We start from the raw sequence: 57,671 nt of genomic DNA, 5'->3' as shown, positions 1-57,671 counted from the left end.
TCTTGCGGCGCATGCTCGGTTGGCATTCTCGCATCCGCATCGCCGCACAAAAGGATATCAGATCATGAAAAACGCCAAAAAATTTGCGTCAGGCATAGCGAGGACTGCGGTGGCGCTGTTCATCGCCATAGCGCCTGCCATGGCCAATGCGGATACATTGTCAGAAGTGGCGGGTCGTTACCAGATAGATGCCACTTCCCGTATCGGGTTTATCGTCGCGCAAATCGGCGGCGGCGGCATATCAGGTAACTTCAAAAAGTTCTCCGGAGTGTTTGCCCTTAACAACAGCGATATCAGCCGGTCGACCATCGAATTCACGCTTTTCCCCGATAGCGTCAGCACGGGTCAGGCCCGCATTGAGAATTTCCTGCGCTCCGATGCGGTTTTTGATTCGCAGAATTTTCCAAAAGTGACGTTCAAGTCGACACAGATCACCCAGACCGGCCCCAGCACGGCCAATGTGGATGGCATACTGACCGCACGCGGTAAAAGCAGCCCTGCCAGTTTCCAGGCAAGCCTTTCCACCCACGACAAGAATGCGATTGTTTTTCATGTTGAAGGTAAGGTCATGCGCTCGCGCTATGGAATGGATGTCGGCACACCGATATATTCCAATGTTGTACAGTTCGATATGACAATCCATGGGCAGAGAAGTTAGTACAAATTACGACAAATAAAGACGATTTACGATTTTTACTTGCTAACGCGTTAATCATCAAATCGCGAATAGACAAAATTGGCAGAATACACTGAAGGTAACAAGGGTTATCCATTGTCATATACTTTAGTATGAATTAGCGTGACCGTGTGTTGGAGGAAGATTCATGTCGCATCCGTACCGTGATTTACCTGACCACCAATATTGGCGCCGCGCGATAAGCTCGCACACCTGGGACGAAATCGATCCAATTGTTGATACACCCGTCAAACTGCAGCGAACCACACGGGTCGCCACAGCCGGCAGCTGTTTCGCTCAGCGGATTGCAGCCTCGTTAATGGATCAGGGCTATTCCTATCTCAAAACAGAAGACCCTCCGAGGGGACAGGAAGAGAACCCGCTCTATGGGCAGTTCTCCGCCGCCTATGGCAATGTGTACACCGTCTTGCAGCTCCACCAGCTGATGGGGCGAGCCTATGGCACCTTCAAACCGGAAATCAATTACTGGGTCAATTCACAGGGCCGGTATATGGACCCGTTCCGGCCTGCGGTACGAGAAGAAGGTTTTGAAACTCTGGACGAGTTGCTCGAACTGCAAAAATCACATCTTCGCGCCGTTCGCAGGGTTTTTGAAGAATGCGAAGTTTTCCTTTTCACCTTCGGTCTGACCGAAGGTTGGCTGGCAAAAGGCGACAAAGCCGCTATCCCGGTTGTTCCCGGGGCCGTAGACTGCCCGGACTGGAATGATCGCTACGAGTTCCACAACGCCCGTGTCCATGAAATGAACGAGCTGCTGAAGGCTTTCCTGAAGGATTTGCGGCTCGTCAATCCGACGGTCGAGGTTATCCTGACGGTTTCCCCGGTATCGATGATCGCTACCTACGAAAAGCAGCACGTCCTTCTTTCAAACACCTATACCAAGTCTGCCCTCAGGGTTGTCGCTGAAGAAACGGCGAGAGACCATGATTTCGTCTCGTATTTTCCATCATTTGAAATGGTTCATGCCCACCCCTCGCAAGCCCAATACTACGAAGATGATTTTCGGCTTGTTCGTTCTGAAGGCGTGGCACGCGTCATGGCAATGTTCGCAAAACATTATCTTGGTAACGACGATTCCCGGAAACCTCGGTCCAAGCCTGCTCCGCGCAGTGTCAACAAGGAACTGGCCGAAGAAACGGCAAGAGAATACGCAAATGTTGCGGGCGTTCTTTGCGATGAGGAAAGACTGGCATTTTAGGAGCTGAAGTCGAATGACCGTACGCGTAGCTGTCGTTGGAAACTGTGCTGCACTTGGTATTGCGAATGCTGTTCAGGCATTATCACCCGATACTTATGTTCAACATTTCAGCGTTGCTGATATTTATGCCCTTGATCCGACGCAGATCAAGGAGATGTTTGACGGTTTTGATCTAAGTTTGTCCTTCTCCGAAATTGGCAGTTATCAGGCAATTCACCAACAGGTCCTAAAGATTAACCGCTCAGTCATGTGGCCAAGCATTGTGTTTGCCGGATATCATCCGGATATCGCTTATTTTGGCATTGACGGTCGCGTCGCCAGCTCCTGCCTTGGTGCATATAACTCACGCATAGTCGCACTGGGTTATGCCCATGAAATGTCGGTGGAAGACACAGCCGAACGTTTCAACGCTTTGACTTACGGCCGCCTCGGCTATTTTGACGCCTATGATCTGGGCCGCGAAGAGTTCTTGCGCACGGCTCGTAATCACAACCTTGATCTTGATGCAGATTTTACAAAATGGGAGAAAACCGGCCCATTCATGTACACATCCAATCACCCCAAAATACAGGTGATTAATGATGTGGCTCGTAAACTGATCGAGGCATCCGGGCTGGAGATTACCGGGGATATGGACACGGACGCCACCGTGCCCGATTATTTTGCCAACAACATCGTTTGGCCCCTTTACCCGGAACTGGCAAAACGCATTGATAATCCGAATGGCTCATACGAGTTCAAACCGGCTGGCCATCTCCACAATCCGTCAACCATATTGAATTTGGAAGAGTTCGTTGATGGATGTTTCAAGAAATACACGACTGACGGATTTACACCCGCACAGTTCAGAAACACTGGCCTTTACACCGTACTGGGTCCGCGAATGGGCCTCGAGCTGCGTCACTGACGCCTGCCCCCTGTTGCGACTGCATCAATCCTTGTCACCGACCGACATCTCTGCCGTGGCAGGTTGAGCGCTTGTCTCTTCACTCTTTCGCGGAGCATAGCCAAGGATTTGCCGGACGCCCTTTGCTGAAAAGGGTTGAGCAAGCTGGCCAAGGAAACTCTTGGCGACACGACCGCTGATGCCGATGTCCACTGGCGAGGGGCGTGGCGGGTTAAAGTAAGTTCCGAGTATCTGGTCCCAAAGCACGAGATTCTCACCATAATTGGTGTTTCCCTCAGAGAGTTCCTTCGAGTGGTGCCAGCGATGCAGACGCGGCGTGCTCAAGAACCAGTCGAGTGGTCCCGTTCGTACATCCACATTGCAATGGGTCAGAAGACCGGTGAACGCAGTAACGGCGCTGATCCAGAGGAACACTGGCAATGGCGCACCAAGCAGATAGAGCGGTAGCTGGCTCAGCGCGATCTTGAACAGTGAATCGATTACGTGGAACCGGCCCGTATTGACAACCCACAGACGCTCGACACTGTGGTGCAATGCGTGAAACCGCCATAGTGCAAGCTTCTCGTGAGCCAATCGATGCGCAATATAGAGCCCGAATTCTGCAATGATCAGCCCGAGAACGACCTGAATCGCCAGCGGCCAGTCGCTGGGCCATATATGCACGGATGTCGCCAGAACCGGCTGCGCAATGATTGCCACCACCATGGGGAACGATGCTCCAATGGCAGCAGCGATCTGCACAGCGCCCTTTGTCAGCATCGTATGGGCGATATCATTGAAGGTTTCGCCATCCCGTTTCAGCCATGTCTCCTCATAGGGCATGATCCGTTCGAATATGGCGATCAACGCCACCACGGAAAAATAAACCACATTGAACCACAGCAGCGGCGATTGCGTCTGAAAGGCTATATAAGTGCCGATGAGACCGACAATGTAGAATAACGGCCACAGCGAATAGGAAAGCGCCGCATAGAGCCATGAATTTCTGGGGATTGTCATTTGAACATCCCCCTTTTGTGGGTCATCAATCTGTATTCCATTTTCGTCGCAGTCATCATTGCTTCACGCGGTGTTCATTCAATTGGCTTGCTTCGCGCGCCCCACAAGCACCAGAAAAAGCAGGAGGTAGGGCAAACGTCAAATTCTGGCGCGTATAGCAAGTTGGGTTTTCACTCGTTTAGATTGCAAGAACATTGCATGAAATCCTGATTATGACATTCCCAACCGGAACTTTTATTTGATTCCGCCGTTCAGTCATCGCTGGATTTCCAGCAGAGGCTTGACACTATTGCCTGCTCTCCAAGTTGGTTGGTGGTCAAGCCTCTCCTATTTGGGACGTACAATGCCTCAACTCAAGGCCTTGGCGATAAACGGCAGACTTATGTCCATGCGATAATCCACAGCCGAATGATTATCATCGAACTCCTCATAGCGATGACTGATGCCAAGTCGATCAAGCGTGCGATGAATGCGGCGTGAGCCGTAAAGGATGTTGTATTGGTCCTTGGTGCCACAATCAAAATAGAACGCTTTCAATTTCTTGAGATTATGGCCATGCGTTTCCGCCAACTGTGCCGGGTCCCAGGCCAGCCAGTTGGCCCACCGCTCCTCGATAAGTTCACAGGTTTCCAGATCGATAGGTAGACGCAATCCAAGAAACGCAGCCGGATCAGGATCAAAGGTTGCAGCCTGAGCCAGTGTCATGATCACCAATGTGTCATTGTCGCTTTTCTTCGGCTTCGCCTCGAAAGCCTTTATCCATGCTTCGATGGACAGGTCGTGTTCGGCCAAAGCCCGCAACACACCGGGGAACTCCGCGAGATAAAGCTGTTCAAACCCTGCATCGCCGGAATGGCTGGCCGCCGCCGACCAGATGTCAGACCGGCGCATTGCATGCACATGCGTGCCATAGCCACCGGAGCTTTTACCGAAAACCCCACGCTTGCCGAAACCACCGCAATGAAACTGGCCTTCGACCTTGGGCAACATCTCATCAATAAGGAAATCTTCCCAATTACCCATTGCTGCGCTGTTAATGTACTGATTGCCGCCAAGACGGGTAAAACAGTCCGGGAATGCAACGACCACAGGCGGCATCTCACCGGAACCAATCAACCGGTCGAGCCGCTCCGGCACGTTCTCGCCAAACCCCTTCCAATTGGTATGCGCAGGACCACCAGCCGTAAAGCCAACCAGATCGACAAGCAGCGGCAGGCCCGCGCCATCATGGCCGGCAGGCACATAGACATCGACAATTCGATCGGTCGGATCGCCCAGAACATTATTGCGAAGATGCACGCTGTTGATATCAAGGCGATGCACAGTTCCGGCTGGATGATTGGTGACACGCATGGGAAAGCCTTCGGATAATTGACAAGCGAGCCTCCGCCACAAGGACAGATTCGCATGATCAAACGTGCTACCGGCGAAGCGCGAAGGCAAGCCTGTTTGTCACCTCTGCCCGTCGTACCACGCCGCTTTGCTGGCGGATCAATAAATTATCACATCAAATTTGATCGAAGCCGGTGGTCCTCACAACCCATTTGGTAAGATTCCGTTAGGATTTGAGGACTAGGTGATTGGGGAAGACAAAGGACTTGCCCATGCGCCGCGTGATGATGATTGCTTTGTTGTTGCTGACAGGCTGCGCCTCAGCGCCCACTCAGACCAACAATGTTTGTGCCGTGTTCGATCAAAAGGACGGCTTTTTCAACAATTGGTATTCCTACGCCAAGGGAGCGGAAGCTCAGTTTGGCGTGCCGGTTCCTATTCTCATGGCAACAATCAATACGGAATCCGGCTTTCAGGCGCGCGCAAGACCACCGCGGACCAAACTGCTCGGCTTCATTCCATGGACACGCCCATCCAGCGCATACGGCTATTCCCAGGCGCTCGACGGAACATGGGCTGAATTCCAGCGCAGCACCGGCCGTTACGGCAGTGGGCGTACCAGTTTTGCCGACGCCGTCTATTTTGTCGGCTGGTACCATGCACAAAGCCACCAGAAGAATGGCATTGCGCTCAACGACCCTTACAACCTCTATGTGGCCTATTATGCCGGTCCGAAGGACTACGCACGCGGCACATGGAGAAACAAGCCTGGTATCGACCGGGTCGCGCGCCGTACCGCTGCTATGGCAAGCAAATATGCGGCGCAGATGCAAAGCTGCGGCATGTAGATTTACAGCGTGGGGTCGCGGGCACCCCGCCTCAATCATCAATCAAACGAAAACGGGCGCCATGAGCGCCCGTTCTGTTTATCGAAACAATGATGTTACGAATGGCTTATGGCTTCATCGCCGTGTACGCGCCATCATGCCAGACATTGATGTCATATTTGGCATCCTTGATGTCGCCCTTCTCATCAAAAACAACAGCACCAACAACAGTGTTAACCGGCTTTCCATCCTTGAGTGCGGCGGCAACCTTCACTGCATCGTCGCTGCCGGCGCGTTCCACGCCCTGAGCGATAGCTTCAACGACAGCATAGGAGAAAAGCGTGAAACCATCAGGCGTGAAGCCACTGGCCTTGATTTTCTCGACTGCTGCCTTTGCCTCAGGACGTGCCTGCGGATTTGCCGGGAACGTGAACATCACGCCTTCGCCAGTCTTTCCTGCCACCGCCCAGAATTCTGGTGAAGCGATGGAGTCACCCATCATCAGCTGGAACTTGACGTTCTGGTCCGCTGCCTGACGCAGGATCAGACCGGCTTCCGGATGATAACCGCCGAAATAAACAAAATCTGCCTTTGCGTCCTTCAGCTTGGTAATCAGCGCCGAATAGTCCTTGTCACCGGCATTGATGCCTTCATAGAGGACTTCCTTCAGCCCGCTCTCGTTCATCTTGCCCTTCACCGCATCGGCAAGGCCTTTGCCATAGGCACCCTTGTCATGCAGGATAACGACGCGCTTGCCCTTGTACTTTTCGGCAATCCACGGCCCGACAAATTCGCCCTGACCATCGTCACGCGTATAAAGGCGCATGATTGTTGACCAGCCCTTTTTCGTCGCTGCTTCGGTCAGATCAGGATTGGATGACGCTGGCGTCATCATCAGCACACCGGCTTCCGCATATACAGCCGAAGCGGGAATGCTGGAGCCCGAGCAGGCATGACCGTCAACAAACTTGATGCCTTCCGCAACAATGCGATTGGCAATCGATACAGCCTGTTTGGGATCGCAGACGTCATCTTCGATCACAAGTTTGATCTGGCGGCCTTTGATACCGCCCTTTTCATTGATTGCAGCCGCTGCGGCCTGCGCACCCTGTTTGAATTGATCCCCGATATTGGCAAGCTGTCCGGTCATCGGACCGGCGACTGCGATTTTCAGATCGTCAGCCAAAGCTGCCGGTGCGCCCAAAGTAACACCCAGTAACGCAGCTTGCATTATTCTTTTTAACAGCATGTTTTTTCCCCTCATTTTTCTTCAATTGTCCCCAAGGACGAGCGAACCGTACTATAAGTAAAATTGAAATACCACGGCTCCCATATGATCATTTAGTAGGAAAAACGCTGCGTTGGTTAGTGAAATATTAGAATGATTTTCCGCTGTTTCGCTCATTACCGATTTTACGGATTTTTTGTCGAAAGCTTATAATCAGCAAGTACTTCTTCGAGAACCTTACGGGAATTCTCTGCTTCGAGCGGATTGGTACCAGCAAGTCCGGCATAGACAATCAATGCCTTCCACAATGTCCAGCCACGCCCCCGCGCCCATGTTGCCTCGTCAAGTGGCAAAGCAGCGCGAAATGCCCCTCGGCTCTCGCCGTGAAAGAGCGTCCAGGCGATAGCCAGATCGCAGGACGGATCACCCACACCTGATGTGCCAAAATCGATGACTGCACTCAGCGCGCCATTCCGCACCAGAAGATTACCAAAGCTGATATCGCCATGGAGCCATACGGGCGAACCATGCCATGTTGCATCAAGCGCAGCGTCCCAGACTGCTGTGGCCGTTTCGGTGTCGATCTTGCCCCGCAAGGCCACAATAGCTTGCCGGGTCTGCCCGTCATAAATGGTCAAAGGCCCACCACGATAAAAATTGTGCGCGGCGGGTGCTGGACCATGCGTTGCATCAGCTCTTTGCAAGGCGGCTAGAAACGCCGCCAGATCGAGAGCAAACTGTTTGAGATCGCCAATACGTTCCGGTTTGGCAACCTCTCCTTCAAGCCATCGATAAATAGACCAGTGCCATGGATAATTCTCGTCAGGGATTCCCATCGCGACGGGCGCCGGGATCGGCAGTGGCAAATGCGCCGCCAGCTTTGGCAGCCAGAACTGTTCCTTGTGGACCTGTTCCGCATAATCCCTGCTGCTCGGCAGCCGCACCGTCATTCCTTCGCCAAGATGGAACGTGCGGTTGTCCCATCCGCCATGCTCGACAGGTTTAACCGGAAGAGCAGCCCATTGCGGAAACTGCGTAGCAACCAGCCTTCTCACCAGCGTAATATCGATCACCGGCGCGCGGTCCTGCGGCTCCTCTTCCGACATTGATGACCGCTCCTAATCCGATTTGGTTTGCTTTGCTGGTTTCAAGAGCCGTCGTTTGTCCGTCAGTCCGTCATGTTCACCCATTATCCGTTCTGGCGGATTCTCCCACCAGTCGGAACGAAGCGGCTTTCGTTCCGGATTACGCGGATAGTAGATGAGATTTTCCGGCTTTGGTGTTTCACCTACAACCAGCAAACGCACCTCTTCCTCGGTATTATTGAGAAAGCTGTGGCAAATCCCCGTTCCAGCCGGAAAGCCGACACCATCGCCGGGCTTTAACCGATGCAGTACCCCATCAATCCACACGTCAGGCGTACCGTGGATCACATAGACAAACTCTTCTTCTGCGCTTTCTGCATGCGGGAATGATGTGCGCCGTCCGGGCAGCAATCGCTGATGATGAATACCAATTCTGCCAAGCCCGAACTGCTGTCCGAATGATGCATCCACGGCGAGCAGTTCATCGTCGCCCTTGTAGTGATCTTCATCCGGCCTCTCGATTTCAGACCAGTGCGCGATGAAGGGCGGGCGCCCTGTTGATGTCATGTCTTGCCTCCCGATGAAATAAACAGCGCGACGATAGATCGTGCAATTGATGCCAGCAACATTGATCGCGGTCTTTCCGCCGGCATTTGCGTGTTTACATGGTGATTAAATAGGGATATTTATTGTCCTTAATAAATGCCGATCATGTTCGGCTATGGAATGAATTCATGATCCTGAAAAGCCAAGTCGAATGGGCGTTGCATTGTTGTGCCATCCTCGCAGGTCTGCCTGACGGCCGCTATCTGTCAACCAAAGCGCTCGCCGAGTTCCATGGGCTACCGAAAGAATATCTCTCAAAAGCGCTACAGAGCCTGTCGCAGGCAGGTCTCGTCCACACGACACTCGGTCCCTCAGGCGGATACAGATTGGCGAAGTCTCCCGCTGAACTCAGCTTTCTCGACATTGTTGAGGCGGTGGAGGGCAAGACGCGAACCTTTGTCTGCAACAATATTCGCGCCAACAACCCGTGCCGCCCGCAAGGCTATTGCGAAAGCAGCCCATGCGCCGTCGCCCGCATCATGTGGGAGGCTGACGAAGCATGGCGCGAGCGGCTGCGCAGTGTCACGCTGGCTCAATTGACGGAAACCCTGTCTAAGGAAATCCCGCCCACACTCTGGAAGAGTAGCTTCGAATGGGTGTTAGACCGCGCGGGGTGAAGCGGCGGCGGCAGGCAACGCATGCTGCGCAACAGGCATCTGAAAGAGATAGCTCTGCGGCGGCATCGCCAGAGAAAGCCCGCTCGCCTCACATTGGCGATAGACCATATCAATCACCTCATTTTTCGCAGGCGTTCTATTGCCCGGGCCAGGCACACGAAAGAACAGCTCCGCTTCGATTGCAATCGCATCGATTGTTTTGAGGGCGACGATTGGCGGCGGGTCCTTGTTGATCTGCGTGCAGCTTTGCAAGGCAGCTTGCATGACGGTTTCAATAACTTGCGGCCTATCTGTTGCCGAAATACGCACGGTCAATACCATCTGATAGGCCTCGTCGGGGCGGCTGAGATTGGTCAGTCCGACCTTGGCCAACACGCTGTTTGGCAGAATGATGACGTTATGGGCGCTGGTTAAAAGATTGGTGGAGCGCCAGTTGTTTTCGGTGACACGTCCTTCCGTGCCATCACCCAGCAAAATCCAGTCACCGATGACGAAGGGCCGTCCCAGCGTTAGCGCAATGCCGGAAAACACATCACCAAGCGTGTTCTGCAGTGCAAGACCAAAAATAATGGCAACCACACCTGATGTAGCGACGAGCGTACCGATAGGCACATCAAAGACGAAAGCCAAAATGGATAGGAACACCCCGAGATAGACCGCAGCGACAATCAGATCCTGTAACAGGCGGGCTTCCTGTGGCCTTCGCTCCAAAACGATGTAAATACGAACAAATCCAATCAACGCCCAGGCAAGGTGTGTCCACCAGAGAATCTGCGCAGACATGGCCAGAAATGCCGCCACGCCTTGCAGGTGTTTTTCCGTGAACCGATGCGGCAGAATCCCATTGAAGCCAAGTATGGCAGTCATGACGACGAAGAAAACAATCTGGACGACAAGCCGCGCTGTCGGGCGACCGCGCCCCTGCAGAAGCCAAACGACGACCCCCGCAACGCCGAAAAGGTCGATCAGGATAAGCGGCAAGGGAAGATGATCATTGAACATGGCATGTCTCATTGGCAACGCATGGCAAAACCGGGTGCAATGAACGGCACCCGGTTTTCATTTCTGACTTACTTCTTGATCGGGAAGGTCAGGCCCTTTTCCTTCGTATCGACAACGAAGACCGCCAGAAGCTTCGCAGGTTTTGTCTTACTGCCATTGGCGCTGACACCATGGCGATCACCCGGCATTTCCGAAAAATTCTCGCCTGCATGGTAGACTTTCACCGGACCATCATTGACCTGACTGCGGATGGAGCCTTCCAGAACCGTGGCATAGATGAAAGCTGAGGTCGGATGTGTATGGGCTTCGGACGAGCCGCCGGGCCCGTATTCGACCAGTATGCCCTTGATGCTCTTGCCGGGAACGTTCGGCAGTTCATGTTCATAGACGAGCGTGACTTTGGCGGTGTTTTCACTTGCAGTGGCTGACATAACCGGCGCGCCCAAAACCACGGTCGCAACAGCAAAGCCTGTGATGATTGATCTTAACATTTCAAAATCCTTTGTTTGGGTGGGATAAATGTCTTTTACGGTTTCCGGCTGGTGGGAAACCACTGCTCGAACGTAATCCGGCCAAGGCGGGGATTATTGTCGGAGACAAGCGAACCTTCCTCCAGACGCGCACCAAAATAGCGAGCCTCCGGATCAGGCTGGATTTTGCGTGAATCGCCCATCGCCTTGAGGTATCGTTCGACCAGATCGCTGAGCCGCGAACGCTCCGGGCCAGCAATCTCAAGCGTCCCGTTGAGCGGTTGGGCGAGTGCGATATCGGCCATAACATCGGCAACGTCATCGGAAGCAATCGGCTGCACATAGGCTGGAGACAGATGCACCTCGTCACCCACCGTCCCGGACTGAGCGATGCCACTGAGGAATTCCATGAACTGTGTCGAATGAACAATCGTATAGGGAATGCCCGCGGCCTTGATCAGATTTTCCTGAGCAAGCTTTGCACGGAAGTAGCCGCTTTCCTGCAGACGTTCCGTGCCAACGACAGAGAGCGCGATATGGTGTCTGACCGCAGCGGATTTTTCCGCCGCAATCAGGTTACGCCCTGAAGTTTCGAAAAACTCCAGCACCGCCTTGTCTTCGAAGGATGGCGAATTGGCCAGATCGACGACGACCTGCGCACCGGAAAGCGCTTCGTCCAGCCCCTCGCCCGTGATGGTATTGACGCCTGTGTTTGGAGATGCGGCAATCACCTCATGTCCCTGCTCGCGCAGGCGTTCAACTGTCTTGGAACCGATAAGGCCGGTTCCACCAATAATAACGATTTTCATATGACTTCTCCGTTCAAAGGGCTCTGTGCCCGCATGTATCTGTGACTGTTTGAACGAGGCTTTAGTTCAAACCGGCTTTGTCGAGGCCGTAAGCTTTGTCCGCCGAACCCGGGACAGTCTTGAACGCGACGTTGACACGGTTCCATGCATTGATAACCATGATCGAGAAGGTCAGATCGGACACTTCCTTTTCAGATAGCTGTCCACGTACCCGCTCATAAAGCTCATCGGGAATACCGCCCTCCGGCAGGCTCGTAAGCGCTTCGGTCCAGGCAAGAGCAGCACGTTCACGCGGGACGAAAAGGGTCGACTCTCGCCAGATTGCAACGTGATGGAGGCGCAGCTCGCTCTCTCCGTGAATCTTTGCTTCCTTGACATGCATATCGAGGCAAAACCCACAGCCATTGATCTGTGACGCCCGGATCTGAATGAGATCGTGGATCGTCTGCTCGATGACACTGTCTTTCAGGGCCATACTGAGGTCCAAAAGCTTTTTGAACAGTTCCGGCGATTGTTGAGCGTAGTTCAGGCGCGACGTCATTGCTTTCTCCATAATTAAGGACATTTAATATCCTTATGGATAATTTATATCCTTAATTTCTGGACTGTAAAGCCGTTCACGTATAAGTTGCAGACATATGGCTTATGTCGAAAAGTATGAGGGTTACGATGGACATCGTATCTGCGTTGAGAACATTCCTTCGGGTAACTGAGACTGGCTCGTTTTCAGCCGCCGCGGTAAACCTTGGTTTGACGCAGCCCGCCGTGTCCCGCCAGATATCGGCGCTGGAAGCGCATCTGAACACACGCCTTCTGCATCGAACCACAACGGCAATGACGCTGACGGTTGAAGGTGAGCAGATGATCCCGATGGCATTAAGGGTTGTCGAAGCCGTTGACGCTCTCGGCGAGGCTAGCTGCACGGAAAAGTCAGCCGTATCCGGGAAAGTCCGCCTTTCCGTCCCAACTCCACTCGGGCTTTATGCAAGTGACAGACTGGCCGGGTTGATCGAACGTCATCCGAATCTTTCCGTGGAACTGATCTTGCGCGAGGAACCATCAGATTTGGTCGGCGAAGGAATTGATCTTGAAGTTCGCCTTGGCCCGGTGGCAGACGATAACCTGATCTGTCGCAGGATCGGATGGACAACCGCCTTTCTTGTCGCAGCACCGCACTATCTGAAAGGTCGAGCGGCGCCGGAAACGCCGGGAGATATCGAGGCCCATGATTGCATCTCCTATAGCCGCAGCGGGGATGGACGCGTCTGGTCTTTCTCCAGCGGGGCCAATGACATTGCCGTGCCAATTGCGCCCCGCATAATCGCAAACAACTCTGTCGCGGTTCATCGCGCGGTTCTGGCTGGAGGTGGGCTGGCGGTGCTTTCCCACATCCTTGTCTCCCGTGATCTGGAGGATGGCAGGCTTGTCAACATCATGCCCGATTTTCCACCGAGCCGCCTGCCGATCTGCATTGTCTATTCAACCCGCCGAAACATGCCCCAGCGCGTCCGGATCGCTCTTGATTTTCTCATTGAGGCTGTGCGGGAAGACCCGATGATGGCATCTTCGACCTCAGCAAAAGGCGTGGACGAGAATTAAGATTATCATGTCCTTTTATCTACAGATGCAATTGATTTCATTGACATTTCATGCAGAACTCGCACAGATTTAGTTTTGTTCAGTACGACTTGCTCTTTGAACCCGAGGACAGCGGAGCCAGCGGAATGATGCGAAGGCAATGATGGAAGATAACCCTGCACTTCATAGCCGTCATTTAGGCATGACAGCACTATTGAAATCGTATTGGATTTTCGTGTTTCTGGTTGGGCTATTCAACGTCTTTGAGTATCGGGGTTACGCGGTATTGGTAATGCTTGGCACTATCGTTTTTTCGCTGCCTGCGATGGCCGTCGTAATAGCGCTCTATTTCCTGTTCCCAAAGCATTTCAATCGCCATTATCTGTACTACTGCCTAGGCATACCAATCCTCTGCATTTCGATACCCCTTTGGGGGCTTGGCAAATCAGATACAACCGTGACATGCGCTGCCGTTATCGGTCTCATCTCTCTGCCGACCTGCGCGATCTATTTCATGCGGCAAGAAATCAGGCGCGCGCAGTGCAAATGAGTGCAATGCCACCCAATCTCTGCCAGCCAGCCGCCGTTGCTGCAAATGATCCCTCAACATTGTCACAATCGTTCAAGACTCCTTCATTCTGATTGTCCATATCAACGACATTGCATCCTATCGATTTGCCCCCTGACTATAGAGAAGTGGTGCAGGCAAATAAGCCACAAGAGGACGACGACGATCGAAAGCCATGAACAAACACCCATGCGCTCGCGCATAATACGGCTGGTGCTGGTAACGCCGGATGGTACCGTGGTTGGTTGCCTGCCGCCGATTCCCGTCAATGTTCCATGGTGGCAGGAAGTTGAGTCAGTCGTGCGTGCCACCCGCGAGCATCATGGCCTCGAAGTGACCATCCTGCGCCTGCTTCAAGTGGCTGATGATCAATCTGACCAAGTGGAGGTCACCTATCTGGCTGAGATTGGCGAACCTGTGCAGGCAGAGGTTTGGGCGGGGAAGATCGAACCCCATCCACTGCGTCAAAGTTACGCCCAGCCCGGCGGTCCTACCGCCGATCTCGCTTGGGCTGCTGGGATACTTGCCAGGCACGGCTTGGCACCCACCGCCAAACCCGTCCAGATTCGCACATGGAATCTCTCCAGCGTCTGGCGCATTCCCATCGGTGATCAATCGGCATGGCTGAAAGTCGTGCCTTCATTTCTGGGGCATGAGCCCCACATTATTACGGCTTTGGCTGGTCTGCCTGTTCCAACACTGCTTGGTTATGATGAATGCGGGCGCATTCTGCTCGCGGAGATTGCGGGCGATGACATGTATGAGGCTACGCTGCCGCAGTTGCTCAGTATGGTGACATTGCTTGTCGACATACAGGCCATGTGGATTGGCCGCGTCGAGGAACTACGTGCGATGCGAATGCCCGATTGGTGTGGGCCGAGTTTGATTTCAAAAATCACTGACGTCTTACAGCGGACAAACGAGGAATTGTCTCAAGGTGAACGCGCGTCGCTATCGCGTTTCGTGAGTGGTCTTGCAGACCGGTTTAGCGAAATCGATGCCTGTGGATTGCCGAATACGCTTGTCCACGGCGACTGCCATCCCGGTAATTTCCGTGGGACAGAATTTGCGCTCACGCTGCTTGATTGGGGTGACAGCGGTATTGGCCACCCATTGCTTGACCAGCCAGCTTTTCTCGATGGTATTCCGCCGGAACACGTAAAGACAGTCAAGGATCACTGGAATCACCAGTGGTCGGCTAGAATCCCCGGCTGTGCGCCTGCACGTGCCGCCGATCTTCTTGCGCCTGTTGCCACGGCCAGACGGGCTGTGATCTACCAGCATTTCCTCGACAATATTGAACCGTCGGAGCATATCTATCATGACGGCGATCCGGTCGACTGGTTACGTCGAACTGCGGCCCTGGTGTCAAAATCAGGTTGAATATTGGCTGACGACCAGTGTTGTGCGTTGTCACTTCACCACATCAATATCGTTCGCAATGATCTGCCAGGGCGCAATAGAACGATTCACGGTCTTGCTCCCCTTGCGAACAGCCGAGCCCATTTTTCACGCTTGACTCTCCATGGCAATAAGGCCCTGCTTTGGAACATGCGAGGCCCTCGTGGCCGTCAATGACACCTTGTGGATTGGAAAGGTTGGACACATGGCGATCAAACGGATGGACAATATAGGAATCGTTGTCGATGACCTCGAAGAGGCGATTGATTTCTTTCACGAGCTTGGCCTTGAGCTTGAAGGACGGGCCATGATCGAAGGAGAATGGGCCGGGCGTGTCACTGGACTGGGCGATCAGCACGTCGAGATTGCCATGATGCGTACGCCTGACGGCCACAGCCGATTGGAACTCTCCCGCTTCCTCACGCCGCCTGTCATCGCAGATCATCGGAACGCCCCGGTCAACGCCTTGGGCTACCTGCGCGTCATGTTCACCGTGGACGACATTGACGACACGCTCGAAAGGCTCCGCAAGCGCGGCGCACAGGTCGTCGGCGAAGTCGTGCAGTATAAAGACGTGTATCGGCTCTGCTATATCCGCGGGCCCGGAAAACTTCTCATCGGACTCGCCCAAGAACTCAGCTAATTCGCGCGAATGGAACGCGCCATCATTGTTGGACGCATCTTGAAATCGCCATATCGAAGTATCACGTTTTCTCTGTTGTCGCTCTCCAGTGTACAACATGAGGTCCGGCAACCCTTCCCCCGTTACTGCCGGGCCTCATTTTATTTGAGCTTGCCAACATTCCAGCTTCCGGAAATGAAAAAGCCCCACAATCCGTAAGAAAGTGGGGCTGATATGCTCTGGATGATTTAATCGACTGAGATTACTTCTCCGGTTCGACGATCGACGGAGACTCTGATATCATCCCCTCGATAGTCGGTTCCCTCAATGATGAACCGCGACCGCGTTCTCGTAACATCGTCAACATCGCGAAGCCCCTCCGAACGCGCGATCCGCACGGCTGTTCTCTCGCTTATGCTGCTGATACGCCGATAAGGACGTTCCATCTGAGGTTCAACAAGCCGAACCCCGCCCGGACCAATTTCGATGGATTGTGCGTATGATGGCGCTGAAGAAAACACCATTAGAGCCGCCGCTCCTGCCATTACCAGAACCTTGTGCATCACTCTCTCCTTAACTGTTCCTGCCAAGCTGTTTGACCAATGCTTCGCAGGCACCCCACAACTGACGGTTAAGATTCCGTTTAGGGCCATTGTGAGGCGGTGTAACTGTTCAAGGATGAATAGCCAAGAAGGTAGCTGACACGGACGACGCGCGTGAGCCATCCGAAAAGATGCGTGGAATTAAGTCTTCGAAGCGTATTGTGGGCCAAATGGAGCCGCGTTACCCCGCACCTTTAAAAAAGGCACTGGACAGTCAACAACTTAACAATCACCAGAAGAAAAATGGTGCCCCCGGAGAGACTCGAACTCCCGACCCTCTGATTACAAATCAGATGCTCTACCAACTGAGCTACAAGGGCAGCGGCGTCCGATTAGCACAAACATTCCGGATGTAAAATGGAAAAACAGCACTTTATGCAATTTTCCCGCTTTTTTTGATTGAGCAGCATTTTGCCAGATCAATCGCGCCGTGCTAGGCGATACGTCCTTGAGATGCTCGGACACGCAGGCAGCCATGAACCGGAATATTGAAACCTTCGCTTTTCTTTCCTCCGGAACACCGGAATCCGACGAGGCTATGCACAATCTCGTCAAGCTTTACGGGCAGACCGCGCCGAAGGATGCCGATGTCATCGTCGCGCTGGGCGGTGATGGTTTCATGCTGCAGACCCTGCAGAACCACATGAACCAGGGCAAGATGACCTATGGCATGAACAGAGGCTCGGTCGGCTTTCTCATGAACGAGTATAGCGAGACCGATCTGAAACAGCGTGTGGAGGCCGCACAGGCCGAAACGATCCGTCCGCTGAAGATGGTTGCAGAATCGCTTGAAGAAGGCACCGTCACCTCCTTTGCGCTCAATGATGTCTATCTGCTGCGCCAGTCCTATCAGGCAGCCAAGATCAAGATCACCGTTGACGATCAGGTCCGGCTGGAAGAACTGATCTGCGATGGCGTGATGGTCGCAACCCCGGCCGGCTCCACCGCTTACAATCTGTCAGCTCAGGGACCCATCCTGCCGCTGGATGCGCGGTTGCTCGCCCTCACCCCGGTTTCCCCGTTCCGCCCGCGCCGCTGGCGCGGTGCGCTGCTATCAAACAAGGTTACGGTGCGGCTGGACATCCTTGAACCGGAAAAGCGGCCGGTCAACGCTGTCGCTGATCACACGGAAGTAAAATCGGTACTGTCAGTAACAGTGGAAGAAGCGTCGCAGTTACGTGCAACCATTCTGTTCGACAAGAACCATTCATGGAATGAACGGATTCTCAAAGAACAGTTCCTTTATTGACAACATTAGACTAAAGTGATGCACAATTGTAACAGACTCTTAAATCTCAAGGGATGCGAGAGTTGACTTTTGCTGGTATGGGCCGTAACGCCATTCCTGCAAGACATTGTGCAATGAAAAGCACCCATTCCATTGGCAAAATAACGGACATGTGCGGCATCGACTGCAGATAGAAAGTTAAATCTCCATTGACCACGTTCGCTGATCTGGGCCTTTCGCCGAAAGTGCTCGATGCTGTGGAAGCAGCAGGATACACCACCCCCACCCCGATTCAGGCTGGGGCGATCCCGCACGCGCTGCAGCGCAAGGATGTTCTTGGCATTGCCCAGACCGGGACAGGCAAGACTGCTTCCTTTGTGCTGCCGATGCTCACATTGCTTGAACAGGGCCGCGCCCGCGCGCGTATGCCCCGCACGCTGATCCTTGAGCCAACACGCGAGCTTGCAGCGCAGGTCGAGGAAAACTTTGTCAAATATGGCAAGAACCACCGGCTCAATGTCGCGCTGCTGATTGGCGGCGTTTCTTTTGATGACCAGCTGCGCAAGCTCGAACGCGGCGCCGATGTGCTTATTGCCACGCCCGGCCGCCTGCTTGACCATTTTGAGCGCGGCAAGCTGCTTCTGACCGGTGTTGATATTCTCGTCATCGACGAAGCAGACCGTATGCTCGATATGGGTTTCATTCCCGATATTGAACGCATCTGCAAACTGATCCCCTTCACCCGCCAGACATTGTTCTTCTCGGCAACCATGCCGCCGGAGATTACCAAACTGACGGAACAGTTCCTGCATGCGCCCGTGCGTGTTGAAGTCGCCAAGGCCGCGACCACAGCCAAGACGGTTGAACAGCAACTGGTCAAGTCAGGCAAAAAAGATTGGGAAAAGCGCGCCAAGCTGCGCGATCTGATCCGCGCTGAAGAAGATGGGCTGAAAAACGCGATCATCTTCTGCAATCGCAAAAAAGACGTTTCCGAGCTGTTCCGCTCGCTGGTCAAGCATGAGTTTGATGCTGGTGCCCTGCATGGCGATATGGATCAGCGTGCCCGCACGACGATGCTTGCCAACTTCAAGGACGGCAAACTGAAGATCCTCGTGGCCTCCGATGTGGCGGCACGCGGCCTTGATATTCCCGATGTGAGCCACGTCTTCAATTTCGACGTGCCTGTTCATTCGGAAGATTATGTACACCGCATCGGTCGCACGGGCCGCGCTGGCCGTTCCGGCAAGGCGTTTACGCTCGTCACGCCAGCTGATGTAAAACATCTGGCATCCATCGAAAAACTGATCGGTGAAGACATCAACTGGTATGATGGTGATCTTGCCACCCTGCCCGTTTCGGAAGAAACCGACGAAGCGCCGCGCCGTGGCCGTAATGCCCGCGGCAAGAGCGAAACCAAGCGCAAGCCGCGCAATGAGGGCCGTGAACGCGAACGCCCGCAGTCGGAAATCGACATTATTGCCGCCGCCGAACGCGCCAAGGAAACCGGCGAACAGCCTGACGTCGTCGAGGTACCGGTCAAAAAGACAGCCGAGAAACCGCAAAAAGCTGCCATCAAGGCCGACAATGAACAGCGGCGTGCCCGTCCTGCTGCCCCACAGGAACAACCGCGCCGTGAACAGGAACCGCGCCGCGATCATCGCCGCGACAGAAATGACAACGATCCATCACCGGTTGGTTTTGGCGATGAAATCCCTGCCTTCATGCTGATCGATACAAAAATCTGAGGATTTGATCGTGAATGCACCGGGCGTTGGATGTGGAATCGTCTTCTTAAGAGACGGCCATATCCTCTTGTTACAACGCAAAAAAAGCCCCGAGATCGGTGCTTGGGGCATCCCGGGTGGCAAGATCGATTTTCTGGAAACCGCCGAACAGGCAATCAGGCGTGAAGCCTTTGAGGAGACTGGTCTTGAGGCTGGCTCCATCCGCCAGCTTGGTATCAGCGAGCAGCTTTTCCACGACGAGCGCCAGCACTGGTTTGGCATCCTGTTCCTTGCCGAGACATTCTCTGGTCAAATGCAGTTGCTCGAACCGGACAAACATGGCGGTATCGACTGGTTTCCCCTCGACGACCTCCCCGCGACGCTTACGCTCCCGACCATTCATGCGCTGGAATTGATCCGCCAGGAAGCTTGAGCCCCTTACAATCTGGCTTTGATCTACTCGTCGGGTATCTGCTGACAGGTCCTATTATTTTACCGTGCGCAGCGAGGCCTCATAGGCCTTGCGTGCCCACTCGGTCATGATGTCAGGATCATCAAACGCATCGGCGGGAATTGACCAATAAGGCATTTCGACAGTTTTTGATTTGCCTTCATAGGTCCACCGCCGGCAACCGGCGGCCTCAAAATCCGGTGCAGAGATCTTGTCAGCCTTCAAAAGGATTTCGTCGGCAACCTCAAGCGCGAAAACCAGCCCGTGGTGATAGATGCCCTTGCCGCCAAACATGCGTTTGATGGTGACAGGTCCGAGGCCGGAAAACAGGTCGTGAATCGCATCATTGTCCATGGCTTCAGTATTGCAGGCGCAAAGACAGGCGTCACGCCAAAAAATGCGTTGTCATGACTGCAATCGAGGCGGGAAAATCAGGAAGTGGCTGAAGCCAAAGCTTCGGGCTTGGCAGGGGTCAACTCGACCGATTCGCCGCAGCCGCACGCTGATGTCTGGTTTGGATTATTAAAGACAAAGCCCGTGCGCAGGGTCGTTACTTCAAAATCCATCTGCGTGCCCAAGAGATAAAGCACAGCTTCCGGTGCTACAAATACCTTCGAGCCATCTTTTTCGACAATATCATCGCCGGGCTTGGCTTCTGTAACGAGATCAATGGTATATTCCATACCCGCGCAGCCGCCTTTCTTGATGCCGACGCGGATACCGAGCGCATTTTCGCGCGTCGCTACAATCTCGCTCACGCGGGATGCTGCAGCATCAGTCAACGTCATGACAGAAAAACGACCCATTTCTAATCTCTCTTGGTTCAGATCGTACAACGATCAGTCTGTACCATAGTTAGTGTTACATAGTCGTCACCGCAAGTGTTCAAACTCACCCACGTCCCACAAACCCGTATGCAGAAGGCAGAAATCATGAATTACCGCCATCTCATTCTCTCTAGCGTCACCGGTCTGGCGCTGAGCCTGACACCTGCGCTGGCCCAGGAGGCCAAAAAGCCCGAACCGCCAAAGCAGGAAACCGGGGCGAAGCCCGCAGCACCCGCCGTGGCCGCGCCAGAAGCCCCTGCTACCAAGGAAGCGCCTGTTACCAAGGAAGCCCCGGCTGCCAAGGAAGCCGCAGAGGCGCCGAACCAGTCAGTGCCTGACTATCTTGACGACCGCAGCACGCCGGAGCAGCTGGTCAAATCCTATTATAATGCCATCAACCGGCAGGAATATGCCCGCGCCTATAGCTACTATGCTGAGGAAGGGCATACACAGGCTTTTCCGCAGTTTCAGGCGGGTTATGAAAACACAGTCTCAGTAGAGCTTCGTCTGGGCAAGGTCGAGAGCGAGGGCGCAGCCGGTTCCACCTATTGGAGCCTGCCACTGGCAATTGAATCGACGCAGAAGGACGGCAAGCGCACTGTTTACAATGGTTGTTATCGGCTGCGGCTGGCAAATGCGGCCATTCAGGGCGTTCCCTTCGTGCCACTGTCCATTCTTGACGGTACGCTGCAGAAATTCGAGAAGCCACTGGATCAAAGCGTGCCTGAAGCATGTGAAGCGCCCTGACAGCACTAGAAATAACTGACAAGGCTGACAATGGCGACCAGCAGGCATGCCAGCGCTGCAGCCAGGGAGCCTTTTGCGTTCTGTTCTGCCTGTTCCAGCACGGACTCGGCTGCGCAACTTATGGCAGACCGACCATCAAGCAATCCGGCAATATCCGCTCGTGTGAGAATCTCTGTTGATGCGTGCCAGTGCCACGCGGCCTTGAGTGTAAGCAAAATAATGCCCGCTGTGCCAAAACGCACAATCCATACGGCAATAGGCAAATCAAAAATCATAATAAAACAAATTCAAACGCTGGGTGATGCCCCCACCACATATTCGATGACATTATGTGTCATCGATGGCATCCGGGACATGACCGGTTAAACTGTCTGCAACAAACGGTGCAGAGCGGATAACCACATCATGCTTGGCTGTGGGACTTCTGGCAATTAGACTTTAGTCTAATATCTGAAACACGCGCGGCTGGATCAGTACCAGCCGACGGCGACCTGCGCTTCTTCTGACATGCGATCAGGCGTCCATGGCGGATCGAAAGTCATCGTCACATCAACAAAACTGACGCCTTCGACCGAGCTTACCGCATCCTGCACCCAGCCCGGCATTTCGCCGGCAACCGGGCAACCGGGTGCTGTCAGGGTCATTTCGATCTTTACAGACCGATCGTCCTCTATATCAATCTTGTAGACAAGGCCCAGCTCATAGATATCGGCGGGGATTTCCGGATCGTAGACCGTCTTCAGTGCGCCGATAATATCGTCGGTCATCCGTGCCAGTTCATCGGCTGGAATGGTTGACGCAGAAACAGCGCCGCTCACCTCGGAAGTCTCCACAGGTGCATCCGGCTTCACAGCCTCGTCTTTTTCCAGCGTCTCGACTTTATCGGTCATCGTCTTCACCCAAAGAATTTCCGCGCTTTTTCCAGCGCATCGGCGAGAACATCGATCTCGTCTCTTGTATTATACATCGCAAACGATGCACGGCATGTGGATGTTACGCCGAAACGTTTCAAGAGCGGCTGGGCACAATGTGTGCCCGCACGCACCGCAACACCCGCCCGGTCGATAACCATTGATACGTCATGGGCGTGAATGCCGGCAAGTTCGAAGGAGATGATCGCGCCCTTGCCCTTGGCATCGCCGAAAATACGCAGCGAATTGATCTGGCGCAGCCGTTCATGCGCATAGTCGCGCAAATCTTCCTCATGGGCAAGAATGGCGGCGCGGCCAATCCTCTCCACATATTCAATGGCTGCACCAAGACCGATGGCCTGTGCAATTGGCGGCGTACCGGCTTCGAAGCGGTGCGGCGGATGGTTATAGGTGACGATATCCTCCGTCACCTCTTCGATCATCTCGCCGCCGCCCTGAAACGGACGCATGGCTTCCAGCTTTTCCTTGCGGCCATAGAGCACGCCAATGCCGGACGGACCATAAATCTTGTGCCCAGTGAAAATATACCAGTCACAGCCGAGATCCTGCACATCAACGGGCAGATGCACCGCACCCTGACTGCCATCGACAAGCACCGGAATGCCGCGCGCATGGGCAATGCGGACGATTTCCTTGATCGGCGTCACCGTGCCAAGCACGTTGGACATATGGGTGATGGCAACCAGCTTGGTACGATCAGTCAACCGCGCTTCGAATTCCTCGATATGGAATGCGCCCTGCTCATCGACAGGTACCCAGACCAGCTTTGCACCTTGCCTTTCCCTGATGAAATGCCACGGCACGATGTTGGAATGGTGCTCCATGATCGACAGGACGATCTCGTCGCCCTCGCCAATATTGGGCATACCATAGCCATAAGCGACCGTATTGATCGCCTCGGTAGCGGATTTGGTGAAAACGATCTCGTCAACAGAAGCCGCATTCAAAAAGCGCCGGACACTTTCGCGCGCCTTTTCATAGGCATCCGTAGCGGCGTTAGACAGGAAATGCAGGCCGCGATGCACATTGGCATATTCATTCGAATAGGTATGCGTGATCGCATCAATGACCGCCTGCGGCTTCTGTGCCGAAGCGCCATTGTCGAGATAGACAAGCGGTTTGCCGTAGACTTCACGCGACAGAATAGGGAAATCGCGGCGGATTGCCTCGACATCATAACCGGCCTGAATAATCTTCGTATCCATAGTGCCCGCGCTTTCCTGCGTTTGGGTCGAATACCTGCCGGATCGACCGGCAGGCAAACAATCAGACATGAACAGCCAGCCACTTGTCGAGAATAGCTTCCAGAGCTTCGACCAGCGGTTCACTTTCCAGTTCTTCGATGATTTCAGCCACGAATGCCTTGATCAGCAAGCCGCGCCCTTCGCTCTCCGGAATGCCGCGCGCCTGCAGATAGAACAGGTGGTTGCCGTCGATTTCCGTCACCGTCGCACCGTGGCCGCAGGCCACATCATCGGCAAAGATTTCGAGTTCCGGCTTGGCATCAAATTCGCCATCATCGGACAGGAGCAGCGTGTTGCAGGCCATGCGCGCATCGGTCTTCTGGGCGATCCGGTTGACCTTGATCTGCCCCTGAAAGACACCGCGCGCCCGGTCTGTCACCACATTGCGGATGATCTGCACCGACGTGGTGTTTTCGACCAGATGGCCGAGCGTCATCGTCACATCCGTATGGCTGTCACCGCCAAGCAGATTGACACCGCGCAGCTGGAAATCCGAGCCCTCGCCCTTGGACAGCACATGCACTTCCTGCCGCACCAGCTTGCCGCCCGCATTGACGATATAAACCGTCAGCTTGGCATTGGTACCGATAGTCGCGGTGAACTGGGCAAGCTGTGTGGCTTCAATCCCCTGTTCGCGCAGGATGATCCAGACAATCTCTGCATCATCGGCAACAGTGATATTGCTGATGGATGTTGAAAAGCCCTCACCCTCGCCGCCTGTCTGACGCTCGATAATGGTTGCCTTGCTGCCCTTGCCGAACTTGACGGCAAAACGCACATGGCCCTGCCCGCGCACCTGCGCATTCTGCAGTTCCAGCGGCGCTTCAAGCTCGACATCATCGGCAATATTCACCGCCCAGCCATCGGTCACGTAAGCCGCATTGATCTGGCCGATTGCATCATCGCCGCCACGAATGGCGAGATCACGGATCACCGATCCATCGGCCAGTTTTTCGCTGTATTTGGTGAATTCGACACCTTCAACCCGCGGCGCATTCAGCGCAACACCATTGGACACTGTGGCAACAGCTGATCCCTGAATAACGGCTGGCAAGGCATTGGTACCAGCCGCGCCGTCATAGGCAGCAACGCTCCGCAGCAAGGTGCGCAGATCGGTATAGTGCCAGCTTTCGACACGGCGCGACGGCAGGCCCTGCGTCTTCAATGCCTCGATTGCATTGTCACGCGCGCTGACGATTTCCGCATCGCCCGGCAATTCGCCCATCCGGTCGACGAAGGAGTCGACCAGCGCCGCTTCTGCGGTTGTCGGCTGGCGTCCTGTGTGAACATTCATAACGTCGCTCCTCAGGCTGCCTCGCCGATGATATCGGCATAGCCGTTCTCTTCGAGATGGAGGGCAAGGTTCTTGTCGCCTGACTTGATGACCTGCCCCTTGTAAAGGACGTGGACACTATCCGGAACGATATAGTCGAGCAGACGCTGATAGTGGGTGATCACGATCACCGCACGGTCAGGCGAGCGCAGTGCATTCACGCCATCCGAAACAATCTTCAGCGCGTCGATATCGAGGCCGGAATCGGTCTCATCAAGCACGCAGAGCTTTGGTTCCAGCAGTTTCATCTGCAGGATTTCCGCACGCTTCTTTTCGCCGCCCGAAAAACCAACATTGAGCGGACGCTTCAGCATGGCAATATCCATATCGAGCGATGCCGCAGCGGTTTTGACGCGGGCGATGAAATCAGGAATTTTTAGTGGCTCTTCACCGCGCGCCTTGCGCTGCGAGTTCATCGCCACTTTCAGGAATTCCATCGTCGCAACACCGGGTATTTCCATCGGATACTGGAATGCCAGGAAAATGCCCTTGGCTGCACGCTCGGATGGATCGAGTTCCAGAATGGATTCGCCATTGTAGAGAATGTCACCTGATGTGACTTCGTAGTCTTCGCGGCCCGCAAGAATATAGGACAGCGTCGACTTGCCGGAACCGTTCGGCCCCATGATTGCCGCCACTTCACCCGCCTTGACCGTAAGGTTCAGGCCGCGAATGATTTCGGTGTCCGTATCTGCGATCTTCGCATGCAGGTTGATGATCTCAAGCATTGTACTACCCTTTGAATTCCGTGGGATCAGCCTCGGCGATCCCTTGCTAAATCTTTTATTCGTCTTGGCGCTTGGCGCCCGAAAGTTACATGGCTAGCGGATTAGCAGCAGATAACTGCCATAAGCTGTTCCGCAAATTGAAACGACTGCTATTAGGAACTGCACCGTTTGAGGCAATCGCAAGAGAAACCAACCTGGGCCTTCCATACGGTCTCTCAGATAAACATATTTGGGTTTATCTCTCCGCTTGGCCTCTGGTTTGGTCTCCTCCGTCGTCATCCTTATCCGACACTCCCCTCAAGGCTGATGCCGATCAGTTTTTGCGCTTCCACGGCAAATTCCATCGGCAGTTCCTGAATGACTTCCTTGACGAAGCCATTGACGATCAGCGCAATCGCCTCTTCTTCCGGAATGCCGCGCTGCATCACATAGAACAGCGCATCTTCGGAAATTTTTGAGGTGGTCGCTTCGTGTTCGAACTGGGCGGTGGCGTTCTTCGCCTCGATGTAAGGCACCGTATGCGCACCGCAATCATTGCCGATCAGCAGCGAGTCACACTGGGTGAAGTTACGCGCATTCTCCGCCTTTCGATGGGCCGAAACCTGACCGCGATAGGTGTTGTTCGACTTTCCAGCCGAAATACCCTTGGAGATGATGCGGCTCGACGTGTTCTTGCCGAGATGCAGCATCTTGGTGCCGCTGTCGATCTGCTGATGACCATTGGAAACCGCGATGGAATAAAACTCGCCGCGTGAATTGTCGCCGCGCAGGATCACCGATGGATATTTCCATGTGATCGCCGAACCGGTTTCAACCTGTGTCCACGAAATCTTGGAGTTCTTGCCACGGCAATCGCCACGCTTGGTCACGAAGTTGTAGATGCCGCCCTTGCCTTCCGCATCACCGGGGAACCAGTTCTGCACGGTCGAGTATTTGATCTCGGCATCGTCAAGCGCAATCAATTCCACAACAGCCGCATGCAGCTGGTTCTCGTCGCGCTGCGGTGCCGTGCAGCCTTCGAGATAGGACACATAGGCACCCTCTTCTGCAATGATCAGCGTACGCTCAAACTGGCCGGTATCCCGCTCATTGATGCGGAAATAGGTCGACAGTTCCATCGGGCAGCGAACACCCTTGGGCACATAGACAAACGAACCATCAGTAAAGACAGCCGAATTCAGCGTCGCATAGAAATTGTCGGATACCGGCACAACAGAAGCCAGATACTTTTTAACCAGTTCCGGATGCTCGCGAATTGCCTCGGAAATCGAACAGAAGATGACGCCCGCTTTGGCCAGTTCCGCCTTGAAGGTCGTGACAACAGACACACTGTCAAACACCGCATCAACAGCCACACGGCCTGATTTGTAGACATTGTCGCTGGCTTCTTCCTCATCGGAAGGGCTCGGCTCGCCCATTTTGCGCACGCCCGCGAGGATTTCCTGCTCTTTCAGCGGAATACCCAGCTTCTCATAGGTGCGCAGCAGCTCCGGATCGACCTCGGCAAGCGATGTCGGGCCCGTCTGGTTCTTTGGTCCAGCGTAATAAACCATGTCCTGAAAGTCGATCTTCGGGTAATCCACCCGCGCCCATGTGGGCTCTTCCATGGTCAGCCAGCGTTCATAGGCTTTCAGGCGCCATTCCAGCATCCATTCCGGCTCATTCTTCTTGGCCGAAATAAAGCGGATAATATCTTCGCTAAGGCCCTTTGGCGCCTTATCCATTTCGATAAGGGTCTCAAAGCCATACTTGTACTGGTCCACATCCAGGGTGCGGACCTGATCAATAGTTTCCTGCACGGCAGGCATTGGCGTTCTCCATCCTCGCGGGATTCAAGGTCCCGCAGTTGCAAACGTCAAGGCGTGTGTCGTCTTGAATATTTGCCTCAATGTAGTGTGCTAACGCACGATTTAACACCGGTATTTACCGGATTTTTTGCAATTACCGGCAAGTTGTTGCCAATAATCGCAATATTTCACGCCGCATCGGCAGCAGCCGGCTTGGTCCGGTCGCGCCGCGCAACAATTTTTGCCAGCGCATCCAGAAAAAGCGCTATCTCGTCCTGCGTGGTTTCAGGCGATGTGGACACCCGCAGGCCGCCCGTTCCATCGCCAAAACCCATGGCCGCAAGCACATGGCTTGGTCCAACTTTTCCCGAAGAACAGGCAGAGCCTGCCGATAGCGCAATTCCCGCCAGATCGAAAGCGATTTGAACGGTTTCCGCCTTCATATCTGCAAGACTGAAGAACGTAGTATTGGCAAGCCTGTCCACGGTGTCGCCATAGATAACCGCATCGGATGCTATGAAGCGGATGCCGTCTTCGATCAGCTGCCTGTTGCCAAGCCCCCAGCCTCCACCCAGAAGCGCTTCACGGGCAAACCGCGCCGCCGCGCCAAAACCTGAGATGATGGGCAAGGCTTCCGTTCCGGCGCGATGCCCCTTTTCCTGTCCGCCGCCGCGCACGAGCGCTTTCGGCATGACCAGATCGGAAACAGCAATAATTGCGCCAACGCCCTTGGGGCCACCGATCTTGTGCGATGACAAAATGAGATAATCAGCAGAAGACGTTGTGATATCAAGAGGAGTTCGCCCTGCCGCCTGCACGGCATCGACCACAAAAAATCCACCGAACTCTTTGACAATCCTGCCGATTTCACCAATCGGCTGCAAAACGCCGGTTTCATTGTTAGCAGCCTGCACGGCAACCAGTGGCAGACCTTCGCTCTTGTCATGGGCGGCGAGAAATGCGCGCAGCTGGCCAAGATCGAGCAGGCCATTGCTATCAACGGAAACTGTTTCAATCTGCTCCGCCGCGAACTGACCGCCCGCCAGCATGCATGGGTGTTCGCTGGCACTGACATAAAGCCGCGAAAGCCGCACCGGTGCCCGTCCCATCACATAATGCGGGGTGAGCAGGGTTGACGCGGCCTCGGTGGCACCCGATGTAAAGAACACATGATCAGGTTTGGCATTGACCAGAGCGGCCACCTCACGGCGGGCGCTTTCAAGAATTGCTTTTGAGGCACGGCCTTCGCTGTGAACGGACGATGGATTGCCCGTCTGCGCCAGAGCATCGACCACAGCATCACGCGCCACCGCGAGCAGCGGCGCACTGGCATTGTAGTCGAGATAGGCGCGTTTTGGGGCCATACCTGTCGTAATTCCTGTTCTTTTGAACTATGCGCTTTCAAAAAGCGCAATTTTCTTGAAATTCAACCTCGGACCGGCCTATGAAGCCGCTTCGAGACAAATTCTACACCAGTTTTGAACGGTTCTAAACTGGTTTTATGGGTGCTGTTGATCGCCGTCAAGTCCGGCTGATAAACAGGAACCCTGTGGCGAAGAGTGGAGTACACATGCCTGAAGTAATTTTCAATGGACCTGCGGGCCGTCTTGAGGGCCGTTATCAGCCTTCGATGGAAAAAAATGCGCCAATAGCCATCGTGCTGCACCCGCATCCACAATTTGGCGGCACCATGAACAACAAGATCGTCTACGATCTGTTCTACATGTTCCAGCAGCGCGGTTTTACGACATTGCGGTTCAACTTCCGTGGCATTGGCCGCAGCCAGGGCGAATTCGACCATGGTTCGGGCGAACTGTCCGATGCCGCCGGTGCGCTTGACTGGGTTCAGTCGCTGCATCCTGATTCGAAAACCTGCTGGGTTGCCGGTTATTCTTTCGGCGCATGGATCGGTATGCAGCTTTTGATGCGCCGTCCGGAGATCGAAGGCTTTATTTCGGTTGCTCCGCAGCCGAACACCTATGATTTCTCATTCCTCGCACCCTGCCCCTCCTCAGGTCTCATCCTGCACGGCGATCAGGACAAGGTTGCCCCGGCCAAGGACGTTCAGGGACTGGTTGACAAGCTGAAGACCCAGAAGGGCATCACCATCACCCAGAAAACGATGGTCGGCGCCAATCACTTCTTCACCGGCATGACTGATGAAGTAATCACCGAATGCTCCGATTATCTCGACCGCCGTTTGAATGGCGAACTGGTGGAAGCCAAACCAAAACGCTTGCGCTAAAGGTCTCGGGCATTCGTGCTGCATTACAAATCCTCGGGCCAAAACCCGGGGATTTTTTATTTGAACGGGTTCTGTATGAAAATGGTTCGTGGTTCGACAAGCTCACCATGAGGGAGAGAGGTGCTGTAATGCTAATCGACAACGTTGCAGAACCCGACTCCCTTGCATCCTCACTCTCCCTCAGGGTGAGCTTGTCGAACCACGCACAACAATCATGCAACCACCTATTTTCAAAAAAATACACCAACTTATCCAACACCATCCTGCCTCGTTTATTCTGATGGTGTCCTTTCCGGCGGGAATGCTCCGGAAACTTTCTGAAGTCAGGAAAGGATCGGTGATTTCGTCTGCGGGGCTGTTAACCTTGCAGGGGAAGCGGTTTTATCTCACAAGGGTAAAACCAGTCATCGGGACGGGTGATCCGGTTATTTTCTTGGTTGGAACAGGAAAATCTCCGGGGAACGCACTGACTACACTACCAATACCAAGACTTCCGCGTTCCCCTTTGGATCGCCCGTCTTTCCCACCTCATCAATAGCCAGACGCAAAAGCGGGCGTGGTAATGGGGAGGTATATTCCGCAACTGCAATTGGAGATGCAATCACCCCTCTGCATGGTGCGTGGTTCGACATAACAACCATGAGAAAGAGACGTGGGTTGCAAAAGCATTGTCGCGCCCTTCGACAAGCTCAGGATGAGGGGGAGTGAGGATTGCAATGCTAATCTCCACCATTGCAGAACTTGGCTCCCTGGACCCCACTCCTCTCCCTCATGGTGAGCTTGTCGAACGGCGGACCACGAACCGCTTCGATGCAGTCTACTTCCTACTTCCTACTTCCTACTTCCTACTTCCTACTTCCTACTTCCTACTTCCTACTTCCTACTTCCTACTTCCTACTTCCTACTACCACCCCGCCCGGCGCTGCCACATCGCACCCCGTTGTGGTTGGAAATGTCAGCGGCAAGCCATCGAGTGCGCGCACGGCGAGATAGGCCCAGGCCTCCGCTTCCATCGAATCGCCGTTGAGACCCAATTCCTCAGCGGCGATAACCGCTGCGCCGGTCTTGGCTGCCCCATCAGTCAGATCAGCCATGATAGTCGCATTTTTGCGACCGCCACCGCAGATCACCCACAGCGCGGGCTTGTCGGGTGCATAGGCACTGGCTTCGAGAATGGCATCGGCTGTGACCTTGGCGAGCGTGCGGGCACCATCGGCAAGCTCAGGGTTGCCAAGATCTTCGAGCGTGAAATCATTACGGTCGAGCGATTTTGGCGGTTTCAGATCAAAGAACGGCTTTGCCATGTAACGCCCCACGGCCTCGGTCAGCACCTGACCTTCGCTGGCAATGGTCCCACCGGAATCATAAGCGATTCCCGCCCTGTCCTGCACCCACTGGTCGATCAGCGTGTTACCGGGGCCCGTATCAAAGGCAATCGGATCGGTACTCCCCGATATGATCGTCACATTGGAAATACCGCCAATATTGACGAAAACAACGGGCTTGCCCTTGCCAAGCTCGACAGGAACCCGTGCAGCGAGCGCCTGATGATAGACGGGAACGAGCGGCGCGCCTTGTCCGCCATGCACCATGTCATTGGCCCGCATGTCGTAGACCACAGGAATACCGATCATGTCAGCCAGCAACTTGCCATCACCCAACTGTACCGTCAGTTTTTCCAGCGGCCGATGCAAAACTGTCTGGCCATGAAACCCAATAATATCAATGGCATCGGCGCTTAGCTTATGATCGGACAGAAAGCCGAGCACCGCCTCACCATGCCGCTTGGTCAATTCCTGTTCAATTGCTGCCAGACTGCCGGGGCGTTCATGGCGCGTACGAATGGATTTTGCTTCATCGAGCCCCGCCTCGATCCGGCGGCGGAATGCCGACTCATAGGCGACAAAGCCTGAGGGCCCGCGCCGGACCTCGTTTTTGCCGTCGGTTTCGAGGAGCGCGATGTCGATTCCATCCATGGATGTTCCGCTCATCAGGCCAATTGCCCGCCTTATCGCTGTCACGTCACACCCTTTCTTGTGATTCGGTCCCGAATGATGTTAAACGGCCACGTCTTGTTCGGCACGTTTCTTCATGCCGGATGCTTCCCTACGTAAAAGTTTCAGGAAAAATCATGTCTGCCTTCAAATCCGACTTTATGCACACGCTTTCCACGCGCGGCTTCATCCATCAGGTCTCCGATGAGGCTGGTCTGGATGCGCTTTTCGCCAAGGAGACAGTGACTGCCTATGTTGGATATGATGCGACGGCCACCAGCCTGCACATTGGCAACCTCATTTCCGCGACCATGCTCTATTGGCTGCAGGAAACCGGACATCGGCCCATCGCGCTGATGGGCGGCGGCACGTCAATGGTTGGTGATCCCTCGTTCCGTGATGAGCAGCGCAAGCTGCTGACACCCGAAGCGATCAACACCAACATTGAGGGCATCAAGCGGATTTTCGCGCGCATTCTGCGTTTTGGCGAGGGTCCGACCGATGCGTTTCTGGTCAACAATGCCGATTGGCTGATGGGTCTTGGCTATGTGGAATTCCTGCGCGATGTTGGCCGCCATTTCTCTGTCAATCGCATGCTGTCCTTCGACAGCGTCAAGCTGCGGCTCGACCGGGAACAGTCCCTCTCCTTCCTCGAATTCAACTACATGATCATGCAGGGCTACGACTTCGTTGAACTCAACCGTCGTCATGGCTGCGTATTGCAGATGGGCGGTTCGGACCAATGGGGCAACATCATCAACGGCGTTGATCTTGGCCACCGCATGGGAACCCAGCAGCTCTACGCCTTGACCACCCCGCTGCTGACCACCAGCTCGGGTGCCAAGATGGGCAAGTCGGCCTCCGGCGCGGTCTGGCTCAATGAGGATGCCTTCAGCCCCTATGATTTCTGGCAGTACTGGCGCAACACGGAGGATGCCGATGTGGGGCGCTTCCTGAAAATCTTCACGCGCCTGCCGCTTGATGAAATTGCCCGGCTGGAAGCACTCGGCGGCTCTGAGATCAATGAAGCCAAGAAAATCCTCGCAACGGAAGCAACTGCTATCGTTCATGGCCGTGAAGCCGCGACAATGGCGGCTGAAACCGCCCGCACAACCTTCGAGGAAGGTGCATTGGCCGCCAACCTGCCATCCATCGATATCGCCACGAGCGAGCTTGATGGCGGTATCGGTATTCTGACACTGCTTGTGAAGGCTGGTCTTGCGGGTTCGAACGGTGAAGCCCGCCGCCACATTCAGGGCGGTGCGGTGCGTGTGAACGATGCCAGTGTTTCCGATGAAAAGGCGCAGGTTTCAACGGTTGATGTGACGGGCGATGGTGTAATCAAGCTGTCACTGGGCAAGAAGAAACACATTCTGGTCCGCCCCGCATAACGGGTTGATTTTGCGGGGGTGGGGTGCGTGGTTCGTAGTTCGTGGTTCGACAAGCTCACCATGAGGGAGAGTGAGGATGCAACACTAATCGCAAAGAGTGCTGAGCAAAGAGTGCAGAACTTGACTCCCTTGCATCACCTCTCTCCCTCATGGTGAGCTTGTCGAACCACGAACTACGAACCACCATCCCCACCCCGCAACAAAACCACCCAGTTTTGCTCTATTGAGTATTTTCTATTGAAACTCGAAAATTGACCTGAATATACCCGGTGCGATAACCGAAATCGGATTGACGATAATCTGCGGCTGTTTGAGTGGGCCCTGCAGCTTGTAGGTAATGCCGATCAGGCCGCGATCCCGGCCATTGCCGAGCAGCAGGCCGAGCACCGGCAGTTCGCCAAAGATGCGATTGATGCCATAGGCGGGCATGAATGTGCCTGTCAGAGCCATATTGCCCTGCGGATCACTCAATACACCCTGGAACGTCGTCCCAATAGTCGAACCACGCACAACGCCATTGGCAAGATTGATATAATTCTTGCCCTTCTCGATCTGGGAAAAGCCGCGCTCGAAAGTAACCGTCGACACATCGATATTCTTCTTCACCGCGTCGTTGAGACTGGTACCGTTCGGCGACGACGAAACAAGGCTTGCCAATCTTGGTTCATTGACGAGGGTGAAGTCACGCGCATCGATCTGCCCGCGCAATGGGCCATCGCCTTTGGAATCGAGCGTAACGGTGATGCTGCCGCCCTGCATCTTGTCGTAGAATCCGGTAAAGCGCAGCACGGCTCCAGCATCCTTCGACTGAAGGTTGACCGAACGCGCGCCGCTTTCCGAACTGTCCGTAGCGATGACCTTCTGGCCGGATTTCGTCACCGCGTTGAAAGCGAGACCGGAAACATTGGAACCGACGCTCTCATAGGACAGCGAGACATTGCCAAAGCTTTCCGAAAAGAAGCCTTGAACATCATCAATATCCGCATTGACGAGAACGCGTTTCTTATCGCTGTTATCGCCGCTCTGCTTCTTGTCCGTCACCTGATTGAGCAGCGAGCGCGCGTCAAATGACTTGCCCTTCACATCTGCCCGGTAGCCATAGCCGGTGCGCGATACCTTGACGGCGATATCATCGGTGCGGTTGAGGCTGACCTGACTGAAATCCGCGCTGGCAAGGTCGCCTTTGACCACGGATATGTCTCCGCGCAACCGGAAGGTTTCGCCGGAGACATCGAGGTTTTTGATGCTGATATTGTCCGCATCCTGCTGCAGGCCGAATTTTGCCGTGGCTTTCACCCCGGCGCCCTTGGTCCAGCCAAGCTGTGCCAGCTTCACTTCGGCTTTGCTCAGGTCAGCAGTAGCAATCTGACCGCCATCAGCCGATTTATCAATATCGACGGTGATAGGCCCCGAAATAAACGGATCAAGGCTTGGGAATAGCGTATTGCGCGTTTTATCGTCCAGCTGCAGCGAGACCGATTGCTTGCGCTTGGCGGGATTGCTGCCGAGTGGTTCAAACAGCGTAATATTGGCCGGAACACCATTCAGCTGCGCCTTGACGTCGATATTCGCCTCGGTGTCGTTGACGTTGAGTGTGCCATTGGCATTGGTAATCGTCTGGCCATCGAACTTCTTGGAAAGGTTCACGCCATTCAGATCGATCTCGGCTGACCATTGCAAACTTCCCTGCGGCGCGTGGCGTGTCACTGGAAATGTCACAAGAACATGTGTTTTGACATCGCCGCTGATATCATCTGGCGTAAAGGGCACACCTTTCACTGCATTAATCGGCTTAAAACCGGCAATCTCGGCAATAGCAGAGGCATCACCGGCAATATTCAGATCAAGCTCTGAAAGCACCGGACGCTGCGGACCCCACGGAATGATCAGCGTACCATCAACAATACGCGCTTCGCGGTTGCCGGGCGTAAAGGCCGAACCTTTCAGCAGCTTGATGGTCGTATAGGCGCCGCGCACGCTGATAGCGCCATTCGCATCGCGGATAGGTGGCAAATCTCCAACAATGTCGAAGCGCGTATCCTGCACGTTGAAATCAACCTGCACTTCGTCGGCCGTCAGGGGTGGCGGTTTGCCCGGACCATCGAAACGGCCAGCGGCGAAAATAACGTCAATGCGGCTGTCCTTTACCTCGCCGCCAACGATATTATCGAGAACCCAGCGACGCGCACCGGTGGCAATCCAGATCGGCCATAGCTGCTTGACCTGCGCTGTCGGCATCTTTGGTACACGCAGCGCCAGCGTCATGGCTGGCGAACCCTTGCCAAAGGTTGCGCTGCCCTGCCCGTAAAGTTCATTCTCGCCATCACTGCGCACGGCGATCTCGGAAAGGTCGAGTTTTTTCTCACCCGGCGCATATCGCCCGGTCACTCGCGCATTGAACACAAGCGGCGGCTCTGTGGAATCCTGCGGTGCCGAGCTTGCTTCCTGCGTGACCAGCTCAAAACGATATCCGGGGTTCACCGCAGCCGCGACAGCTGTTGCATCGTCGGGCAATGGCTCTGGCCCGATGGCACCTTCAACGACGCCCTTGAATCCACCGAAATGGATGCTCGACGGTGTAATCTCGACTTTTTTCGTGCCGAAAACATGTTCGAAATTGATCTGGGTGCTGGCGCCCATGTCCGAGACATTGCTGATACTGACGGGACCTTCGCTCACATTGAGGGTACCCCAAACCCGCATCGGCACGGTCGGCGCACCGGCAACACCATCCAGTTTGATTTCGGCTTCGTTGTTATAGGCGAAGTATGAACCATCAGGCTTAATGCCATCGGCATCCGGCACAGGCTCTATGCCATGTGTGCCAATGAGCGGAATCTTGCTGATCGCCAGTGAGAATGAATCGATCTTGGCACCGATGGCGGCACGTTTGACCTGCGCCGACACATCGATCACCTTGCCCCGCCATTCGACCGTTCCCTTGATTGCGACAGGACCGCCCGTTTCAGCCAGTTCCAGATTGATAATACGCAGGCTTTCCGGCTGACCGGCAACGGTGAAATCAAAAGTCGTATCGGAGACCGTGATGTCACGGGTTTCGCGCTGATCCAGCAAGGAGACAGCATTCTGCAGCCCGGTAAAAAGCAGCTCCGAAACGCCATCAAGATTAACAAGACCGCGATCATCCTGCGGCACAATCGACATGAAATCGAAAGGCTCCTGACTGGCAACCTTGATCTGCGCCCCGTCAAGCCCAAGACTCTGTACCTGCACACTGCCCTGCAAAAGCGGCAGCGTGGCCAGACCGATACGCACCGAGCGGATATTCTTTATCTCCACACCGCGTTTGACGTCGGAAATATTGACGTTGCGCGCTTCAAGCGCGACGTGCCTGTGTTGATCAAGCGAGATCTGAGCCGATTGGATCGTGGCATCGGTATCGGGGCCGACAACGGATTTGAGCGCGGTCTGCGCGCGCTGGGTCAGTGCTTCCCCGCCAATGCCGACACGCAACACCACAAAGGCTATTCCGGCAAGAACCACGAGAAGAAGCAGGAACGACGCAAATGCGCCACAGACGAATCGAAACCGCGAGCGGCGGGCAGGCATAGCCACCGGCACCTCGCCCTGCTCGACCGCAGACGGGTAATGATGAAATTTCAGGAAGTCGCGCTTTGTAAAACGGACTCTTTTCGGTTTCTCTGTCAAATTCCCAAGCCAATTGAGGAATCATGTGGGAAACCGTAGACGATTCCCTTGCCTCTCTTATAGTTGCCCAAGTGAGGCTCGCATTCAATGATGAAAGAAAGGCATTCCTATGACAACTCTGGAAATCGGCAATCCCGCCCCGGACTTTACCCTTCCCCGTGACGGTGGCGGCACGCTTTCGCTGGCGGAATTGCGCGGAAAACCTGTTGTCCTGTATTTTTACCCGAAGGACGATACAAGCGGTTGCACCCAGGAAGCGATCGAGTTTTCCGGACTGAAGCCCGAATTTGAAAAGCTTGGTGCGAAAGTCATCGGCATGTCGCCCGATCCAACCAAGAAGCACGACAAGTTCAAGACAAAGTATGATTTGAAGGTCGATCTTGTTGCCGACGAGGAAAAGACCATTCTGGAAGCCTATGGCGTCTGGGCTGAAAAGAGCATGTATGGCCGCAAATATATGGGCGTTGAACGCACGACGTTCCTGATCGATTCGAACGGCAAGATCGCAAAGATCTGGAACAAGGTGAAGGTTCCGGGCCACGCAGCCGAAGTTCTCGCAGCCACCAAGGCGCTCTAGGTCATCTTGTCCTTGAAATGAATGGAAAAATGCCACTCCGTTAGGGTTTGTTAACCATAACGGAGTGTAATGCCCGTCAAGAACTGAAGCTAAAAATGACGAGCAGAGCGGCCATGAAGAAGGCAAAACATTCCCCCATCTTCAGCAATCAGAAAGAACCCCACACGGTCATCATCGCGCGGGGTGAAACTATTCGTCATTTTACCCTGCGGCCCTGGGCAGCCATTCTTGGCGGCACCCTCGCCTTCGCGCTGGCGGGAACCTATCTGATAGCCACATCCTATCTGGTTTTCCGTGACGATCTGATCAGCGGCAGCGTTGCCCGTCAGGCACGGTTGCAGCAGGCCTATGAGGACCGTATAGCCAATCTGCGCACCCAGCTTGATCAGGTCACCAGCCGTCAGATGCTCGACCAGCAGCTTATGGAAACCAAAGTATCTGAACTGATCCGCAGGCAGAAATCGCTGGCTGAACGGCATGACAAGCTCGCACCCATGCTAGAGCGTGCAGAACATGCGGGTGCCGCTATCCCGCCCGTTGTGGAAGACAATGCGCCGATGGACAGCAATGGTCAGGACGTTGTGCGGTCGCAGGATGACGAAGCATTCTATGGCATCGATCCGATCATTACAGGACCAACGCCAGTCTCGCACAAACCGGCACCGCGCAGTGAGAAACCGGCGAAAAGCGTCGACAAGGCGGAACTTCTGCTGAAATCAGTCAATACATCGCTCACGGATATCGAAGCCAAACAGATCGCGCAGATGCAGACGCTGTCCAACACGGCCTATGAAAATGCCGACAAGATCATGGAAGCACTGGCAGCCACCGGCGTTAAACCGGCCCTCGATGAAAAGTCAGATATTGGTGGCCCGTTCATTCCCGCCGGGAGTGTTGCTCCATTTGATGCCAAGCTGAATGATCTCGATCAGGCGCTGGAACGGCTGGAAAGCGCCAAAAGCCTTGCCAAAACCATTCCCATTTCCAATCCGGTTCCGGGCATGCCTGTGTCCAGCACCTTTGGCGTGCGCAAGGACCCGATCATCGGCTCCATGGCGTTTCATTCCGGCATGGATTTCCGCGCAATATCAGGCTCGTCAGTACATGCTACAGCCAATGGCACAGTCACCGAGGCTGGCTATAATGGCGGTTATGGCAATATGGTCGAGATCGACCATGGAAACGGCCTGTCGACCCGCTATGGCCATATGAGCCAGATTCTCGTCAGCGTCGGCCAGAAGATCAGCATCGGCGATATTGTCGGCAAGGTCGGCAGCACGGGCCGCTCCACCGGCCCGCATTTGCACTATGAAGTGCGCAGAAATGGCAGCGCCATCAATCCCGCCGGTTTCCTCACAATTGGCCGTGAGGTTGCGACGGCGCTTTAACGGCACTCCGCATCGCAAGTTTTGAATACAAAAAAACCGGCAGGAGCGTATCCTGCCGGTTTTTCTGGTTCGGGCAATGTGCCAGAATTTTTAGGCGATATCCTGCACGTCCACATCAGTGCCATGGACGCGGTGTGCCAGCGCAGCTTCCATGAACATATCGACTTCACCGTCGAGCACGTCCTGCGGGCTGGTGCTTTCAACGCCCGTCCGCAAATCCTTGACCAGCTGATAGGGCTGCAGGACGTAGGAGCGGATCTGATGCCCCCAGCCAATATCGGTCTTGGATGCGGAGATGGCGTCAGCCGCCTGCTCGCGCTTTTCCAGTTCGGCTTCATAGAGACGCGCGCGCAACATGGACCACGCCGTGGCACGGTTCTTGTGCTGGGAGCGTTCCGCCTGACACTGCACCACGATACCCGTGGCGATATGCGTGATGCGCACGGCGGAGTCCGTCGTGTTGACGTGCTGGCCACCGGCACCGGAAGCGCGGTAGGTATCGATGCGAACATCGGCTTCCGTCACGGCAATTTCGATATTGTCATCGACGACCGGGTAAACCCAGATACTGGAAAAGGAGGTGTGCCGCCGCGCATTGGAATCGTAAGGCGAAATACGCACCAGACGATGCACGCCCGATTCCGTCTTCATCAGACCATAGGCATTGTGGCCCTTGATCAGGATGGTGGCGGACTTGATGCCGGCTTCTTCACCGTCATGGATTTCGAGCAGTTCGACCTTCATGCCCTTGCGATCGGCCCAGCGCGTATACATGCGCAAAAGCATCGACGCCCAGTCCTGACTCTCCGTACCACCGGCGCCGGAATGCACTTCGACATAGGTGTCGTTGGCATCGGCTTCACCGGATAGAAGCGTATCGATCTGGCGTCGGTCGACTTCCACTTTGATGGCACGAATGCCCTCTTCCGCCTCGGCAACGATGGATTTGTCACCCTCCTCATCGCCCATGGCGATCAGCTCGATATTGTCCTCGAGCGACTGGCTGAGTGTGCGGATGGAGTTGATGCCGTCTTCCAGCTGCTGGCGCTCGCGCATAAGCTTCTGGGCTTCCTGCGCGTCATTCCACAGTGCAGGGTCTTCGGCAAGCTGGTTCAGATAGCCAAGGCGTTTGATTGACGTATCCCAGTCAAAGATGCCTCCTCAGCAGGCTTATGGCCTGCTTGATCTCATCGACCAGCGTCTCGATTTCAGCGCGCATTGGCTGTCCGTTCCTTCTGCATTTATCGTTATTTTCGAATTGCGGCGGACCATATTCACTGGTCCGCGCGATGTAAAGTCTTGAAGCTTTACGAATTATCCGGGTTTGGGGCGGTTAGAAAAGCCCGCCGCCGCCGCCCTGAATGGCCCTGTTGACGTTCGGGGACTGCACCTCAACCGGCGCACCTTCCGAGAATGTACCCATGCCGATGACGGAATAGCTGTCCGCAGGGCCTGTGCCCGGCTTGAAGGCTTCCATGATCACATTGGGCTGGCCTTCCGTGGCACGCATACCCGTCTTGCGATCAATAGAGACCACGGTCATGCCCTCTGGCACGCGGAAGTCAACCGAACGCTGGCCCTGCATGGCAGCGGTAAAGAAATCCTTGGCCACCGGCGCAGCAAGGCCGCCACCAGTGCCGCCATGGCCCATCGCCGTCGGCGTGTCATAGCCAAGATAGAGGCCAATCACCAGATCAGGCGTGAAGCCCATGAACCAGGCATCTTTTTCATCGTTTGTCGTACCTGTTTTACCAGCGATAGGACGGTTCAGGCTTTTAAGGATCGTTGCCGTACCGCGTTGGATAACACCTTCCATCATCGATGTGATCTGATAGGCGGTCATCGGGTCGAGCACCTGATCGCGGTCATCAACCAGTTCAGGCTCTGGCTGGTTCTTCCAGTCTTCCGCAGTACAGGTTTCGCACTTGCGCTCATCATGCTTGAAGATGGTCTTGCCGTAACGGTCCTGAATACGGTCAATGATCGATGGTGTGATCTTGCGCCCGCCATTGGCGATGATCGAATAACCAGTCACCATGCGCATGACCGTCGTCTCACCAGATCCAAGCGCCATGGCCAGAACCGGCAGCATCTTGTCATAGATGCCAAAACGTTCGGCATATTCAGCCACAAGCTTCATGCCCATATCCTGTGCCAGACGCACGGTCATCAGGTTACGTGACTGTTCAATGCCATAGCGCAAGGTCGATGGTCCGGCAAAGTTGCCGCCATAATTCTTCGGCGCCCACACACCAAGGCTGCCGCCCTGATCCACGGAGATTGGTCCATCAAGCACCACGGATGCGGGAGTATAGCCATTATCAAGCGCCGCTGAGTAGACAAACGGCTTGAAGGACGAACCGGGCTGACGCATCGCCTGCGTTGCACGGTTGAATTCCGATTGGGCAAAGGAGAAGCCGCCCACCATAGCCAGAACACGGCCCGTATGCGGGTCCATGGCCACCATGGCACCTTCAATGCCTGGCACCTGATGCAGATCAAAGGCCGTATCACTGCCCTCTTTCTTCTGCACAAATACAACATCACCCGGCTTGAACACGCCTTCCAGCGATTTTACCGGTGTGCGCCTGCCATCCTTATAGAGGTTCATGGCCCATTTGATGTCAGCCGCCGCAATCGTGCCCTTCTTGCGCTCCGGCACCAGACCGTTCGCATCGTTACGCTCCGGCTGAAGGCCGATTGTGGCCTCCGTGGGCGTCACTTCAAGGATAACTGCAAGCTGCCAGTCCGGAACATCGGAGAATGCTTTGATCTCTGCGAGAGGAATACCCCAGTCGCCAATGGTCGAGATGGTCTTGTAGGGGCCGCGATAACCCTTGGCCTCATCATATTTGAACAGACCATGCTGCAGGGCGGCGCGCGCCTGCACCTGCATTTTCGGATCAAGAGTCGTGCGCACCGACAGACCGCCCTCATAAAGAGCGTTCTCGCCATATTTGTTGATAATCTCCCGGCGGACTTCCTCGGTGAAATATTCAGATGCGAAAAGATAATTGCCCGTATGGCGCGGCGTCACGCCAAGCGACTCCGCCTTTGCTGTCTTCGCTTCTTCAGCGGTCACATAGCCATTTTCGGCCATACGATCGATCACCCAGTTGCGGCGTTCAATCGCCCGCTCGGTCTGGCGGAAGGGATGGTAATTGGATGGCCCCTTGGGAAGAGCGGCAAGATAGGCAGCTTCTGCAACAGTCAGTTCATTGACCGACTTGTTGAAATAAGTCAGCGCGGCACCGGCAATACCATAGGAATTCAGGCCAAAGAAAATTTCGTTCAGATAAAGCTCGAGAATGCGGTCCTTGGAATAGGCCTGCTCGATGCGGAAAGACAGGATGGCTTCCTTGACCTTACGGCCCATCGTCTGATCGGAAGAAAGCAGGAAGTTCTTGGCGACCTGCTGGGTGATTGTCGAGGCACCAACCGGGCGGCGCGAGCCCCAGTTCTGAATGTTGACAATGACAGCGCGCGCAAGGCCGCTGATATCAACACCGGGGTGCTGGTAGAAATTCTTGTCTTCCGCTGAAATGAACGCAGCTTTCACACGATCAGGAATGGCCTGAATAGGCAGGTAAAGCCGGCGCTGCCGTGCAAATTCCGCCATGAGCGCACCGTCAGACGCGTGAATGCGCGTCATCACAGGCGGTTCATACTTGGCCAGAACTTCGTAGTCAGGCAGGTCTTTCGATACATTGACCACATAAAGCGCCGCGCCGCCTGCCGCCAGAAGCGCCATGACGGTGCCGATTCCGAAAAAATATCCGATCAAGCGTATCATTTGTATCCGGAACCCGTTTCATCCATTGGCATGTCGATAATCGATGCACGATCTCATCAATACAGATTGCACCCCGGGAAACCGTTCCCGGCACTTCAAACCGGAATACACAACGCCCGGCAAACTCAGTGACGCAATTGAGCGACAAATGTGACAAAGGCAAGGACAACCCGGTTCTGCGCACAATTTAAATACCAATTGTGGAGTTTCGGCAACGCACGCGTGAATATACTAAACGTTACAACTCAACCGGCAGTCGCAAACTGTCAGTTCAGTGCGCCCGCTGTCTTTTTTCCGGAAAATTCACCAACGGCAGTGGCAAGGCGCTCGGCCACGTGGCTGCGCCATGCGGGGTCCTGCATCAGTTTTGCATCTTCTTCATTGGACAGGTAGCCGATTTCCACCAGCACCGAAGGCACATCCGGCGCGCGCAACACCTGGAACCCGGCAAAGCGATGCGGATTGTTGATCATGTTTACATCGCCCTTGAGCGCACGCACCACGCCTTTGGCAAAGCTCAATGAGAATGTGTGCGTCTCGCGCCGAGTCAGGTCCATCAGAATATCGGCGATCTCAGGCGTCTCATTATCGAAGGTCACGCCCGCCACCGCATCGGCCTTGTTTTCACGGTCGGCCATGGCGCGCGATGCCGCGTCGGAGGCCTTGTCGGAAACCGTATAGACAGTTGCGCCGCGAATGCTGCGCTGGTTGATCGTATCGGCATGAACAGAAATAAACAGATCGGCTTCGTATTGCCGGGCAATCCGTACCCGCTCGGTCAGGCGCAGAAATTCGTCACTGTCACGCGTCATTTCGATCCGCAGGCCGGGAATCTTGCGCAACTGGTCGCGCAGTTCCCGCGCGAACATCAGCGTAACGTCCTTTTCCATGATACCGCCGGTGCTTTCCGCACCACTATCGATGCCGCCATGCCCCGCATCCACCACAACCGTGAATGGTTTTGGCGCTTTGCTGACCTCATTGGGCGCAGCACTTGCAAGACGATCACCCTTTGGCGCCATCTGCGTGGAAGCGGTTGTTGCATTCTGGTTTTTGATGGCTTCGGCAAACTGACGGTCAGAAGACGCCACAAGGTCAGCCACAAGGCGATAACCGGGGCTGTTATCGTTCTTCAGGACATCGACCCGCTCCACACTGAATGGGCCTTTTACCGTGAAAATGAGCCGCGAACGGGCATCATCGATCATGCCATAGCGCACATCATCAATCAGGCCGCGCGGTTCAAGCGACTTCTTGTCAAAGGCAAACACCGCTTTTGGCAGATCGATCACCAGACGGTGCGGCTGGTCCAAAAGCAGCGTCGACACTTCGGGTTCACGATCGAAATTGATCACAACACGGGTCCGCAACTCGTCGCCTGCAGCCTGATAGGTCAAGGCGGCAAGTTCATTGGCAGCGCTGGCTCTCTCGCCCGCCTGCACAACCGCAAGCAAACCCAAAAAGACAGTAGCAAAAACCCGGCAGATCACATTCATTTCATTGCAGATCGACATCGGCATTCGCCAGACATCATCCCCTCTGGTGCTATTTCGTATCAGACGGAGCACGATTGTTACATCGCTTTAGCCACATTATATGTGAATGATAGGTAACGCGTCGTGGTTAATTTAGTCTTATTAACTGACTTGTCCCGCCATCCTGGCCGCCACTTCTGTGCCACCCTGATGACACGATTATGAAGAAGGCCTTGTCATAACGCGACACACCTCCTAAAAGCAAAGGTGGGTTACTTCCTGCCCTCCGGAATCAGGCTCCTTCGTGTCACGGCAAATGACCTGCTGACACTGAAGACAGAGACATGGAGCAGCAAGGGCGAATTTCGCTGTAGGTAACCGGAAAAGAATTTGGCGTGAGCAGACAGAAAATGTCGGCCAGCGCTTTTTGTGAACGGCAGATAGCGCAGACAAGGCGCGTCGAGCCAGCCCTTTCGGGGGTATTAAAGTGTCGGCACTGCTTCAAGGCGTGCCATTCGTGAGGTCGTTTCGTCAGGAACAGAGATGTTTGATACAGACGTGACTATAATCGGCTTGAAAGCCGCGGGTGCTGAAACGCAACCCCGCGTGATGCCGTGTCTGTCTGTTTCTGCGAACCTTAATATATCCGGCAAATGTGAAAACGCGGCTCCGGCACCCCTACGGGCGTCCCGGTTGCACCGCGTTTTGAGCGTTTTAGCCGGGGAGAAGAATTATAATGTCGGACAAAATGCTAATCGACGCCTCCCACCAGGAGGAAACGCGCGTTGTCGTGGTTCGCGGCAACCGAATTGAAGAATTTGACTTTGAGTCGGAACACAAGAAACAGATCAAAGGCAATATCTATCTGGCGCGTGTCACACGTGTAGAACCATCGCTTCAGGCAGCATTCGTTGAATATGGCGGCAATCGCCATGGCTTTCTGGCGTTCAGCGAAATCCATCCTGATTACTACCAGATTCCTGTCGCAGACCGTCAGGCGCTGATCGAGGCGGAAGCCGAGGCAGCCAGCCAGGACGAAGACCACGAGGAAGCTGCCGGTGAACAGCGCAGCCGGGATCGCAATGATCGCGGCCAGCGCAATCGCCGTGGCCGCAGCCGTCGTGGCACCCGTCAGGGTGACGATACGGTCAAGCTTGATGCTGCTGACGAAGAAAACGCATCCGCAGGCGAAGCCGGTGACGCACACGAATCGTCAGAACAAAGCGGATCGGACGAAAACCCCTCTTCCGAGGACAATGGCGGTCAGACCCTTGCTGCTGCCATAGACGCTGATGTCATTTCCGAAGCCATTATTGTTGAGTCAGACGAAGCTACCGACTCCGAAGAAAAGGCTGACGAGAGCGATAATCACGCGCGCAAATCCAAGCGCCGCTCGCAGGACGACAAGGAAGAGCCGCATGACGAGCTTGACGAAGTCGATTCCATCGGCGCCGAAGATGCCATGGAAGAAGTTCCGACGCATCAGCGCTTCCAGCGCCGCCAGTACAACATTCAGGACGTTATCAAGCGCCGCCAGATTCTGCTGGTGCAGGTCGTCAAGGAAGAACGCGGCAACAAGGGCGCGGCTCTGACCACTTATCTGTCGCTTGCCGGTCGCTATTCGGTTCTGATGCCGAACACTGCCCGTGGCGGTGGCATTTCGCGCAAGATCACCAGCATTCAGGACCGCAAGCGCCTGAAGGACATCGTCAAGGACCTTGAAGTGCCCAAGGGCATGGGCGTAATCCTGCGCACCGCCGGTGCCATGCGCACCAAGCCTGAGGTCAAGCGCGATTACGAATATCTGATGCGCCTGTGGGAGAATGTCCGCAGCCTCACCCTCGCCTCCAGTGCGCCGACCCTCGTCTATGAGGAAGGCAGCCTGATCAAACGCTCGATCCGCGATCTCTATAATAAGGACATCACGGAAATCCTCGTGGCCGGTGAAAACGGCTACCGCGAGGCAAAAGACTTCATGCGCATGCTCATGCCGAGCCATGCCAAGGTGGTGCAGCCCTATCGCGAGTTGACGCCGATCTTTGCGCGCAATGGTATCGAGGCACAGCTCGACCGTATGTTGCAGCCGCAGGTCACACTGAAATCCGGTGGCTATATCATCATCAACCAGACCGAAGCGCTGGTGGCGATTGACGTCAACTCCGGACGCTCGACACGCGAACATTCGATTGAAGACACCGCGTTACAGACAAATCTTGAAGCGGCAGATGAAGTTGCGCGGCAATTGCGTCTGCGCGATCTTGCCGGTCTGATCGTTGTCGATTTCATCGACATGGAAGAAAACCGCAACAACCGTGCGGTGGAAAAGCGGATGAAGGATTGTCTGAAAGACGATCGCGCCCGCATTCAGGTTGGCCGCATCTCGCATTTCGGCCTCCTCGAAATGTCGCGCCAGCGCATTCGTGCCAGTGTTCTGGAAAGCACGACACAGGTCTGCGCGCATTGCGGCGGTACCGGTCATGTGCGTTCTGCCTCGTCGATTGCGCTGCATGTCATGCGCTCGATCGAGGAATATCTGCTGCGCCATTCGCAGAATAACATCATCGTTCGCACCACTGTGGCAACGGCGCTTTATGTTCTCAACCACAAGCGCCAGAACCTTGCCGATCTCGAAACCCGTTTCGGTCTGACAATCAGCATCGAGGCGGATGACAGCGTGGGCGCCCATCATTTCGCCATCGACAAGGGCTCCATTGCGCTTGGTCCGATTGTTCCGCTCGCCGAAACACCAGCTCTCGGCGTTATCGATGATTTTGACGAAACTGATCCGGTCATCGAAGAAATCGACGATGAAGCCGAAAGCGAGGCACAGCCCGGCGAAACCACCCGCGCTGGTGACAATGACGAATCGTCCCGCAAGCGTCGGCGCAAGCGTCGTCGGCGTGGTGGTCGTGATCGTCAGGACGTCGCTGCCGGTGAGCCCGGTCAGGCCGTGCGCGGTGATACCGACAGTGACGATGCGGATGTTCCTGCTGTTGAAGGCGAGGATGCCGCCGCTACCAAGGCACGCGAAGAAGAGAACGAACGCCGCAAGAAGCGTCGGCGTGGGCGTCGTGGCGGTCGCAAGAATCGCCGTCCGGAGGATGGTGAGGATCATCAAATCGCCGCCAAGTCCGTACCCGATGCGGAACCTGTTTTCGTAAGCATTCCGCTGCCGGATTTCAGCAAGCCCGCCGCGGTTGAAACCAAAGCGACTGCTGTCGAAGAAGCTGTTTTCGTCGAAAGCACAATCGTTGAGGTTGTTGCGGATGCGGAACCGGCTTCTGCGGAAGAAGCGCCAGCAAAGCCAAAGCGCGCGCCTCGCAAGCCGCGCGCCAAGGCTGGAGCTGAACCTGCTGAAACTGTAGCGGAAGTTGTATCTGTCGAGGCTGAAGCACCGGCAAAGCCAAAACGCGCCCCTCGCAAGTCAGCCAAGAAGGCTGTTGCCGAGGAAACCGTTGCGGAGGTAGTTGCAGTGGAAGCACCGGCAAGCACGCCAGTTGAGGTTGAAGCTGCACCGGAACCCGTTGTTGCGCCAAAGCCTGAGCCAAAAGTGGAAAACGCTGCGCCCGTCGTCACGTCCAGTTCGACCAAGGACAAGAAGGACGGTGAAGCGTCGCCGAAACGCGGCTGGTGGCAGAAGAAGGGTTTCTTCTGAGCCTCAAAAACGCGTGGATAACTGAGTTGAAGAACCGGCATCATTGCCGGTTCTTCTTTATCAAGACTCCCTGTATCCTCTACGAAAGCCGCAGATTTGCCTGATTAATCTGCATTTTCACAATTAAGGGAACGCGATTTGCTTCTCTTTCAATAAGAGACTGACTTCGATACGAATAAGCCATGATGACAGTTCGACAGATCATTTCACGTCAATCGTTCACTGCCATGGCGCGCAGCGCAGGTGCTGCATTGGTCGCGGGAGCTATCAGTCTCGTTCAGACTGACATTGCCGCCGCACAATCCAACGTGCCCATTGTCCGCGATGCGGAAATCGAAGCGCTTGTAACCGACTATGCCACCCCGATCATCAATACGGCTGGTCTTGGCAAGCACGCTATTCGCATCGTTCTGGTCAACAACAACAGTTTCAATGCATTTGTCGATGGCCGCCGCATCTTCATCAATACGGGCGCCCTGCTTCAGGCGGAAACGCCCAATGAAATCATCGGCGTTCTCGCCCATGAAACCGGACATCTGGCCGGTGGCCATCAGTTCCAGTTGCGTGAGCAATTGGCACGCGCCAAGACCATGGCCGTTGTCGCAGGGCTGCTTGGCCTTGGTGCAGCCGTTGCGGGTGCTGCAACCAAGCAGGGCAGCGTTGCGCAGGCGGGTGCCGGTGTTGCCATGGGTGGTACGGAAGTCGCCATGCGCAGCCTCCTCAGCTATCAACGCACGGAAGAAATGGCGGCAGACCGGTCCGCAATCACATACCTCGCCAATACCGGGCAATCAGCCAAGGGCATGCTGGTAACGTTTGAACGTTTCTCGAACGCCCTGTCATTGACGGGCACGCGCACCGACCCCTATCGCATCAGCCACCCTCTGCCGCGCGAGCGCATCGCCAATCTGGAAACACTCGCCCGCGCCAGCCCCTATTTCGACAAAGCTGATAGTCCTGCCCTGCAGCAGCGTCATGACCTGATGCGCGGCAAGATTGCCGCCTATACGGGCGGTGGTACCAGTGTGCTGCAAAGCTTCCGCAAGGACCCGAATAATATTGGTGCGCGATATGGCAATGCAATTGCAACCTATCTCAACGGTTCGTCGCAGGAAGCGCTCGGTAAAATCGACGCGCTGATCCGCGAACAGCCGAAAAACCCATATTTCCACGAAATGCGCGGCGAAATTCTGCTCAAACAGAGCAAGGTCACGGAAGCGGCAGAGGCCTATAAAAAGGCCGGAGCCCTCGACCCACGCAAATCAAGCCTTATCCGGATGAGCTATGGCCGCGCGCTTATGCTCAGCGGCACGCCTGCCAATCTGAAAGCGTCGATCAAGGAAATTCAGGCCGGTATCGACCGTGACCGCGAATTCCCCGATGGATACGGTTATCTCGCTCAGGCCTATGGCCAGCTTGGCGATGGTCCGCGCTCGGACCTCGCTTCAGCGGAACAAAAATACTACTCCGGCAAGATTCAGGAAGCGCAAATTTTTGCCATACGGGCTCAAAGAGCCCTTCCCAATGGATCACCGGACTGGGTTCGCGCCCAGGATATCATCAACTCCAAGCGCAAATCAGCAGATTGAAACTGCATTTTGCCGACATCGATACAAACAAGGACATGACAATATGAAAAAAGTCGCTCTGGTAGGTGCATCCGCAGGCCTCGCCGCCCTCGTTGCGCTCGGTTTCAGCCAACAGGCTGTTCTGGCCCAGACCAGCACCGCTGCCACGTCGCAGCCTGCCATGTCTTCAAACGTCAATCGCGCTGAAATTGAAGCGATCATCAAGGATTACCTGATCAAGAATCCGGAAGTGCTGCTGGAAGCGCAGGCGGCTCTCACTGCCAAGCAGGAAGCGACGCAGCAGCAGGCGCAGGGACAGATCATCAGCCAGAACAGCGACAAGCTTTTCAATTCGCCTGCCGATGCAGTCTTTGGTAATCCCAAGGGCGACGTCACGGTGGTTGAGTTCTTCGATTACAATTGCGGCTATTGCAAACGCGCCCTGCCCGACATGGATGCGCTGTTGAAGAGCGACAAGAATCTGCGCTTCGTGATGAAGGAATTCCCGATCCTCGGCGCCGATTCCACCCGCGCGCACATCGTGGCGAAGGCCTTCAAGGCGCTGATGCCTGAAAAATATCTGGAATTCCACCGTGACCTGCTTGGCCGTGATGGCCGCGCGACTGAGGATTCCGCCATGCAGATCGCCATCAAGCTTGGCGGCAACGAAAAGCAGATCCGCGAAAAGATGAAGTCACCTGAAATCGCTCAGGCATTCCAGCAGAATTATGACCTTGCCAATAGCCTGAACATCAATGGCACGCCGTCCTATATCATCGGTAACGAAGTGGTTCCCGGCGCCCTTGGAGCGGATGCTCTGGCTGAAAAAATCAGCCATATTCGCAACAAATAGCGCTGTTCATATGCCAATGATTGCAAAAACCCGTTGTGGACAAGCAATCAAGTGACTTTGCAGGCTTTTCGCTTGCCGATAAGCCGTTTATATGGGACCCGTCATCGGGTCCCGAAACCCGTCAATATGTCCGGTATGGTATGAAACAGCTGATCTTTGTCCTCAATGGCCCGAACCTGAACATGCTGGGAAAGCGTGAGCCGGGAATCTATGGCGCTTCCACATTGAGCGACATCGAGGCGCTCTGCCGCTCCGAGGGTGAAAAACTCGGCGTTGAGATCGAGTTTCGCCAGTCCAATCATGAGGGTGATCTGGTCACATGGATTCAGGAAGCAGGCGAGAAAAAAGCCGCCATCCTGATCAATCCGGCTGCCTATACGCATACATCAATCGCATTGCATGATGCCATCCGCGCGGCCGCCGTCACGCTGGTGGAAGTTCATCTGTCCAATATTCACGCGCGCGAGTCATTCCGCCATCACTCCTACGTTTCCCCTTTGGCCAAAGGGGTGATATGTGGCTTTGGGGTGGACGGCTATGTGATGGGCCTGCGCGCACTCGTCAAAGCAGCGGCACCGCAGTAACAAGGGTTGCCGAACAGAAATAAGGGGCTTGAAAAAGCATGGCTAGCAGAAACACCGGGATCGACAAGGTCATGATCCGCGATCTCGCAGAAATTCTGAACGAGACGGATCTCACCGACATCGAGATCGAACAGGGCGACCTTCGTATCCGCGTATCGCGCCAGATCACAATGCAGGCCGCCGCGCCGCAAGCCGTCTATGCGCAGGCACCTGCCGCCGCACCGGTTGCCGCCGCATCGCCCATTGAGGCAGCCAAGCCCGCTGGTGATCCATCGAAGAACGCCGTTCCTTCGCCCATGGTCGGCACAGCCTACCTTTCCCCAGCGCCGGGTGCCCGCGCCTTTATCGAGGTTGGCACCAAGGTCAAGGAAGGCCAGACGCTGATGATCATCGAAGCGATGAAGACGATGAACCAGATTCCATCGCCTCGCGCCGGTACCGTTACGGCCATTCTCATCGAAGATAGCCAGCCGGTTGAATATGGCGAATTGCTAGTTGTGATCGAATAAATCGAGAGCGTGATGTTTCAGAAAATTCTCATAGCCAATCGCGGCGAAATTGCCCTGCGCGTTCTGCGCGCCTGCAAGGAGCTGGGCATTCAGACTGTCGCGGTTCATTCGACCGCTGATGCCGACGCCATGCATGTACGTCTTGCGGATGAAAGCGTCTGCATTGGACCGCCCCCTTCGCGCGATAGCTATCTGAATATTCACCAGATCGTTGCCGCCTGCGAAATCACCGGCGCCGATGCCATCCACCCCGGCTACGGCTTCCTGTCGGAAAACGCCAAGTTCGCGGAAATCCTCGAAGCCCACAACATCACCTTCATTGGTCCCACCGCCGCGCATATCCGCATCATGGGTGACAAGATCGAAGCCAAGCGCACCGCAAAGCGTCTGGGCATTCCGGTTGTTCCCGGCTCCGATGGCGGCGTGACCGACGATAAGGAAGCAGCGCGCATTGCTGCAGAAATCGGCTACCCCGTTATCATCAAGGCTTCGGCTGGCGGTGGCGGACGCGGCATGAAGGTTGCACTCAGCGAAGACGAACTGTCCGTCGCTCTGTCAACGGCCCGCACGGAAGCTGGTGCTGCCTTTGGTGACGATGCTGTTTACATCGAAAAATACCTGCAGAAGCCACGCCATATCGAAGTTCAGGTCATGGGCGACGGTATGGGCAAGGCTGTGCATCTGGGCGAACGCGACTGCTCGCTGCAGCGCCGCCACCAGAAGGTTTGGGAAGAAGCCAACTCACCGGCGCTCAATGCGGATGCGCGCGAGCGTATTGGCATGATCTGCGCCAATGCCATGGCCGATATGGGCTATCGCGGTGCGGGCACGATCGAGTTCCTTTACGAGAATGGCGAGTTCTATTTCATCGAGATGAACACCCGTCTTCAGGTCGAACACCCTGTTACCGAAGCCATCACCGGCATCGATCTCGTACACGAGCAGATCCGTGTTGCTTCGGGCGGCGGTCTTTCGGTCACACAGGACGATATCCGCTTCCATGGCCATGCCATTGAATGCCGCATCAATGCGGAAGATCCCCGGACGTTCGCACCCTCGCCCGGCAAGATCACCCATTATCACACGCCCGGCGGTCTGGGCATTCGTGTCGATTCCGGCGTCTACACCGGCTACAAGATTCCGCCCTACTATGACAGCCTCATCGGCAAGCTGATCGTGCATGGCCGCAATCGCGTGGAATGCCTGATGCGTCTGCGCCGTGCTCTGGATGAATTCGTGGTGGATGGTATCAAGACCACGCTGCCGCTGTTTCAGGATCTGATCAATAATCCTGATATTGCCAATGGTGATTACGATATCCATTGGCTGGAAAAATATCTGGCTGGCGATGCGAAAACTGCCGAAGATGAGGCATGACGGGTAAAGACCCGGCAGAAAGCTTCCAAATAGACCCCGAGTTGTTGCTGCGCGCCTATGCAACCGGGGTCTTTCCCATGGCCGAAGAGGCGGACGATCCGGAAATTTTCTGGGTTCGTCCGGAAAAGCGCGGCATTATTCCCTTTGAAAACTTTCACGTCTCGCACAGCCTGCGCAAGACCATCCGTCAGGGCCGTTTTGATATCCGTTTCGATACGGACTTTGAGGGCGTTATTGATGGTTGTGCCAGCGGCAGCGGTGAACGCGCCCGTACATGGATCAACCAGCCGATCCGGCAAGCCTATGGCAAGCTGTTCGAGTTTGGTCACTGCCACACGGTTGAGGCATGGCAGGAGAGCAGGCTCGTCGGCGGCCTTTATGGCATTTCACTGGGATCAGCATTTTTCGGTGAAAGCATGTTTTCGCGTGAGCGCGATGCGTCGAAAGTCTGCCTCGTTCATCTGGTCAGCCATTTGATTGAAAAGGGTTTTACCCTGCTCGACACCCAGTTCACCACCACCCATCTGGAAAGTTTTGGCGCGGTTGAAGTGCCCCGGCGTCAGTATCAAAAGATGCTCGACAACGCATTGTCACAGTCAGCAGAGTTTTGAGCCGTCATAGTCTTCGTAAAAATATGAAGTATTGTCCTTTTCGTTGAAACTGCCTGAGAGCAGAGCAACGAAAGATATTTTTACAGGCAGTGTCGGGTTGGCGGTTTTCCAAACGTCCTTGAGTTGGAAGCCCCAACACAGGAGAGGAAAGCTGTTATGAAAATCAATGCTTATCTGAATTTTGACGGACAATGCGAAGAAGCATTCAAGTTCTACGAAAAGGTTCTGAACGGCCAGATTCAGTATATCGCCCGTTTTGGCGATATGCCCGAAGGTGCTGGAATGCCGGGAGCGGAAAATCTGGTCATGCATGTGCATATGACCGTCGGGAACGCCGAATTGATGGGCTCCGATGCACCGCCGCCCTATTTTGAAAAGGCGCAGGGAATGCACGTCGCGCTGCATCCGGACAGTGCCGAAGAAGCTGAGCGCATCTTTGCCGGTCTCAGCGACGGCGCCCGCGTGACAGCACCCATTGGCGAAACATCATGGGCCACACGGTTCGGTATGCTGGTGGATCGCTACGGTACACCGTGGATCATCAACTTCGCCAAGCCGATGTAGGTTTACACACCAAGTGATCCCGGTGCTTTCGTGCCGGGGTCACGGTTTTATCCGTTTTATATACATAGTTCCCGAGTTTCACCCCCTCCGCCCTGTCGGGCTACCGGGGGGTATAAAGCCCTCAGCGGGAAAATAGTGAACTCAGCTCTTGGCTGGAGCGGGCACATCCGAGGACTGTTTGCAGCCCTTTAGCCAGACATCATACACAGGGTGCTCAACGGCGTTGAGACCGGGGCTATCGGCAAACATCCAGCCGGAGAAAATCTTGCGGATCTTGCGATCAAGCGTAATTTCGTCCACTTCAACGAACGTATCCGTCTTCGGCGTTTCCGTATCCGGACGCGTATAGCAAACGCGCGGGGTGAGTTGCAGCGCGCCGAACTGAACCGTTTCATCGATATAAACGTCAAACGATGTGATTCGACCGGTGATCTTGTCGAGCCCGGAGAAAACGGCAATCGGATTGGAAATCTTGTCGTCGGCCGCATGGGCTGGCGAAAACGCGGCGGCTGCGGTCAAACCGGCAGCGAAGATGCGCATTTTGTTCTGGAACAGAAAGGACAAGTGGGAACGGATCATTTCAATTCCGGCTATGTTCAGGCTGACGGGACGGTCTCATACCAACCCGTCGATAATCACCAATTGTGGCAGAAGAAAATCCGCTCAGCTTCCCGGTGTCCACGCATCATAGTCGCCCGTAACTGTCGGACGGTTGTCGCCATGGGCAATGGAGCCTTTTGGACGATAGGCGGCAGCAGAACCGGTCAGATTGGGCTGATGCGCCTTTTCCCATGCATATGGCTTGTAATCTTCACGCGATGGCGCTGTTTCAGCGCGATGATGAATCCAGCCGTGCCAGCCAGCCGGAATGGCTGATGCTTCCGAATAACCCTTGTAGATCACCCAGCGGCGCGTGCGGCCTTCGGAGTCCTGCGTGCCTTCATAATAGACATTGCCGAACTCGTCCTCACCGACTTTCGTACCTTTGCGCCACGTAAAGACGCGTGTACCGATCGTCTGACTGTTCCACCAGGTGAAAAACTGTAAAAGGAAGGTCTTCATAGCAATCCTGCTTCGAACTCTCTCGTTCAACTCTTCGGGTTATGGCCGTATCGTCAGGCGATAGCAAGGGTCAAGTTGCCGCTGGCCCTGCATCAACAACCATTTTGAAACCGGCATGGCTCTTCTTGAAGCCAAGCCTTTCATAGAAGCGATGCGCATCAACGCGCTTTGCATTTGACATCAGCTGGATCAGCCCCACGCCACGCTCTTTGCCCAGCGCAATGCAATGATTGATCAGCTTGCCACCAACACCCTGCCCGCGCATATCGCTGCGGGTCTGCACTGCACCAATGGTCATGTTGGTCGTGCCAATGCTGGGCAAGGTTGTTGTGAATGTCACCTGCGCTGTGGCAACCACTTCACCGTCAAGAACACCAACAATCAGCTGATCGCTGTTGCTGGCTTCAATCTGGTCGAAGGCACGCTCATAACGCGGGAAAGCTTCAGGATCAGTCGTGTCGCCATGCCCACCCAGCAAATCCTCGGCAAAGATCGCAATCAAAGCGGGCAAATCCGCACGCTCGGCGCGGCGAAAAATCAATGTCACGGTGCAAGCTCATATCCGGACAGGGATTTTTCCATGACCAGCACGGAAATACCGGAATTGGCTTCACCCCAATTGTCTGTTCGTGCGCCGGTCAAATCGAATCCACGGCTTTCATAAAAGCGCCGAGCCTTTTGATTTGATTCGATAACTTCAAGCTGCAGCATGAACACGCCGGGGAAAGCGCTTTCCACTTCCGCCAGAAGCAGCGAACCCACGCCGTTGCTCTGCTTTTCCGGATGCACATAGAGCTGGTTGAGCAGTGCCAGCTTGTGATCTTTTTGCGAGGCATAGGCCATGCCAAAAAGATCAGCCCCGTCATCGGCAAGAATGAACTCCGAATAGGGTTTCGCCAGCTGCTTTTTCAATGCATCCAGCGAGTGGTAGCGATTGGTGACTGCATTGACCTTTTCGACGCCGTAAACATCGTCGTAAGTCGCATGCCAGGTCTCTACGAGCAAATCACGGACAGTTGGCAGATCATCCTTCGTCGCGCTTCGAATCCACATTCTTAGAGCCTTCTCCAACCATATTGGTTCATTCTGTTTCTCGGATGGCGAGACAATCCGCGCGGAAGGTGGCGAGATCGATGTGGTTCATCGGACGAAGCCACCTGACAAAGCGGGTGTCCGCCAGCCGGAAACCCGAAGGGACGGGCCTCGTTGCGCCAATCCCGGCGCAAAGCCACTCTCCCGCACGAAGAGTGCGGGTCTTCCTGTCTTTGCTTGATCTTGTCGCAACATGCCTCCGTCAGAATGGATCAATATGGTCGGAAAAGGCTCTAATCGATAATCCCGAGTTTTGCCTTGACCAGATCGCTGACAGCCTGCGGATTTGCCTTGCCACCAGTAGACTTCATCACCTGTCCGACAAACCAGCCAGCCATGGTTGGTTTTGCCTTTGCCTGCTCGACCTTATCAGGATTCGCAGCAATGACATCATCCACGGCTTTTTCAATGGCGCCGGTGTCAGTCACCTGCTTCATGCCGCGCTCTTCAACCAGTTTGCGCGGATCGCCGCCTTCGTTCCAGACAAGCTCGAACAGGTCCTTGGCGATCTTGCCTGAAATGGTGCCTTCCTTGATCAGGTCAATAATCCCGCCCAGCTGATCCGCCGATACGGGAGATTCTTCAATCCCCTTGCCCGCCTTGTTCAACGCGCCGAGCAGATCATTGATCACCCAGTTTGCCGCAAGCTTGCCATCGCGCCCTGCAGCCACCGTTTCGAAATAATCGGCAATCGCCTTTTCCGTCACAAGAATGGAGGCGTCATAGACCGAAAGGCCAAGCGCTGAAACGAGGCGCGCTTTCTTGTCATCAGGCAATTCTGGAAGGTCAGCCCGCAGCTCATCCACATAGGACTGCTCGAATTCCAGCGGCAGAAGGTCCGGATCGGGGAAATAGCGATAGTCATGCGCCTCTTCTTTGGTGCGCATGGAGCGTGTTTCGCCCTTCACGGGGTCAAACAGCCGTGTTTCCTGCTCAATTGATCCACCATCTTCCAGAATGGCAATCTGGCGACGCGCTTCATAGTCAATTGCCTGACCGGCAAAGCGGATGGAGTTGACGTTTTTGATCTCGCAGCGCGTGCCGAATTCGCCGCCGGGCTTACGCACGGAGACGTTGACGTCAGCGCGCATCGAGCCTTCATCCATGTTGCCATCACAGGTGCCGAGATAACGCACGATGGTGCGCATCTTGGTCAGGTATGCCTTGGCTTCGTCGGCCGAGCGCATATCCGGCTTGGAGACGATTTCCATCAGCGCCACGCCTGAACGGTTGAGGTCCACATAGGACATGGTCGGGTTCTGGTCGTGCAGCGACTTGCCGGCATCCTGTTCCAGATGCAGGCGCTCAATGCCAATTTCAACATCTTCAAACTGGCCCTTATTGTCAGGACCAACCGAGATGAGCATCGTGCCTTCGCCGACAATCGGCTGCTTGAACTGGGAAATCTGATAACCCTGCGGCAAGTCAGGATAAAAATAGTTCTTCCGGTCAAACACGGATTTCAGGTTGATCTGTGCCTTCAAACCAAGACCGGTCCGAATCGCCTGACGCACGCACCATTCATTGATGACAGGCAGCATGCCCGGCATGGCGGCATCAACAAGCGAGACGTTCTCATTGGGTTCAGCACCAAAGGTCGTCGAAGCACCGGAGAAGAGTTTCGAATTGGACGTGACCTGCGCATGGACTTCCATGCCGATGACGATTTCCCAGTCGCCTGTGGCACCGGAAATGAAACGCTTGGGTTCGGGTGT

54 protein-coding genes and 1 tRNA gene (2 of these 55 running past the window's edge) are annotated in these 57,671 nt (G+C 54.9%); 26 read left to right on the top strand and 29 right to left on the bottom strand.

What is annotated here, in order from left to right; genetic code table 11:
* The 4 genes from FHW17_RS16620 to FHW17_RS16605 form a co-directional block, all read left to right on the top strand.
* On the top strand, positions 1-68 hold the end of the coding sequence (locus FHW17_RS16620; RefSeq protein WP_182510360.1) for a cytochrome b. It extends 523 nt beyond the left edge of the window; only the last 68 of its 591 coding nucleotides appear in the window; its start codon lies off the left edge, out of view; it ends in the stop codon at positions 66-68.
* A complete protein-coding gene (locus FHW17_RS16615; RefSeq protein WP_112529832.1) occupies positions 65-658 on the top strand; it encodes a YceI family protein in 594 nt (197 codons plus the stop codon). Before FHW17_RS16620 ends, FHW17_RS16615 begins: the two co-directional genes overlap by 4 nt.
* Positions 659-824: 166 nt before the next feature.
* A complete protein-coding gene (locus tag FHW17_RS16610; RefSeq protein ID WP_112529830.1) occupies positions 825-1,895 on the top strand; it encodes a GSCFA domain-containing protein in 1,071 nt (356 codons plus the stop codon).
* A 13-nt stretch (positions 1,896-1,908) separates the two neighbouring features.
* On the top strand, positions 1,909-2,802 hold the full coding sequence (locus tag FHW17_RS16605) for a WcbI family polysaccharide biosynthesis putative acetyltransferase (protein ID WP_182510359.1): 894 nt from the start codon (positions 1,909-1,911) through the stop codon (positions 2,800-2,802).
* 24 nt (positions 2,803-2,826) lie between these two features.
* On the opposite strand, the gene FHW17_RS16600 is transcribed toward FHW17_RS16605, so the two are convergent.
* Entirely contained in the window at positions 2,827-3,801 is a 975-nt protein-coding gene (locus FHW17_RS16600) for a sterol desaturase family protein (RefSeq protein WP_112529826.1), read from the bottom strand.
* Between the two features lie 348 nt (positions 3,802-4,149).
* A complete protein-coding gene (locus FHW17_RS16595) occupies positions 4,150-5,154 on the bottom strand; it encodes an alpha/beta hydrolase-fold protein (protein WP_112529824.1) in 1,005 nt (334 codons plus the stop codon).
* 251 nt (positions 5,155-5,405) lie between these two features.
* Here FHW17_RS16595 and FHW17_RS16590 point away from each other — a divergent pair, with 251 nt between their 5' ends.
* Positions 5,406-5,981, top strand: a complete 576-nt coding sequence (locus tag FHW17_RS16590; protein WP_112529822.1) for a hypothetical protein — start codon at positions 5,406-5,408, stop codon at positions 5,979-5,981.
* A gap of 106 nt (positions 5,982-6,087) precedes the next feature.
* Here the strand turns inward: FHW17_RS16590 and FHW17_RS16585 are convergent, their stop codons facing one another.
* From FHW17_RS16585 to FHW17_RS16575, 3 genes are all read right to left on the bottom strand, one after another.
* Positions 6,088-7,191: an ABC transporter substrate-binding protein gene (locus tag FHW17_RS16585; protein WP_246706866.1), complete on the bottom strand. Its 1,104-nt coding sequence runs from the start codon at positions 7,189-7,191 to the stop codon at positions 6,088-6,090.
* Between the two features lie 182 nt (positions 7,192-7,373).
* Complete coding sequence (locus FHW17_RS16580; RefSeq protein ID WP_182510357.1) at positions 7,374-8,294, bottom strand: aminoglycoside phosphotransferase family protein; 921 nt, start codon at positions 8,292-8,294, stop codon at positions 7,374-7,376.
* 12 nt (positions 8,295-8,306) lie between these two features.
* Complete coding sequence (locus FHW17_RS16575) at positions 8,307-8,840, bottom strand: cupin domain-containing protein (protein WP_182510356.1); 534 nt, start codon at positions 8,838-8,840, stop codon at positions 8,307-8,309.
* Positions 8,841-9,007: 167 nt separating this feature from the next.
* On the opposite strand from FHW17_RS16575, the gene FHW17_RS16570 reads away from it, so the two are divergent.
* On the top strand, positions 9,008-9,496 hold the full coding sequence (locus FHW17_RS16570; RefSeq protein WP_112529814.1) for an Rrf2 family transcriptional regulator: 489 nt from the start codon (positions 9,008-9,010) through the stop codon (positions 9,494-9,496).
* Here the strand turns inward: FHW17_RS16570 and FHW17_RS16565 are convergent.
* The 4 genes from FHW17_RS16565 to FHW17_RS16550 form a co-directional block, all read right to left on the bottom strand.
* Entirely contained in the window at positions 9,479-10,498 is a 1,020-nt protein-coding gene (locus tag FHW17_RS16565) for a mechanosensitive ion channel family protein (RefSeq protein ID WP_182510355.1), read from the bottom strand. The two genes, FHW17_RS16570 and FHW17_RS16565, sit on opposite strands and share 18 nt — an antisense overlap.
* A gap of 68 nt (positions 10,499-10,566) precedes the next feature.
* Positions 10,567-10,929 (bottom strand): cupin domain-containing protein, encoded by a 363-nt coding sequence (locus FHW17_RS16560; RefSeq protein WP_227988146.1) that lies wholly within the window; start codon positions 10,927-10,929, stop codon positions 10,567-10,569.
* Positions 10,930-11,024: 95 nt separating this feature from the next.
* Positions 11,025-11,777 carry an SDR family oxidoreductase gene (locus FHW17_RS16555; protein WP_182510353.1) on the bottom strand — a complete coding sequence of 251 codons (753 nt, stop codon included), beginning with the start codon at positions 11,775-11,777 and terminating at the stop codon, positions 11,025-11,027.
* A 61-nt stretch (positions 11,778-11,838) separates the two neighbouring features.
* Positions 11,839-12,318 carry a carboxymuconolactone decarboxylase family protein gene (locus tag FHW17_RS16550; protein ID WP_112529806.1) on the bottom strand — a complete coding sequence of 160 codons (480 nt, stop codon included), beginning with the start codon at positions 12,316-12,318 and terminating at the stop codon, positions 11,839-11,841.
* Between the two features lie 128 nt (positions 12,319-12,446).
* On the opposite strand from FHW17_RS16550, the gene FHW17_RS16545 reads away from it, so the two are divergent.
* The 4 genes from FHW17_RS16545 to FHW17_RS16530 all read left to right on the top strand — a co-directional run bounded on the left by FHW17_RS16545 (position 12,447) and on the right by FHW17_RS16530 (position 15,967).
* The gene (locus FHW17_RS16545; RefSeq protein ID WP_182510352.1) at positions 12,447-13,376 is read left to right on the top strand and encodes a LysR family transcriptional regulator; all 930 of its coding nucleotides are present in this window, start codon (positions 12,447-12,449) and stop codon (positions 13,374-13,376) included.
* A gap of 139 nt (positions 13,377-13,515) precedes the next feature.
* Entirely contained in the window at positions 13,516-13,905 is a 390-nt protein-coding gene (locus FHW17_RS16540) for a hypothetical protein (RefSeq protein ID WP_182510351.1), read from the top strand.
* Positions 13,906-14,112: 207 nt separating this feature from the next.
* Entirely contained in the window at positions 14,113-15,306 is a 1,194-nt protein-coding gene (locus FHW17_RS16535) for a phosphotransferase (protein WP_182510350.1), read from the top strand.
* A gap of 223 nt (positions 15,307-15,529) precedes the next feature.
* Positions 15,530-15,967, top strand: a complete 438-nt coding sequence (locus FHW17_RS16530) for a VOC family protein (protein WP_112529802.1) — start codon at positions 15,530-15,532, stop codon at positions 15,965-15,967.
* Between the two features lie 825 nt (positions 15,968-16,792).
* Here FHW17_RS16530 and FHW17_RS16525 read toward each other — a convergent pair.
* Positions 16,793-16,868 (bottom strand) — tRNA-Thr (locus FHW17_RS16525).
* Positions 16,869-17,023: 155 nt separating this feature from the next.
* Between FHW17_RS16525 and FHW17_RS16520 the strand changes: the two genes are divergently transcribed.
* The 3 genes from FHW17_RS16520 to FHW17_RS16510 all read left to right on the top strand — a co-directional run bounded on the left by FHW17_RS16520 (position 17,024) and on the right by FHW17_RS16510 (position 19,933).
* A complete protein-coding gene (locus FHW17_RS16520; RefSeq protein WP_112529798.1) occupies positions 17,024-17,797 on the top strand; it encodes an NAD kinase in 774 nt (257 codons plus the stop codon).
* Positions 17,798-17,985: 188 nt separating this feature from the next.
* Entirely contained in the window at positions 17,986-19,521 is a 1,536-nt protein-coding gene (locus tag FHW17_RS16515) for a DEAD/DEAH box helicase (RefSeq protein WP_112529796.1), read from the top strand.
* Between the two features lie 10 nt (positions 19,522-19,531).
* Complete coding sequence (locus tag FHW17_RS16510; RefSeq protein ID WP_112529838.1) at positions 19,532-19,933, top strand: NUDIX domain-containing protein; 402 nt, start codon at positions 19,532-19,534, stop codon at positions 19,931-19,933.
* A 54-nt stretch (positions 19,934-19,987) separates the two neighbouring features.
* Here the strand turns inward: FHW17_RS16510 and FHW17_RS16505 are convergent, their stop codons facing one another.
* Complete coding sequence (locus tag FHW17_RS16505) at positions 19,988-20,305, bottom strand: TfoX/Sxy family protein (protein WP_112529794.1); 318 nt, start codon at positions 20,303-20,305, stop codon at positions 19,988-19,990.
* Positions 20,306-20,382: 77 nt separating this feature from the next.
* Positions 20,383-20,757, bottom strand: a complete 375-nt coding sequence (gene sufA / locus FHW17_RS16500; protein WP_091877062.1) for a Fe-S cluster assembly scaffold SufA — start codon at positions 20,755-20,757, stop codon at positions 20,383-20,385.
* A gap of 126 nt (positions 20,758-20,883) precedes the next feature.
* Here sufA and FHW17_RS16495 point away from each other — a divergent pair, with 126 nt between their 5' ends.
* Positions 20,884-21,525, top strand: a complete 642-nt coding sequence (locus tag FHW17_RS16495) for a hypothetical protein (RefSeq protein ID WP_182510349.1) — start codon at positions 20,884-20,886, stop codon at positions 21,523-21,525.
* A gap of 5 nt (positions 21,526-21,530) precedes the next feature.
* On the opposite strand, the gene FHW17_RS16490 is transcribed toward FHW17_RS16495, so the two are convergent.
* The 7 genes from FHW17_RS16490 to FHW17_RS16460 all read right to left on the bottom strand — a co-directional run bounded on the left by FHW17_RS16490 (position 21,531) and on the right by FHW17_RS16460 (position 28,913).
* Entirely contained in the window at positions 21,531-21,800 is a 270-nt protein-coding gene (locus FHW17_RS16490) for a hypothetical protein (RefSeq protein WP_182510348.1), read from the bottom strand.
* 195 nt (positions 21,801-21,995) lie between these two features.
* Positions 21,996-22,415: an SUF system Fe-S cluster assembly protein gene (locus FHW17_RS16485; RefSeq protein ID WP_112529788.1), complete on the bottom strand. Its 420-nt coding sequence runs from the start codon at positions 22,413-22,415 to the stop codon at positions 21,996-21,998.
* A 5-nt stretch (positions 22,416-22,420) separates the two neighbouring features.
* Complete coding sequence (locus FHW17_RS16480; protein WP_182510347.1) at positions 22,421-23,662, bottom strand: cysteine desulfurase; 1,242 nt, start codon at positions 23,660-23,662, stop codon at positions 22,421-22,423.
* Between the two features lie 61 nt (positions 23,663-23,723).
* A complete protein-coding gene (gene sufD / locus FHW17_RS16475) occupies positions 23,724-24,995 on the bottom strand; it encodes a Fe-S cluster assembly protein SufD (RefSeq protein WP_182510346.1) in 1,272 nt (423 codons plus the stop codon).
* An 11-nt stretch (positions 24,996-25,006) separates the two neighbouring features.
* Positions 25,007-25,762, bottom strand: coding sequence for a Fe-S cluster assembly ATPase SufC (gene sufC, locus FHW17_RS16470; RefSeq protein WP_091877072.1), 756 nt, complete (start codon positions 25,760-25,762; stop codon positions 25,007-25,009).
* A 281-nt stretch (positions 25,763-26,043) separates the two neighbouring features.
* Complete coding sequence (sufB, locus tag FHW17_RS16465; protein WP_182510345.1) at positions 26,044-27,570, bottom strand: Fe-S cluster assembly protein SufB; 1,527 nt, start codon at positions 27,568-27,570, stop codon at positions 26,044-26,046.
* A 167-nt stretch (positions 27,571-27,737) separates the two neighbouring features.
* Entirely contained in the window at positions 27,738-28,913 is a 1,176-nt protein-coding gene (locus FHW17_RS16460) for a cysteine desulfurase family protein (protein ID WP_182510344.1), read from the bottom strand.
* 206 nt (positions 28,914-29,119) lie between these two features.
* Here FHW17_RS16460 and FHW17_RS16455 point away from each other — a divergent pair, with 206 nt between their 5' ends.
* The gene (locus FHW17_RS16455) at positions 29,120-29,794 is read left to right on the top strand and encodes an alpha/beta hydrolase (protein WP_112529776.1); all 675 of its coding nucleotides are present in this window, start codon (positions 29,120-29,122) and stop codon (positions 29,792-29,794) included.
* 887 nt (positions 29,795-30,681) lie between these two features.
* Here FHW17_RS16455 and FHW17_RS16450 read toward each other — a convergent pair.
* The gene (locus tag FHW17_RS16450; RefSeq protein WP_182510343.1) at positions 30,682-31,815 is read right to left on the bottom strand and encodes an anhydro-N-acetylmuramic acid kinase; all 1,134 of its coding nucleotides are present in this window, start codon (positions 31,813-31,815) and stop codon (positions 30,682-30,684) included.
* A gap of 110 nt (positions 31,816-31,925) precedes the next feature.
* Between FHW17_RS16450 and tyrS the strand changes: the two genes are divergently transcribed.
* On the top strand, positions 31,926-33,179 hold the full coding sequence (gene tyrS / locus FHW17_RS16445; protein ID WP_182510342.1) for a tyrosine--tRNA ligase: 1,254 nt from the start codon (positions 31,926-31,928) through the stop codon (positions 33,177-33,179).
* A 234-nt stretch (positions 33,180-33,413) separates the two neighbouring features.
* On the opposite strand, the gene FHW17_RS16440 is transcribed toward tyrS, so the two are convergent.
* Complete coding sequence (locus tag FHW17_RS16440; protein WP_246706882.1) at positions 33,414-36,749, bottom strand: DUF3971 domain-containing protein; 3,336 nt, start codon at positions 36,747-36,749, stop codon at positions 33,414-33,416.
* 208 nt (positions 36,750-36,957) lie between these two features.
* On the opposite strand from FHW17_RS16440, the gene bcp reads away from it, so the two are divergent.
* Positions 36,958-37,425: a thioredoxin-dependent thiol peroxidase gene (gene bcp, locus FHW17_RS16435; protein ID WP_091877088.1), complete on the top strand. Its 468-nt coding sequence runs from the start codon at positions 36,958-36,960 to the stop codon at positions 37,423-37,425.
* A 113-nt stretch (positions 37,426-37,538) separates the two neighbouring features.
* Positions 37,539-38,813 carry a M23 family metallopeptidase gene (locus FHW17_RS16430; protein ID WP_113096252.1) on the top strand — a complete coding sequence of 425 codons (1,275 nt, stop codon included), beginning with the start codon at positions 37,539-37,541 and terminating at the stop codon, positions 38,811-38,813.
* A gap of 90 nt (positions 38,814-38,903) precedes the next feature.
* Here the strand turns inward: FHW17_RS16430 and prfB are convergent.
* From prfB to FHW17_RS16415, 3 genes are all read right to left on the bottom strand, one after another.
* A protein-coding gene (gene prfB, locus FHW17_RS16425) for a peptide chain release factor 2 (RefSeq protein ID WP_112524926.1) occupies positions 38,904-40,032 on the bottom strand; the annotation gives its coding sequence in 2 pieces (ribosomal slippage) (positions 38,904-39,962 and positions 39,964-40,032; 1,128 coding nt in all).
* Between the two features lie 114 nt (positions 40,033-40,146).
* Complete coding sequence (locus FHW17_RS16420) at positions 40,147-42,606, bottom strand: penicillin-binding protein 1A (protein ID WP_112524924.1); 2,460 nt, start codon at positions 42,604-42,606, stop codon at positions 40,147-40,149.
* Between the two features lie 266 nt (positions 42,607-42,872).
* The gene (locus FHW17_RS16415; protein ID WP_246706864.1) at positions 42,873-44,120 is read right to left on the bottom strand and encodes an N-acetylmuramoyl-L-alanine amidase; all 1,248 of its coding nucleotides are present in this window, start codon (positions 44,118-44,120) and stop codon (positions 42,873-42,875) included.
* 697 nt (positions 44,121-44,817) lie between these two features.
* Here FHW17_RS16415 and FHW17_RS16410 point away from each other — a divergent pair.
* From FHW17_RS16410 to FHW17_RS16375, 8 genes are all read left to right on the top strand, one after another.
* Positions 44,818-47,736 carry a ribonuclease E/G gene (locus FHW17_RS16410; RefSeq protein WP_182510340.1) on the top strand — a complete coding sequence of 973 codons (2,919 nt, stop codon included), beginning with the start codon at positions 44,818-44,820 and terminating at the stop codon, positions 47,734-47,736.
* Positions 47,737-47,918: 182 nt separating this feature from the next.
* Entirely contained in the window at positions 47,919-49,325 is a 1,407-nt protein-coding gene (locus FHW17_RS16405; RefSeq protein ID WP_112524920.1) for a M48 family metalloprotease, read from the top strand.
* Between the two features lie 43 nt (positions 49,326-49,368).
* Complete coding sequence (locus FHW17_RS16400) at positions 49,369-50,157, top strand: DsbA family protein (protein ID WP_112524918.1); 789 nt, start codon at positions 49,369-49,371, stop codon at positions 50,155-50,157.
* A gap of 140 nt (positions 50,158-50,297) precedes the next feature.
* Positions 50,298-50,741: a type II 3-dehydroquinate dehydratase gene (gene aroQ / locus FHW17_RS16395; RefSeq protein ID WP_182510375.1), complete on the top strand. Its 444-nt coding sequence runs from the start codon at positions 50,298-50,300 to the stop codon at positions 50,739-50,741.
* 38 nt (positions 50,742-50,779) lie between these two features.
* Positions 50,780-51,250 (top strand): acetyl-CoA carboxylase biotin carboxyl carrier protein, encoded by a 471-nt coding sequence (accB, locus tag FHW17_RS16390; RefSeq protein WP_182510339.1) that lies wholly within the window; start codon positions 50,780-50,782, stop codon positions 51,248-51,250.
* A 12-nt stretch (positions 51,251-51,262) separates the two neighbouring features.
* Positions 51,263-52,627 (top strand): acetyl-CoA carboxylase biotin carboxylase subunit, encoded by a 1,365-nt coding sequence (gene accC / locus FHW17_RS16385; protein ID WP_112550993.1) that lies wholly within the window; start codon positions 51,263-51,265, stop codon positions 52,625-52,627.
* Between the two features lie 41 nt (positions 52,628-52,668).
* The gene (gene aat / locus FHW17_RS16380) at positions 52,669-53,238 is read left to right on the top strand and encodes a leucyl/phenylalanyl-tRNA--protein transferase (RefSeq protein ID WP_281410750.1); all 570 of its coding nucleotides are present in this window, start codon (positions 52,669-52,671) and stop codon (positions 53,236-53,238) included.
* A 156-nt stretch (positions 53,239-53,394) separates the two neighbouring features.
* The gene (locus FHW17_RS16375) at positions 53,395-53,802 is read left to right on the top strand and encodes a VOC family protein (protein ID WP_112524914.1); all 408 of its coding nucleotides are present in this window, start codon (positions 53,395-53,397) and stop codon (positions 53,800-53,802) included.
* A gap of 141 nt (positions 53,803-53,943) precedes the next feature.
* On the opposite strand, the gene FHW17_RS16370 is transcribed toward FHW17_RS16375, so the two are convergent.
* The 5 genes from FHW17_RS16370 to gatB form a co-directional block, all read right to left on the bottom strand.
* Positions 53,944-54,342 (bottom strand): DUF2155 domain-containing protein, encoded by a 399-nt coding sequence (locus tag FHW17_RS16370; RefSeq protein ID WP_112524962.1) that lies wholly within the window; start codon positions 54,340-54,342, stop codon positions 53,944-53,946.
* A 123-nt stretch (positions 54,343-54,465) separates the two neighbouring features.
* On the bottom strand, positions 54,466-54,864 hold the full coding sequence (locus FHW17_RS16365) for an NADH:ubiquinone oxidoreductase subunit NDUFA12 (RefSeq protein ID WP_112524912.1): 399 nt from the start codon (positions 54,862-54,864) through the stop codon (positions 54,466-54,468).
* Between the two features lie 70 nt (positions 54,865-54,934).
* The gene (locus FHW17_RS16360) at positions 54,935-55,411 is read right to left on the bottom strand and encodes a GNAT family N-acetyltransferase (RefSeq protein WP_182510338.1); all 477 of its coding nucleotides are present in this window, start codon (positions 55,409-55,411) and stop codon (positions 54,935-54,937) included.
* A complete protein-coding gene (locus FHW17_RS16355; protein WP_112524908.1) occupies positions 55,408-55,917 on the bottom strand; it encodes a GNAT family N-acetyltransferase in 510 nt (169 codons plus the stop codon). Before FHW17_RS16355 ends, FHW17_RS16360 begins: the two co-directional genes overlap by 4 nt.
* 272 nt (positions 55,918-56,189) lie before the next feature.
* A protein-coding gene (gatB, locus tag FHW17_RS16350) for an Asp-tRNA(Asn)/Glu-tRNA(Gln) amidotransferase subunit GatB (protein ID WP_182510337.1) crosses the window boundary here: on the bottom strand, positions 56,190-57,671 show its 3' portion. It continues 21 nt past the right edge of the window; only the last 1,482 of its 1,503 coding nucleotides appear in the window; the start codon falls outside the window, past its right edge; the stop codon is at positions 56,190-56,192.

Origin of the sequence: Phyllobacterium sp. P30BS-XVII (assembly GCF_014138335.1) — a bacterium.
GTDB classification, from domain to species: Bacteria; Pseudomonadota; Alphaproteobacteria; order Rhizobiales; family Rhizobiaceae; genus Phyllobacterium; species Phyllobacterium meliloti.
The sequence above is the reverse complement of the archived record's forward strand: the minus strand, read 5'-3'. Positions and strand labels throughout refer to the sequence as shown.

Excerpts from the sequence above, each read along its gene's own strand:
- FHW17_RS16615 (WP_112529832.1), top strand. The coding sequence starts at position 65 with ATGAAAAACGCCAAAAAATTTGCGTCAGGCATAGCGAGGACTGCGGTG.
- FHW17_RS16610 (WP_112529830.1), top strand. The coding sequence starts at position 825 with ATGTCGCATCCGTACCGTGATTTACCTGACCACCAATATTGGCGCCGC.
- FHW17_RS16605 (WP_182510359.1), top strand. The coding sequence starts at position 1,909 with ATGACCGTACGCGTAGCTGTCGTTGGAAACTGTGCTGCACTTGGTATT.
- FHW17_RS16600 (WP_112529826.1), bottom strand. The coding sequence starts at position 3,801 with ATGACAATCCCCAGAAATTCATGGCTCTATGCGGCGCTTTCCTATTCG.
- FHW17_RS16595 (WP_112529824.1), bottom strand. The coding sequence starts at position 5,154 with ATGCGTGTCACCAATCATCCAGCCGGAACTGTGCATCGCCTTGATATC.
- FHW17_RS16590 (WP_112529822.1), top strand. The coding sequence starts at position 5,406 with ATGCGCCGCGTGATGATGATTGCTTTGTTGTTGCTGACAGGCTGCGCC.
- FHW17_RS16585 (WP_246706866.1), bottom strand. The coding sequence starts at position 7,191 with ATGCAAGCTGCGTTACTGGGTGTTACTTTGGGCGCACCGGCAGCTTTG.
- FHW17_RS16580 (WP_182510357.1), bottom strand. The coding sequence starts at position 8,294 with ATGTCGGAAGAGGAGCCGCAGGACCGCGCGCCGGTGATCGATATTACG.
- FHW17_RS16575 (WP_182510356.1), bottom strand. The coding sequence starts at position 8,840 with ATGACATCAACAGGGCGCCCGCCCTTCATCGCGCACTGGTCTGAAATC.
- FHW17_RS16570 (WP_112529814.1), top strand. The coding sequence starts at position 9,008 with ATGATCCTGAAAAGCCAAGTCGAATGGGCGTTGCATTGTTGTGCCATC.
- FHW17_RS16565 (WP_182510355.1), bottom strand. The coding sequence starts at position 10,498 with ATGTTCAATGATCATCTTCCCTTGCCGCTTATCCTGATCGACCTTTTC.
- FHW17_RS16560 (WP_227988146.1), bottom strand. The coding sequence starts at position 10,929 with ATGTCAGCCACTGCAAGTGAAAACACCGCCAAAGTCACGCTCGTCTAT.
- FHW17_RS16555 (WP_182510353.1), bottom strand. The coding sequence starts at position 11,777 with ATGAAAATCGTTATTATTGGTGGAACCGGCCTTATCGGTTCCAAGACA.
- FHW17_RS16550 (WP_112529806.1), bottom strand. The coding sequence starts at position 12,318 with ATGACGTCGCGCCTGAACTACGCTCAACAATCGCCGGAACTGTTCAAA.
- FHW17_RS16545 (WP_182510352.1), top strand. The coding sequence starts at position 12,447 with ATGGACATCGTATCTGCGTTGAGAACATTCCTTCGGGTAACTGAGACT.
- FHW17_RS16540 (WP_182510351.1), top strand. The coding sequence starts at position 13,516 with ATGATGGAAGATAACCCTGCACTTCATAGCCGTCATTTAGGCATGACA.
- FHW17_RS16535 (WP_182510350.1), top strand. The coding sequence starts at position 14,113 with ATGCGCTCGCGCATAATACGGCTGGTGCTGGTAACGCCGGATGGTACC.
- FHW17_RS16530 (WP_112529802.1), top strand. The coding sequence starts at position 15,530 with ATGGCGATCAAACGGATGGACAATATAGGAATCGTTGTCGATGACCTC.
- FHW17_RS16520 (WP_112529798.1), top strand. The coding sequence starts at position 17,024 with ATGAACCGGAATATTGAAACCTTCGCTTTTCTTTCCTCCGGAACACCG.
- FHW17_RS16505 (WP_112529794.1), bottom strand. The coding sequence starts at position 20,305 with ATGGACAATGATGCGATTCACGACCTGTTTTCCGGCCTCGGACCTGTC.
- sufA (WP_091877062.1), bottom strand. The coding sequence starts at position 20,757 with ATGGGTCGTTTTTCTGTCATGACGTTGACTGATGCTGCAGCATCCCGC.
- FHW17_RS16495 (WP_182510349.1), top strand. The coding sequence starts at position 20,884 with ATGAATTACCGCCATCTCATTCTCTCTAGCGTCACCGGTCTGGCGCTG.
- FHW17_RS16490 (WP_182510348.1), bottom strand. The coding sequence starts at position 21,800 with ATGATTTTTGATTTGCCTATTGCCGTATGGATTGTGCGTTTTGGCACA.
- FHW17_RS16485 (WP_112529788.1), bottom strand. The coding sequence starts at position 22,415 with ATGACCGATAAAGTCGAGACGCTGGAAAAAGACGAGGCTGTGAAGCCG.
- FHW17_RS16480 (WP_182510347.1), bottom strand. The coding sequence starts at position 23,662 with ATGGATACGAAGATTATTCAGGCCGGTTATGATGTCGAGGCAATCCGC.
- sufD (WP_182510346.1), bottom strand. The coding sequence starts at position 24,995 with ATGAATGTTCACACAGGACGCCAGCCGACAACCGCAGAAGCGGCGCTG.
- sufC (WP_091877072.1), bottom strand. The coding sequence starts at position 25,762 with ATGCTTGAGATCATCAACCTGCATGCGAAGATCGCAGATACGGACACC.
- sufB (WP_182510345.1), bottom strand. The coding sequence starts at position 27,570 with ATGCCTGCCGTGCAGGAAACTATTGATCAGGTCCGCACCCTGGATGTG.
- FHW17_RS16460 (WP_182510344.1), bottom strand. The coding sequence starts at position 28,913 with ATGGCCCCAAAACGCGCCTATCTCGACTACAATGCCAGTGCGCCGCTG.
- FHW17_RS16455 (WP_112529776.1), top strand. The coding sequence starts at position 29,120 with ATGCCTGAAGTAATTTTCAATGGACCTGCGGGCCGTCTTGAGGGCCGT.
- tyrS (WP_182510342.1), top strand. The coding sequence starts at position 31,926 with ATGTCTGCCTTCAAATCCGACTTTATGCACACGCTTTCCACGCGCGGC.
- FHW17_RS16440 (WP_246706882.1), bottom strand. The coding sequence starts at position 36,749 with ATGCCTGCCCGCCGCTCGCGGTTTCGATTCGTCTGTGGCGCATTTGCG.
- bcp (WP_091877088.1), top strand. The coding sequence starts at position 36,958 with ATGACAACTCTGGAAATCGGCAATCCCGCCCCGGACTTTACCCTTCCC.
- FHW17_RS16430 (WP_113096252.1), top strand. The coding sequence starts at position 37,539 with ATGAAGAAGGCAAAACATTCCCCCATCTTCAGCAATCAGAAAGAACCC.
- FHW17_RS16420 (WP_112524924.1), bottom strand. The coding sequence starts at position 42,606 with ATGATACGCTTGATCGGATATTTTTTCGGAATCGGCACCGTCATGGCG.
- FHW17_RS16415 (WP_246706864.1), bottom strand. The coding sequence starts at position 44,120 with ATGTCGATCTGCAATGAAATGAATGTGATCTGCCGGGTTTTTGCTACT.
- FHW17_RS16410 (WP_182510340.1), top strand. The coding sequence starts at position 44,818 with ATGTCGGACAAAATGCTAATCGACGCCTCCCACCAGGAGGAAACGCGC.
- FHW17_RS16405 (WP_112524920.1), top strand. The coding sequence starts at position 47,919 with ATGATGACAGTTCGACAGATCATTTCACGTCAATCGTTCACTGCCATG.
- FHW17_RS16400 (WP_112524918.1), top strand. The coding sequence starts at position 49,369 with ATGAAAAAAGTCGCTCTGGTAGGTGCATCCGCAGGCCTCGCCGCCCTC.
- aroQ (WP_182510375.1), top strand. The coding sequence starts at position 50,298 with ATGAAACAGCTGATCTTTGTCCTCAATGGCCCGAACCTGAACATGCTG.
- accB (WP_182510339.1), top strand. The coding sequence starts at position 50,780 with ATGGCTAGCAGAAACACCGGGATCGACAAGGTCATGATCCGCGATCTC.
- accC (WP_112550993.1), top strand. The coding sequence starts at position 51,263 with ATGTTTCAGAAAATTCTCATAGCCAATCGCGGCGAAATTGCCCTGCGC.
- FHW17_RS16375 (WP_112524914.1), top strand. The coding sequence starts at position 53,395 with ATGAAAATCAATGCTTATCTGAATTTTGACGGACAATGCGAAGAAGCA.
- FHW17_RS16370 (WP_112524962.1), bottom strand. The coding sequence starts at position 54,342 with ATGCGCATCTTCGCTGCCGGTTTGACCGCAGCCGCCGCGTTTTCGCCA.
- FHW17_RS16365 (WP_112524912.1), bottom strand. The coding sequence starts at position 54,864 with ATGAAGACCTTCCTTTTACAGTTTTTCACCTGGTGGAACAGTCAGACG.
- FHW17_RS16355 (WP_112524908.1), bottom strand. The coding sequence starts at position 55,917 with ATGTGGATTCGAAGCGCGACGAAGGATGATCTGCCAACTGTCCGTGAT.